Raw genomic sequence first — 56,275 nt, forward strand, 5'->3', positions numbered from 1 at the left:
ATCAGATGATTGGCTTGCTGATTCTCCGAGGTAATCATCGGCATCGAACGTGTGCCCCTACATCAGGCAAGTTTCCCGAAATTCTCAAGCTGCTCCCAACTGGACGATACCGCAGACGCCAGCAACTAGGCTATGATGACACAGTTGCCTGGCTATCGATCTCGACACGGACGTCTGAGACACGTTCGTGTCGAGAATCAAATTGAGAGCTGTGGGGAAATGGGCCAACCGGTTCGGCCGACATATTGAATGTCGGCGCCCTGCGGAGAACCGGTAGGGCTTTTAATGATCTTGGAATATCTCGATTGATGGGTAGGTAAGCCGGACCATTTTCGGCCAATTCCTCACCGAGAAGGGAACGATTGAATCCATAGGTCCAAGGGGTTCAAACACTTCCCAGGGGCATCATCGCCGATACCTCATACGCGGTGAGACGCCGCCCGCAGCCGTGGAAGGGTGTTCAGCCACTTACAACGCCAACTATGTTCCCGCCATTGCGAGCGCTAAAAAATCGTTGTTGGGTTGCATTAACGATCACTGAAAAAAAGCTTGCGGGAAAAAATGCGCGGAATGGTTCATGGACTGTTTTAGGGCAAACGGTGTTCTATATAGCGGCGTGATCGAGGAGTTAGATTATGATCCCGTTGCAGAAATTGGAGCCGGAGTGTTTTTATTGGGCAACCTTGAAGGCTGATCGCGAGGCGCCGGCTGAGGTGGTGCAGGTGTCGACAATTTTTGGCGCGGAGCGGGAATATTGGTCGATTGCCCGCCTCGGCTCCGACGAGCATCGTATGCTGGCGGATTTCGAGTTCGTGACCAAGATCGTGCCGCCATCCTCGAAGATGTCCCTGGAACTGGCCGCAGAGTGATCGTCTGATATGCGTGCATGGGTGCCGGCAGGCGTTGCACCATGCCGACGATAACCCTTCGAGCGGCAGAAGGATGCAGGTTCGATGTTCTGACTGGACTTCCGCCGACGGGTTAAACCCGCCGGCGTTCCGGCATGATATAACAGCTAGCTGCCTTTATTGCCGGTGATTTACGTCACCGGCCGGGATGCCTCGAAGAGGAACCATGTCCGGCGCTCGGTCTCATCGATCCAGTTTTCAAGCAGGCTTGTTGACGCCACATCGTTGTTATCGGCTGTCAACTCATGCGTTTCGCGCATGAACTGAACCAAACGTTTGTTGTCTTCGCACAGCTCCGCCAGCATGTCCTCCGGCGCCACGTATTCGGCGTCGTTATCTGAAAGACGCTGCAAGCGCGCGACATGACCGATGGAGCGCAATGTGGTGCCTCCAATCTTGCGCACGCGCTCGGCGATTGCGTCTGCCATCGCAAAGATATCTTCGCCCTGTTCGTCCAACATGAGATGATAGTCTCGGAAGTGCGGACCGGACATATGCCAGTGAAAGTTCTTGGTCTTCAGATAAAGCGCAAAGACATCTGCAAGCAGTGTGTTCATGGCTGCTGCGACGCTTGCAACGGCGTTGGTGGGAAGATCGGACGGAACGGCCATCGACGCGCCTCTCGTCGTCCTGGCTTCATTGGCGGTCATGGTGTTCTCCTTGGGTGAGGTGCGGCAAAGGATGCATCGTCGCCCGCTCGGGGCGGGCGAGGAATTTCATGGCGTTTGGCGGAGGTCTGAGCCTCGATGCCCGACCCGCAATATTGATTGAAGGGCCGTTTTCATGCATCCCCGCCACGGCGGCGGTCAGGACGAAGCCGTGCCGAACGCAATGCGGTTGATGACAATGGCAATTGCCATCCCGATCAGCTGTGCGACGACATAGGCGGCAGCAATCGAAGGCGCGAGCGCAACGGGGCCTGCTGCGAAGATCGCAGCAATCGCGATGGCGGGATTGGCGTAAGATGTGGAGGGCGTCGCCAGAATGGCGGCCGTCAGCCAGGCACCCACGGCAAAAGGTCCGGTTTCCCACTTTGTGCTGCGTGCGCATCCAAGCACGATGGTCATCAACCCCGCAGAGGCCACCACTTCGCTGAGGAACATGCCGAACGAAGGCAAGCCCGCCGGCGCTGCCGCTGCGGCGTGGTCGGCAAACATCTGCTGGCTCAACAGGGCGCCGACGATTGCGCCGGCAACCTGTCCCAGCACATAGGCGATCATGCAGGTGCGGCTGCGCTCTCCCGACAGCCATTGGGCGATGGTGATGATCGGGTTGTAATGACCGCCCGAGACTTTCCCAAGAGCCACGATCAGCCCCACGAGCGCTCCGGCAATGGATATCGCAACGATCATGGAGGCGACGAGCGGTTCATTGGTGGCGAGACGGGCGACACTCAGGCCGGAAGCAATGGCTGCGACGACCAGGAACGCGGTACCGACTGCTTCGACGAAACTCCGCCTTACCAAGGGCAAGGCGGTGTTTTGCTCGAAGAAGCATGATAGCCGGTCGTGAAGGACCGCATCAGCCATGGTGGGCGTCCGCAGCGGCCGGATACCGGGCCTCGACTTCCCGGATCTTTTCAGCCAGTTCCGAAGGAACGAGAATTCCCTTCTGAAACGCGATATTGGCGAAAGCGACGATCCAGCGCTCGTAATAAGTGAGCTTGCCGACAACTTCAGAACCGAGCGATTCAACACCGCGGCGCTTTTCTTCGGTGTTGATGATCTTGTGATAGTCAAGCACGTCGGCAAGCGCGTGACAGCGCTTTTCCCACGGAAGAAGCTCGTGCTCCACACGCTCGATCTTGCCGGCGGGATCGCCGCCGATATCGTTTGGAATCTTCTTGACGAGTGTTTCGGATCCCATCACGCGGCATCCTTGTTATAGCTCACCGGAATAACGCCGATCATGGCATCGCGCGTCACCAGATCGGCGAGTTGCTGCTCGCTCAAATGATCGGTTCCGGCGGGCCTCATCGGCAAAACGAGATAACGGACGATTGCCGTGGAATCGCTGACGCGGATTTCGACGTCGTCGGGAATGATCGTGCCGAACTCCTGCAGAACCGATCGGGGTTCCTGGACTGCACGCGCGCGGTAGGGCTTCAGCTTGTACCAATCCGGCGGCAAGCCGAGCACGGGGCGCGGATAGCAGGAGCACAATGTGCAGACGATCAGATTATGCACATCAGGCGTATTTTCCAGAACGATGAGTTCCGTATCGTCGTAAAAGGTAATGCCGAGTGCTTCGCAGGCCGTCCTGCCGTTTTCCAGCAGACGCTTCTTGAAGTCCGGATCCGTCCAGGCCTTGGCAACGACCTTCGCGCCAAGCGCCGGTGTTCTGGAATCCAGAACCTCGATCTGCCGGCGGATTTCATCGGCGCCGAAAAGCTTCTTTTCGATCAGAAGCTCGCGGAACGCCGTTTCCATGATGTCATAGTAGCCAGGACGCTCGTCTACCGTGATCGGCGTATGATCGTGGTCATGGTCGTGATCATGGCTGTGGGGCTCAGACATTGGTGTTCCTCTCTAACCAGTTCTCGAATATTTCGATGAGAATGCGATCCTTCGGCGAGCCGGCATAGTTCGCCCAGATTCCAGTCATCGGGATGGAAACGCGGTAATAGTAGCCCTTGGATCCGGCATTGTGACCGTAGGCTTCCTCTTCGTTGTTGACGGCCATCGGACGAATGACGGCTTCGATCGTTCCATGCTTGCCGCGCAGATAGGTCGGCATCCGGTAGTGACCGATGGGAATACGGTCCGATATGATGACGGCGTCTCCGGTATCGAAGACAGGCAGTTCACCGCGTGCGGGTACCATTCCGCCGAAGCCTGTAACAGATGCGTTCATAGTGACCTCCTGTGATTGAATTTGTTGGCGATCGCGCAGCTTGGGGAGATGGCATGCGCCGAGCCTGGGCGAAGCATTGAAGTATGCTGCACGTCATCGCCGGATTTCGCGGCGCGTCCATCTCGATCGTCACACGCCGTGATAAACAAGGCGGGTGAAGAACTCCGGCGAGATGACCGCCTTGCCCCACTTTTCATCGAAAGCCGAGGTCGGCTTCGCATTGACCGCTTCTTCGACCGTGCGGCCTTGCTGCTTCAACTTGGCGACATTGTCACGGATGCTCTTCAGCATGTCACGATACTCGGTGAGTTCCGCCCGATTGCTCACAGGATTTCCATGTCCAGGAATGACGATCGTTGTCTTGCTTATCGCTGCCAGATTGGCTTCCGTTGCTGCTATCGTTCCATCGATGCTACCGCCTGTGGAGTAATCGATGAACGGATACAGTCCATTCCAGAATGTGTCTCCGCAATGAAGGATATCTGCCTCACCGATTGTAACGGAGATATCGCTATCGGTATGTGCTGGTCCATAGTACTTCAGGTGAAGTGTCTGTCCGTTCAACTTAAGCGTCTTTTCATCGCTGAAGATATCGGTTGGAACCGCTGCCAGTGACGATGAGGGGAAGGTGAAATCCCAGTCTTCGACACGCGTGGCCGAGAGAAGATGCTTGTGGGTGTTTTCATGCGCAATGATGGAAGCGCCTTCCTGGCTCAGCCATTCGTTGCCGTCGGTGTGATCGAAGTGCCAGTGGGTGTTGATCAGATGCGTGATCGGTTCCCGGCTCAATCGGTTGGCTGCCTCCATGATCCTGGGGCGTGTTCCGGTGATGCCGGCATCGATGAAGACCTTGCCATCCGGACCTGTGAGGACGGCGATGTTTCCTCCGGATCCCTCAAGAACACTGACCTTGCCGCGCAGTTTATGGGTCGTGATCTTCGCCTTGGCGGCCTCATCGCGAAAGACGTCGACGAGATTGCGGGCCTCGGCAAAGGCCTCAGAGGGTGTTAGCCACCCTCCCGTCGCCGCAAAGCCCGTCGCAACCACACAACAAAGACAGAAACCGCGACGCGAGAGCATCATCCCAGACGGATCTTTTGCAGTTTCCCCGCGCTGTGCGCCCGCTGGCAGTTGCGAAAAGATCGTCATGAAACCTGTTCCTGTAGAGATGAAAATGAAGTGTTCGAGGCATGCCTCGCTTCTGGTGAAATCGGGATACCCCGACGCTTTGCCATCAACCCGGGCCGCGCCCCGATCGCGAGTGCCACGGCTCAGCCTTTGATGAACGAGAGCATGTCCGCGTTCAGGACGTCGGCGTTGGTGGTCAACATGCCGTGCGGATAGCCAGGATAGGTCTTCAGTGTCCCGTTCTTCAGCAGCTTGATGGATTTGCGCGCGGCATCGGCGATCGGAACGATCTGATCGTCCTCACCGTGGAGGATGAGCGTCGGGACCTTGATCGCCTTCAGATCTTCGGTTTGATCGGTCTCCGAGAAGGCTTTGATCCCCTCGTAATGGGCGTTGGCGGCGCCTTCCATGCCCTGGCGCCACCAATTGCGGACAGTTCCCTCGACCTTCGTCGCGCCAGGACGGTTGAAGCCATAGAATGGCCCACTTGCAACATCGAGGAAGAACTGGGCGCGATTGGCGGCAAGCGCCTTGCGGAAGCCATCGAAGACGTCGATCGACAACCCCTCCGGATTGCTTGCCGTCTTGAGCATGAGCGGCGGGATGGCCGATACCAGAATAGCCTTGGCAACCCTGCCCGCCGGCCCGCCATGCTTTGCAACGTAACGCGCCACTTCGCCGCCGCCGGTGGAATGGCCGATATGCACGGCGTTTTTCAGATCCAGCGCCTCGACAACGGCAAAGGCGTCTGACGCATAATGATCCATATCGTGGCCGTGAGAAACCTGAGCGGAGCGGCCGTGACCACGGCGATCATGAGCAACAACGCGGTAGCCGTTCGACAGAAAGAACAGCATCTGTGCGTCCCAGTCATCGGAGCTGAGCGGCCAGCCATGATGAAACATGATCGGCTGAGCGGTCTTCGGACCCCAGTCCTTATAGAAGATTTCGGTTCCGTCCTTGGTCGTGACATAACCCATGGCGATATCTCCCGCTGCATGCGTGATCGATTGATTGGCGTTGGATGCAAAAGCGACCTTGGAGCCGTCGATCATCGCTGCGCCAACAGTCGAAGCACCGATCACCAAGGTTTCGCGACGCGTGAGATGTAAGAAGGAATTCGTCATGATCCGCCTGAACCTCCCAACCACCGTCTGTTGTGGATAAGGACTAGCGCTTGGATGACGGTCGCAGAAGTGGCTAAATCCCAACCAATGTTTCAATGGATTGAACGATGAATGCGAGACCGCAGGCTGCGCATTTCCGCATATGCACACTGGCGCATGTTTGATTTTATTGTGCTAAGTCCCGCTCGATGTCGCGCCTAACGACAGGATGAGCGATGGTCACCTTCCAATGCCGGGACGTGTCTTTGCGCAATCGGGCGACCTGGATGGTAGCGCGTACCCATGACGCGCAGACCATGGCGCTCGATGGCCTGCCCCGATCACATTCCTGGAAATCGGCAGCGAAGATGCGATCTCAAAGATCGGCTTCGGCGAAGACTTTGCTGACCCAGTTGAGAAAAACCCTCAGTCGCGGCGTCATCTGGCGATTTTGCGGATAGAGGGCGGATACCAAGGTTCGTGTTGGAGGATACTGTTTCAGGATCTCCACCAGCTTTCCCTCTTCCAGGTCGCGCCTGACCCTGTATCGTGGCGCCTGGAAAATGCCGAAGCCCAAGCGGGCGAGGTCCGCCATCGTATCGGAATTGTTGACCGTCAGGCGGCTTGGCAACGTCACGTTTCGCACACGATTGCCGACCGTGAATTCCAACGGCAGCTTTTCCCCTGTTCGAGAGGACACAAAGCCGACGCATCGATGCCCTTCGAGATCGTCCGGGGATTGCGGCACGCCATACTTCTCGAGGTACGCCGGGCTGGCGCACGTGACCTCCTCGATCTCCGCAAGCTTGCGCGTGATCATGCCGCTGTCGGCAAGCAAGCCGGCCCTGATGACGCAATCGACACCTTCTCGGACCAGATCGACGAGGCGATCCCCCTGACCAATTTGCAGATCCAGCAGCGGATAGCGATCCATGAACTCCGGCAGTCGGGGGAGCAAATAGGTGCGCGTCATCAGACCATGCGCATCGATCCGCAACAGGCCGCGCGGCTCCGCATCGCCGAAGGCGCATTCGGCCTCCTCCACCTCTGCCAGGATGGAGATGCAGCGCTGGTAAAAAGCCTGGCCATCGAGCGTCGGCTTTACCAGGCGCGTTGTGCGCTCCAAAAGGCGTGTGCCCAGAGCCCGCTCCAACTGCTTGATGGTTTCCGTCGCGGTCGAGCGGGCAATCCCAATGTCGGCCGCAGCAGCCGAGAAGCTGCCGCGCTCAACCACGCGAACGAATAACTGCATGCGGTCCAGACGATCCATGCACACTGTTCACCACAGCCGAATTCTTATGTCAATTTCCATGCAATTGTTTCGTACAGCTGCTGCAAATATCTTCTGGTCATCCAATCAAACGGAGTAAACCCATGACGAACTCTTCGCAGCGTGTCGCAATCGTAACCGGTGGTTCCAAAGGTATTGGCGCCGCCATTTCACTCCGTCTCGCAGCAGACGGCATCGCCGTTGTTGTCAATTATTCCAGCGATCAGGCCGCCGCCGACAATGTGGTTGCCGAAATCGAAAAGAATGGCGGCAAGGCCATAGCGGTCGCTGCCGATATCGGTGACAGCCAAAGCCTCGCAGCGCTTTTCGATGCGGCCGAAAGCGCCTTCGGAGGCACGGACATCCTGGTCAACAATGGCGGCATCATGAAGCTCGGAATGCTTGCGGACTTCGACGACACGACGTTCGAACGTCAGGTCGCCGTCAATCTCGGCTCGGTGTTTCGCGGCATCCGCGAAGGCGCAAAGCGTCTGCGTGAAGGCGGCCGGATCATCAATTTCTCATCGAGCGTCGTTGGCCTTTACCAGCCGACATACGGCGTCTATGCCGCGACCAAGGCTGGCGTTGAAGCGATGACTCACATTGCCGCCAAGGAACTCGGCAGGAAGCACATTACCGTCAACGCCGTCGCGCCGGGTCCCGTCGACACCGCATTGTTTACGACCGGCAAGAGCGAGGAACAGATCAAGGCGATTGCCGGAATGAACCCGATGGGTCGCATCGGTCAGCCGGACGATATCGCCTCGGTCGTCGCCTTTCTGGCCGGCTCGGACGGCGGCTGGGTCAACGGCCAGACCATTCGCGCCAATGGCGGCGTGATCTAATCAGCGCACTCCTCTTTCTCATCGATAGGAGACTTCCTCATGTCACTGATTGCACTTGTCACGGGAGCATCGAGCGGCTTTGGCCAGATGATCGCGCGTGATCTCGCCCATGCAGGCCATACGGCCTACGCCTCCATGCGTGGTACGACCGGCAAGAATGCCGGGAACGTTGCCGACAACGCCGCCTATGCGGCCGAGCACGGCATCGAGCTCGCCTCAATCGAACTCGACGTTCAGGATGAAGCATCGATCCATGCCGCAATCGAAGCGATCATCGCCAAACACGGCAGGATTGATGTGCTCGTCCAGAATGCCGGGCACATGGTCTACGGACCCAGCGAAGCATTTACGCCGGAGCAGCTTGCCGAACTCTATGACATCAATGTTCTCGGCACGCAGCGCGTCAACCGGGCGGTCTTGCCGCATATGCGGGCGGCCGGTCGCGGTCTGGTGATCTGGATATCGAGCAGCAGCGTCGCGGGCGGCGTTCCCCCGCTCCTTGGGCCCTACTTCGCCGCCAAGGCCGGTATGGATGCGATGGCCGTTTGCTATGCCAAGGAGCTTTCACTTCTGGGCATCGAAACCTCGATCGTCGTACCTGGCGCCTTCACATCGGGCACCAATCACTTCGCCCATTCCGGTTCGCCGGCTGACAAGGCCGTAGAGCAGGCTTACGCGCAGAGCTATCCCGCCGGGTTCTCCGACGATCTCCTCAAGGCCCTTGCCACGACCGTACCTGATAACGCCGATCCGGCAGCCGTTGGCCGGGCGGTTGTCGATATCGTCGGCCGCCCTTACGGGGAACGTCCGCTTCGGGTCGTCATCGATCCGGCAAGTGATGGTTCGGAAGTCAGCTTTGCCGTCATCGACAGGGTCCGCTCGGAATTCCTCTATCGCATCGGACATGCCGATCTGCTTCATCCCAAAGCGGCCATTTAGCTTCGCTTTGCCCCGACAGACACGACATCGGCAAATCCAAGGTGCCGACGGGCGGAGAGAATGTCTCCCGCCGGCACCGCCACAATCGCCGCACACATTTGTCGCGGCCTGTATCGGCATCGAACGCTGGCCGCCGCATACCTCCCCAGATCCAAAGAGCAACCGATCGTCGCGTTCTTGAAGATCGCCAGCAAGAGAAACATCGAAAGGACTACCATGCCATTCGTCAACATAAAGACGCCGGAAGCGGCGCTTAGCAAAGTTCAGAAGGAAGAGATCGTCCACAAGGTCACGAACCTTCTGGTCGAGTATTTCTCGGAAGCAGCAAGACCTCACACGATGGTTCTGATCGAGGAAGTCAAGGATGGCGGCTACGCACGCGCCGACCAGGTCTTCATCCTACCCGATGAATATCGCGCGAAAGACGCATAGTCGCTGATTGACGCAATGGCGAGCGCAAGCGAGCCGTTGCGTCAACGTCTGAAAGAGGCAGCACGCACCCTGCCGATCGAAGTGATGTTCGTCGTGTCTCTGCATTGCATTGAAAACGAACTTCGGCGACGGTCGATCTCGGCAAACCTCAAAGGAGAATGAACGATGACGGATGGAATGACCTTTCTGAGATCCAATCACGAGCCCAAGTTGACCCTCGACCGGCTCGCCGAGGCTGTAGCCAGCCGCGGAATGAAGGTGTTTGCACGCATCGACTTTGCTGCCGACGCCGCTGACGCCCAGCTAGCCTTGCCGGCAACGGAATTGCTGATCTTCGGCAATCCAAAAGTCGGGACCCTGTTGCTGCAGCAAAATCAGGAAATCGGAATAGATCTGCCGCTAAAGGCGCTTGCGTGGACCAACGGCAGCGACACGTGGCTGGCCTACAACGAGCCCTCCCATCTGGCAACTCGGCACGGGATAACCGCCGATGATATCGTCGCCAAGATGACCGCAGGGGTCCGCAGCGCTGTCGAAGAGGCAATATCGGCAGGTTAAGCCGGTGCGGTCGACAGACGCTAGCGATTGTGCGTGAGATGAAAAAGCTGGCGCATGCGCGCGGCGAGAGCGGATTTGTTTTGGCCGGCCCCGATGGCCGCCACCTGATGAAGGGCTTCCTGTCTTTGTGTCCGGGCTGACAGCAGTTCTGCAAGCTCTTCTGCGATTGTCGGACGCTCCTTCAGCAGATTGGCCAGCTTCTCCTTTGCAATTTCATAAGCGACGACTGGCGTCAGCGCTCGTTTTTCGCCGACCTCGACCGCGCCGAGCAGGACGCCTCCCTCTCCAAACAGATCGCCGGGGGCAAGCCTGTCCAACTCTTTTCCTGTGTCTCCATCCGGCTCCTCGACGACGACGACACCGCTCTTGATGATGATCAATGACGTCAGCGCAGCATCATGATGGGCAATGATCTCGCCCTTGCGAAAATTCAGCCTCTTCATGGAGGTCGCCAAGCCGTCCTTCTCGTCCTCGGTCAGGCTGGAAAACAATCTGATGGCGTTGAGCAGCTTGCGCGAACCGCTGCCAGCCCGGCTCTTTTCGCCGGGTGTTCGCCCGGATGGGTCGGAGCTAATCGGCAGCGACGAGGCGAGCTGCAAATCGACGCTCTCCACGTGGCGGTAAATGAGGTCGAAAAGTTCGTTCTTGGCAGCGCCCACCTTGTCGACGTCGCTCACGCGAAATGCAAGGTCCATATCGACAATGTCCTTGTCGATGGCCGCGATCGTCGCAGTAGGCGCCGGATCCTTCTCAATCGTGCCACTGCTGAGAAGGACATTGTTCATGAGCTCGAGTATGGCACGCGGAGGCCGATCGAGCCTCAAACGAATGCGCAACGTCGCGCCGTGAGAGCGATCCGGATAGCTGGTATTTGTGAAACGGCTGCGCGCCAGAAGACTATTCGGAATGAAGACGACATCATTCGTCGCCGTTCTTATCTGGGTCGACCGCCAGGTGGTTTCGAACACCTGCCCCTGAACATCACCATCCAGCACGATCCAATGGCCCGGTGAAATCGGATGACCGAGGTTGAGCGCAATGCCGGAAAAGACGTCACTGAGCGTATTTTGCAGCGCGAGGCCAAGAATGATGGCGAAGATGCCGGATGTCGCGATGATCGTTCCAATGGGCAGGCTGAAGACGTAGGTAATGATCGAGAGAGCTGCCGAGATGTAAATCAGAGCGACAACGACATCCTGCAGCAGCCTGACTTCGCGCGGCTTTCCCTCAAAGATCAGGAAAAGGCGCACCAGACTTGTCAGCATCATTGCACCGCCGATCCACCAGATCGTCTTCAGGCCGCCATATGCGAAGCGATCCGCCACGTCGAGCGCAGTGTCATCCGCCAGATACGGCGCTATTCCGTTTCGAAGCAAAAGCACGGTGAAGGCCGCGAAGAATGCGACGTCGGCTGCGAGCTTGTACGCGGCGGATTTCCGGACCGGCAATCTCACCACAAGGAAAACAACCAAAAGCCCGACGAACTGTGCCAGCGGATGAGTGATCAATTCAACCATGTCCCTGTCTCTTCGAATGCCCGTCCCCATCCGCTCAGGCCGGCAAGCATGAGCGGTCCGTCATGCAGCGATCCGGCGATCACTGCGTCAGGTCGGGCTGAACCCTCGGAAACCTATTCCACGTGCTGCATTGGCCGGAAGCCGTCACTTTCATGACGTAACGTCCAACTGATTGGACAATCGAGCTTGCGCGGCGGACTCCGCGATCTTGTGGAATGCCGAGCATCCGCGCGGGATATTGCGTTTGTGCTAGCTTGATCAACGCGAGAACGAAGGGGCGTTCGCATTCGGCCCGGCAGCGCGCGCGCCCGGCACCTTCCCATCCATTGCACGAAGCTTTCAGAACAATGGGGTTCTCAACGCGTGCGAAACCCGGTTCTGTCGAACGGCAAGCCAGGTCCGATGTCTCCGTTCCTGGCCTGCAACAACCATTGTTCATGGAGGATATGGATCATGTCTGACACAATCTTTGCACCCACAGCCACACCAACTCCGATCGCCATCGGCCAGATTGTCCCGTGGGCAATTTTTGCCGGCATTCTTCTCCTGCTCGCGATCTATTTCGTCGGCGCCGAAGAAGGGGCGACCTCGCTGATTTCCGGCATGTATGTCCATGAATTCGTTCATGACGGCCGGCACCTCCTCGGCTTCCCCTGCCATTGAGAGGTCTGGGTCATGGTCGGCAAACTTCTACTGCGCGGCATGCTTGTTGGGCTTCTTTCCGGTATCCTCGTCTTCCTCTTCGCGCACAGCTTCGGTGAACCACTGGTCGATAGTGCAATCGCCTTCGAAGAGAAGATGGCGCAAGCGGCAGGTGAGGCGCCGGAACCCGAAATCGTCTCGCGCGCGACGCAGGCCGGCCTCGGACTCTTTACCGCCGTCATCGTCTACGGCGCGGCGGCCGGCGGTCTTTTTGCCCTGGCCTTCTCGGCGATTTACGGTCGCGCCGGGCCCTATAGCGCCCGGACGACATCCGCCATGCTCGGGCTCGGAGCGTTTCTGGTCATGTCGGTCATCCCCGATTTCAAATATCCGGCCAATCCTCCGGCTGTCGGCAATCCCGATACGATCGGCGCTCGAACCGAGCTCTATTTCATCCTGCTGCTTGCCTCGATCATCGCGCTGTCGCTTGCCTTCGCCGTGGCGAATAATTTGACGAGAAAATATGGCAGGTGGAATGCGGCGATCGTTGCCAGCCTCCTGTTTATCGCCATCGTTGCGGTGATCCAGAGCCTGATGCCGCCTGTCAACGAGGTGCCGGAGACGTTCTCAGCCGTGCTCCTCTGGCGCTTTCGCCTCGCTTCGCTTTGTATGCATGCGATCCTTTGGGCGTCACTCGGGCTGGGTTTCGGCATTCTTGCGGAAAGACTTCTCGAACATCGCCAGTCGCGCCGTTCCTTCCCCTCGGCAACGCGCTAGAGAGTTTGGGCACTCCGCTCGACGCGGTCGCATCAAGCACGCATGCGACCGCGAATTCGCCGAAGTGGCAGGCATGGCTTTCGACAAGAGGCGGATCGAGGGGTGACTTCCTCCGCTCGGGTGCACTTTATCGCGTGATCGATTTCTTTCGTCGCAGTGACATGCGGGGCAACTTCACGGATATTCTTGTCAGAAACACGCCTGCAATCGCGACGACGAACCCGACGATCTGCAGTGGCGCCAGCTGCTCGCCGAAGAGTACGTAGGCTTCCAGTGCAGAGAGCGGCGGTACGGCCAGCAAGAGCGCACTCATCTTCGTTGGGCCATTGTGCCGCGAAAGCCATACGACAAGCGAGACGCCGATCGCCGACAGGCCGATGACCGACCAGGCGAGCAATCCCCAAAGAGCGACGCTTCCATCCCAGAGATTGTCGCCGTCAAGGACTGTGGCCACCAGTGCAATCGGTATGCCGCCGGCATTCTGCAGCGAGGCGGACACGCTGACGGGATCGGATGACAAACGGCTTTTCTGGATCGTCGTCGCGACCGCCATCCCGATGACGGCAAGAATGGCTGCCGCCAAGCCAACCGCATTGATATGGCCGGTACCACCGTTGGCCAGATCCGGTTCAAGCACGCAGACGACGCCTGCAATGGCAACGGCAAGCCCAACGACGCCTGCCCTCGACAGTTTTTCTCCGCGTGCGAAATACAGCCAGGCGGCAATTCCGACGGGCTGAGTGCTGGACAACAATGCCATGATGCCAGCCGGCATTCCCTGCCAAATAGCCGTGTAGGCAAAGCAGAGATAGACGCCATTCAACAATACGCCCGTCATCAGGTGCGACCAGACCCTGGCCTTTGCGGGCCATCGATCGCGTCGCACATGCGCAATTGCGCCAAGCAGCAAAGCCGTGAGCAGCATGCGCAGCACAAGGAAAGGCTGCGGAGCGGCGTGAAACAAGAGCCCTTTGGCGACAATGAAACCGGTGGACCATATAAGAACGAAGAGTGCGGACAAAATGGCCGACATCACAGATGCTCCACTCGGCTATTGATGGGCATGAAAGGCAACTATTCCTGGACGATCTGCCGGAACACCCGCTCGACCTGCGCATTCAGCGACATCACGGCAAGATCGGCATCGTGCGGAATGACGTGCTCGGCGGCGGCCGGATCGGCAAGCAGAGCCGCGCGGATCATCTCGATGTCGCCAAGGAGCGTGTCAAGCGTGATGCCGTCGCGAACGCGGCTTTCCACCTGCGCCCAGAGCGAAAGGAAGAACCCGCGCTGGCTGGTGAGGATTTCCGGTCCGGCTCGCTCTCCATGTCCCGGACAGACGATGCTTGGCCGAAGCTCTTCCATGAAGGCGAGAAACTTGGGCCATTCGCGCATCTCGCCGTCCCGAACGATGTTGTAGGGTCCGTTGGCCACGAGATCCCCGGCAAACATCACCCGCTCTGCCGGCAGCCAGACAATTGTGTCGCCCCGCGTGTGACCCCAGCCGTGATGCAGCAATTCGACGCGGCGATCCCTACCGATAAGTTCCAGCCTGTCGCCGTAGACCAGTGTCGGCGGCAGAAGAGACGTGTCGGCGAGATCCGGTCTCAGCGTCGCCACCTGCTCCCATCGGCCGGGCGGACCTCCGAATGCGGCTGTCTCGAAACGCCTGAGTTCATCAACCATCTCGCGACAGGCGATAATCGCTGCACCCGTCCGCTCGCGAATTCGGCGGTTTCCATAGACGTGATCGCCATGATGGTGTGTGTTGACGACATATTTGATCGGCTTCTCACCGACCGTATCGCGGACCGCTGACAAGAGTGCGTCCGTGCGCGATGGCATGTTGGAATCGATCAGAAGGACCTCGTCTCCGAGATCGATCCAACCGTTGTTGCACATCAGGCTGCGAACCGCGCCGGCCGGGCCCGTCTTTGTGCCTTCCTCGAAATATCGCGTCCCGCCTTTCAGAAAGAAGACGCCCGGAGCCACCTCTTGCGGAATACCGACGGAATGGTCGTTGGGTTCATCGCCCGGGCTTTTACTTTGCAGGACCTGCGGCCCCTCGCTCATGGAACTGGTCATCGTCCCTCTCCTGTCTCGTTCAGCCGATCAATTTCGAAGCACGGTGCAATATCTCGGCGGCAATCGCCTCGCATTTGGCGGCAAGCTCCTTGCCCAGCTGCGCAAGATGAGGGTCTTCATATCGGCCGAAGGCGCGTTCGGGATCCAGCCAGCGCAGGACGACTTCGTCACCCCGATCCATGATGGCAAACTTCAGCGGCGCCTCCAGAAGTGCGGCCGGCACGGCCGACAAGACGCGAACCATGTAATCCGGGTGGAAGAACAGCAGCTGCCGAGTCGGATTGATGGCATAGCCACCTTTGGCCAGAAGGGCTTGTGGATTTATTTCGTGCAGCACCCAGAAGCCGGCATCCTCGATCGCCGTCTTCGCACAAGCGACGACATCCTCGAATCCGGCTTTCGAACTAAGGGAATGCTGCAGATCGTCCGGCACAGACGACTGTCCATAGGTTACGGGATGAAGTTCGGTCATATCCTGTCTCTCAACAACGGACACCAGGTGTCCCTATGTTGCGCAGGCTAGAACATGCAAAATCCCCTCTGAAGCCCGTTTTATTGGAACCAGCGTTTAATGGATTGGATTGGGTATGGTTCATCGGCGCGAGAATTCAGGCGCCGTTTCAAAAAATGAAGCAAGCCTCGCAGCAACGGCAAAATGCCAGCACCTAAGCAGCCGAAGCCATCGCATCGGGCAGTGGACAGTTGTTGATGACATCCTGACATGACGTGGCGAGATGGTCGATGAAGGCGCTGACGGCGGCACTCAGGCCAACGCGATATGGCATCAACGCCGTCAGCCGGGTATCATCCGCAAGCCAGCCCGGAAGCACCATTGCCAGATCGCCACTCCTCGTCTCCGCACCGCAGAGATAGGCGGGCAGCGCGGTAATGCCGATCCCGGCCTTCGCCGCATCCTTGAGGCTCGTCATGCAGCTGCTCAACAAACGTGGTGCGACGGCGATCTCCTCTCTCTGTCCCGTCAGCTGATGGGAAAGCGTCAAGCGAGGCTGGCTGCTGTCCTTGGAGAACAGCAGCATCTGGTGGGTAGCGAGATCTTGCGGCGTTTCAACCTCGCCGTATCTCTTCAGATAGGCCGGCGATGCGAACAGATACCACGGAATGCTGGCAAGCGTCGTTTGAATGAAATTGGAATTCTGTACGGCCGCACGATGAACGCGGATCGCGAGATCAAACCGCTCACCGACGATGTCGACGCAATGATTGGCGACATGCTGCACCAATGTCACCTTCGGGTATCTGGACATGAACGAATTGACGATCGGGGGCATGATGAATTGCGCAACGACTGGAGCGGTCGTGTAGCGCAACGTCCCTGCGGGATCGCTGAGCCGGGTTCGCATCGCATGTTCGGCCTCGTTGGCATTTTCGACCGTTGCCAGGGCGTGTCTATAAAACTCGTTGCCCGCCTCCGTCAGGCTAAGCCTGCGCGATGTGCGCAGCAACAGAACGAGCCCGAGACGCTCTTCAAGCTGCTTGATCCGATAGCTGAGTGTCGATGTCGGCAACCCCAGGGCTTGGCCGGCGCTCGTAAATCCCCCTCGGTCGACGATGGTCACAAAGTAGCGAAAGTCATTCATATCAATCATGGGGATGCACCATAGGCGAGAGACTGGCAGCCATCTTAAAACACGCCACCGCGTCGACGTATCGCCTTGCCGACATATTGTTGCGCACTTCACAAACTGAGTTTTCGATACCACACAACGTCATTGTGGCAAAAAATTCATATCGCAATTTCTATTGAATGCGGAAGATTTCTCTCGCTGCACTCAAAACCACCATTGCCGACTATACCGTGCTCCAATTCAAGACCGCGTCAACAACGGACGCCGGCTAATAGCCAGTGTCCATGCGTCATCGCGCTACCAGGAAGAGGCAGGAGCTATCATCAGCCATCTCCTTGCTCATATCGCCGCCCGTGAAATCGGTAAGCGCAAACCTACCAAAGTCTCTCGGCTCAGCTCCAAACACAACAGGAGATCGCGATTGATCCTGCTGGACATGCATTTGAGCGCTTCGGCTATCCAAAGCATAGCGTCTCCATCTTATTTTCGGTCCGACACAATAATCCATGTCAAAGCGTAGGACAGAGGCTTCGACACGACATCAAACGCGAAGAGCCAGCTCCGAAAGGAGCGCCGCCATCCGCATCTCCTCAAAGGGTGAGGAAGATCTGCCGGATTGCCACGCTTGATCCTAAGACCTCGTCATCCTCGCTGCGTGAGGACTGATCCATGATCGATATGAACGATTTTCGCTACTTTATGACCATCGTCGATAGCGGCAGTTTCACAGCCGCCGGCCGTGCCCTTGGATTGCCGACATCGACGCTCAGCTATCGCATGAAGCTGCTGGAGGAAAAACTGGGCCTCACTTTGCTGCTGCGCTCCTCCCGCCAGCTTGCACTGACGGAAGCCGGCGCGGAATTCTATCGATATGCCCTGGTGACGGTGGAGCGTGCGGACGAAGCCATAAGTGCTATGCGAGACCGGATACGGGAGCCATCAGGACCAATCCGCTACACCACCGCGATCGCCACCGCCCAGTTCGTCATGCCGAAGGTCATCAGGTCGTTCTTCGTCAAGTATCCTCAAATCTCGCTGGTCGAACATGCGGCGGATCACTTCGTCGACATCGTTGGCGAGCGGTTTGATCTGGCGATACGCGCACATTCCACACCCCTGCCGGACTCGAACCTCATTCAGAAGCGGCTCGCCCGGATACCATGGCAACTCTTCGCGTCACCGGCCTATCTGGCGGAAAAGGGCGTGCCCAAAGATCCGGCCGAGTTGGCAAATCATACGACACTTTTCGTTCGCCGCGACAACACGCAGCCGCGGTGGTCGCTGACACATCAGCAGACGGGAGAGACGGCCGACATTCCTCTCTCCCCCCGGCTCGCAAGTTCATGCATCAAGGCCATCCAAAGCGCGGCGAAAGCCGATATCGGGGTCGCTTCACTGCCTGTCTATCTGTGCAGGCAGGAAATAAAGACCGGCCAGTTGGTCGCTGTGCTTCCCGAGTGGCGGAGTGCAGACGCGGTGCTGACGGCGCTCATGCCGACCCGAAGCGGAATGGGTGCGGGCCTAAGAGCATTCGTCGACCACGTTGCACTCGCCTGCCAGACCGTGATCGACGGCTCCTGACGGAACTGAAGAGCCGCGGAGTTGACGTCAGATCGCTGGCGACATCGCGTTAAACGCAGGCTGTCCGGAGCTGCCGGGCAGCGACGCTCCCGCCCCCAAATCTGAGGACGGTGACGTTATCGGGACTTCAACCCTCTCTCTCCATTAGCTCCACCGGAAACTCAGAAATTAAGACTTGCAAGACCGATTGACTATGATTAATCGTTTAATCAGAGCCGATCGGGATCGAAAGATGACAGAAGCACGCCCTTCTTCCATTCGTGAAATTGCAGTGACGCTGGGCGTGTCGACGGCAACGGTCTCGAATGCGCTTCGGGGAAAGGGCCGCGTTTCACCCGCACTTATCGAGCAGATCCGACTGGAAGCGGACAGGTTGGGCTATGTGCCGGATCATGCGGCACGTGCGTTGCGCACAGGCAAAAGCAACACGATCGGCCTGCTCGTTCCGAACATCGGTCAACCATTGTTTCCGGCCTTTGCCCAGGCCATCGAGCGCGCAGCCAAGCAGCGCGGCCTTGCCGTTTTGATCGGCGATAGCCAAGGCGATGCCGGACAACAGGATTTCGAGATCCGAAACATGATTGCCCGCGGCGTCGATGCCTTGATCGTGATACCGACGCGCGGCACGACCGTCATCCAGGAGAGCATTTCGGTGCCGGTTGCCGTCATCGACAGCGCCGTCACCGCCGGCAATGTCGCCGCAAGCGACCATCGCGAAGGCGGCCGCAAGATTGCGCGGCATTTGCTAGCGCTTGGTCACGAGAAGCTGCTCATCCTTGCAGGGCCGGAAAATTCGTTGGTGGCACGCGAGCGTGTTGAAGGAATGCGCGAGGTCTGCTTTTCGGCCAATGTCGAGCCGACGTTGAAACACAGTGACGCGACGTTCGAGGCCGGGAACGTCCTTGGTCGCGAGCTTGGCTTGACGCGCTTTACGGCTTGCGCAGCCGCCTACGATGCGATCGCCATCGGCTTCGCCCTCGCTGTTCGCGAACGGGGCTTTCGCATACCGGAAGATTTATCGCTCACGGGTTTCGATGATCTGATGTGGGCGCAGATCGTCTCGCCGCCGCTCACCACGATCCGTCAGGATCTGGAAGCGGTCGCGGTGCACGCACTGTCCTTTGTCGTTGGAGAAACCGACACCAGCAGAATTTTCCCGACCGATCTTGTCGTGAGGCAATCCACCGCACGTCTTTCGGTCCCTTCTCGGGGAGACGAAAATGCCGAATGAACCTCAGGACCTCCATTCGCCCGAACTGCGCGATCGCGCGGTTAAGGCTGCACTCGGGCTTCAGCCGTTCGATGTGCTTATCACGGGCGGAACGCTTGTCGACGTCGCGACGTCGGAGATGCGACAGGTCGATATCGGCCTTGTCGGGCCGCTGATTGCAAGCGTCCACGCGCCGGCAAGCAGAAACGATGCGGTAGAGATCGTCGATGCCTCGGGACGATTTCTAACACCCGGATTCATCGACACGCACATGCATGTCGAAAGCTCGATGATAACGCCGAGGCGTTATGCGGAAATCGTTGTTCCGCAGGGAACGACGACGGTGTGCTGGGATCCTCATGAAGTTGGCAATGTCGCCGGCCTGGACGGCATTCGCTGGGCGCTTGAAGAAACGAAGCAACTGCCGTTGCGCTTCCTGACCCTGGCGCCATCCTGCGTCCCTTCGGCACCCGGCCTGGAGCTTGCCGGCGCCGAGTTCCGCTCAGGCGAAATGGCGACCATGCTCAGTTGGCCGGAAATTTCCGGTGTCGCCGAAGTCATGAACATGCGCGGCGTGCTTGAACGGAGCGAGCCGATGCGCGGGGTCGTCGAAGCGGGGCTTGTCAGCGGCAAACGCGTCTGCGGCCATGCGCGCGGACTTGAGGGCGCCGATTTGCAGGCTTTCGTTGCCGCAGGCATCCAATCGGATCACGAGATCACCTCCGGCGAAGACCTGCTGACAAAGCTGCGGGCTGGCCTCACCATCGAGCTGCGCGGGTCGCACGACTATGTGCTGCCCGGTGTGATCGAAGCACTGAAGACGCTGCCGCATCTACCGCAGACGCTGACGATCTGTACGGATGACGTCTTCCCGGATGACCTCGTAAACGATGGGGCGATGTCCTCTGTTCTCAGGCGCCTCATTGGCTACGGCATGAAGCCGATCGATGCCATACGTGCCGCCACGCTCAACGCCGCCATGTGGCTCAACCAGTATGATCTTGGATTGATTGCGCCGGGACGTCGCGCCGATATCGTCATTCTATCCGATCTCGAAAAAATCACGGTCGACTGTGTCTACGCATCCGGACGGGAAGTCGCAAAAGGCGGCAGTCTCACGGAGATCATCCCTGCCGGCAGCAATAGCAATGCATATCGCGACACGGTGAAGCTCGGCAGGCTTTCGGCGACCGATTTCGAGATTGAGCTGCCTGATGTCGAGGAAGCACGCGTCAACACCATCGTCAGTCCCCGCTTTACGAAATGGGGCGAAGCCGTCGTCGCGGTGAAAGGGGGCAAGCTTGTTCTCCCCGACAACATGCTTCTGATGGCCGTTATCCATCGCCATGGCAGGCAAGCCCCCTCGCCCGTCATCGGCATCCTCGAAGATTGGGGCCATTGGAGTGGCGCTCTCGCAACGACGATATCGCACGATAGCCATAATCTCACCGTCTTCGGCCGCGATCCGGCGGATATGGCCGCCGCGGCCAATGCCGTGATCGAGGCTGGCGGCGGCATGGCAACGGCGGCGGGCGGCAGCGTAACGGCCCTGCTCGCTTTACCGGTCTGCGGGCTGCTGTCGGATGCTCCCGCAAATGAGGTTGCAGAAGACTTCGCAAGGCTGCGCGCGGAAGCGGATGCGATCGCCGACTGGATGCCGCCAATTCGCACCTTCAAGGCAGTCGTCGGAGCAAGTCTTGCCTGCAATCCCGGCCCGCACGTCACCGACCTCGGACTGGCCGACGGTACGACCCTGGAAATCAGACAACTTCTCGCCGCAGGCCGAGACGGACATTACCCACTGCCCCGGCCATAGCTGCCGCCTCAGGAGACACATACAATGGCCCCAGAAACACATATAGCGCAGCCGGGCGAGGCATCGGAACCGGGATGGAAGACATACTTCCGCATGCGCGAGCGCAAGACCAGCACGAAGACTGAGATCATTGCAGGCGTCACGTCCTTTCTGGCGTCGGCCTATCTCCTCGTGGTGATCCCGTCGCTGCTCTCCGCTGGCGGGATCGACCGCGCGGCGGCGACGACAGCAACCATTATCGTCATCATCGGCGCGACGCTGTTCATGGCGCTCTATGCCAACATGCCCTTCGTGGTGGGACCTGGCATTGGCGGTTCGGTCCTCGTCGGGCCAACGATGGCAGCCGTCGAGCATATTCCGTGGCAGACCGGTCTCGCCATATCGTTCTGGTCGAGCGTGATCTTCGTTCTGCTGACCGTATTGGGCGTGCGCCAGGTCATCGCCCGCATGGTGCCGGCTCAAATCAAGCTCGGTCTGGGCGCCGCCATCGGACTATTCATCGCACTCCTGGGCTTCAAGAATGCCGGCCTGGTCGATGTCAACGTCAAGAGCCATGCGCTGATGCTGGGATCGTTCAACTCGGGACAGGCAATTATTGCCGTCTTCGGCATCTTCCTCGCCGTTTTTCTCCGCGGGCGGAAAGTACCGGGTCCGATCCTCTGGGCCATTCTCGGCAGCACCCTGCTTGGAATTCCGCTCGGGGTCACCAAGCTCCCCACCACGTTCTTCGGCATACCGCACGGCATTTCCGAAATCGGACTGCAGCTGGATTTCTTCGGCGCGCTGAAGATCCAGTATTTCCCCTATCTGTTCGCCTTCTTCGCCTCGGAATTCTTCTCGACGCTGGGCACCACGCTCGCAGTCGGTGCGAAAGCCGGCCTGGTCGATGAAGCCGGCAACATGGAAGATCTCGGAAAACCGTTCCTTGTCGACTCCGTTGCCGCAACGATCAGCCCGCTGTTCGGCATTCCCTCGTTGACGGCACTCGTCGAGTCCGCGACCGGCGCCGAAGTCGGCGGCCGCACGGGGCTTGCCTCGATCGCGACGGCAGCCTTGTTCGCCTTGACCCTGCTCTTTACGCCAATCGCGCTGATGATCCCGGCAGCAGCCACCGCTCCAGCCTTGATCCTGGTCGGAATGTCGATGTTCGGCGCCCTGAAGAAGGTCGATCTGGAGAATTTCTCAGACGGTCTCTCCGCCCTGATGATGGTTTTGCTGACCCTGGTCTCCAACAGCTTCGGCACCGGCATCGCCGGCGGCCTGCTGTTCTATGTCATTGTCAAGGTTCTATCCGGCGAGGCAAAACAGGTCTCGATTGGCATGTACCTCCTTGCCATTCCGCTTGCCTATTACTTCTGGACGGTTGCTACGCACTAAGCAGGTCATGCGCCGCAAGCCTTCATTCCCGGGCTTGCCAGAAACGCATGGAGCGTCCATCGGGGCGCTCCATCATTCACTTGCCGGTGGAATGGCGGCGGCGACGGACTGGAGGCGCATCACAAGCGCTTGAGGCCTAAAACGGCCACAAGCGCGATGAACGTCTTCTCAACAATTCCAGCCAATCTCTCGATCAGACCGTACGGCGAGCGGCGGCGATCTGGCTGGCGCCTATGCTGGCGAGAGCGACGCTGAACAACGTCGGGTTGGTAGCGGTCATGGTGGGAATGACGCCATTGCCCGCGACATAGAGGTTGTCGAAGCCCCAGACCTTTGAGTTCCTGTCGCAGACGCTGGTGCCATCATCGCGTTCGCCCATGCGGATCGTGCCCTGGTAGTGCAGCGACGAGCCGACAGGCTGCACGAAAGTGGCAAACCCGGGGGCAGGACGACCGATAATCCCGGAAATGCGCTGCGCATGGCCCTTGGCCTCTTCCAAGCGGGCCTTGTCGCCCTCGGACTGACGCCACTGAATAGAAATGGCCGGCAGGCCGAGCCAGTCACGACGATCGTCGTCGAAGACGACACGGTTATCGGGATTGAGGTCGGAGCCCACGAAAAAGCCCATTCCGACAGGCTGACCGCTCATTTCGCTGGCGCGGGGCATCGAGTGCAGGCTGGCCGGGGCGATGGTTACGGAATACGGAAAATCCTTGGTGGACGGAATCCAGCTCATCGCCGTCATGGGCACATCGGTCTGCATTTCCGTGACCTGCGAAACGATATAGTGGTCATTGATATAGCGACCGAGCGCTTCGGGCCGAATGTTCGAGGCGTAAAGCAGCTGGGGCGAATGCAGCGAATCACAGGCAACGACCACCGTGCCGGCGCTGACCGTGAAGGCGTCTTGCGAGCCGGCGCGGACAAGTTCCACACCCGTCACATGACCATTTTCATGGATGACGCGGCGGCAGGCTGTTTCAGAGAGGATATGAAAGCGTTCTTCCGGCTCATCGACGAGGTCGCCTAAAACGACGTCGGTGCCATGATAGCGCAGGCCATCGGCATCGGGTGTTGCCGCAAGCGGCATGGGCTGGACGAAGCGATCCGGCGTGCGGCCGGGATTGAAGACTTCAGCGAGGCGCTCGCGCATGGCAATGGCCGCCACATCGCCGGCGCGCGGATCCTTGTTTGTCCCGAGCAATTTTGCCGACACGGCCAGAGCCTTTTGCATCTCTTCGCTCGGGATGAAGGGTACAAGTTCGATCTCGGACGGTACCGGCGTACCGGTCGACCATTTGGTGCCCATGCCGCCGACATTGGCCGCCGAGAAGCCGGCAAAAAGGTTTTCATCCTGCGGATCGGCGTCGTTGGCGATAAAGAGGCCCGAGCGGCGCAGCAAGGAATGATCGAAGCCGCCTGCACGGCGCGCCTCCCATTCTTCCTTGTTGATCGGCATGCGTGGGCTACGGTCGCCGCCCTGAGCATGCACTTCGAAGGCCGCACGCTCGGCAAGATCGGCGATATTGTCGAGATGCGCGCCCTTCTGCGGCAAAATCTGCGGCCCAGCTTCTACCATCAGGATCCGCGCTTCCGGCCAGTTGTTCCGAATGATTCGCGCGTAGGCCGAACCTGTCGGACCACTCCCGATAATGACGACGTCAGCAGACTGACCAGACATTCCTGCAATTCCCCATTCTTGAGTATCGATTTGACATCAAACAAAAATGTATCGTAGCCGATGTCAATTGGGATTGTTAATTTATCGAACAAAGTTTTGATGACAGCGCTCAAGGAGATGCAGCGATGAAGATAGGTCTGAGTTCATACAGTTTCCGCCCGTTGATGCAGAGCGGCGCCATGCAGATCGAGGATATCTTCGCCTGGGTCGGCAAACATGGCGGCGATCATGTCGAACTGGCAACGCTCTCTGTTGCGCCTGAAGGACAGGATCTTCAATACGAACTGGCCAAGGACGCGGAAATGCTGGAGCGGCTGAAGGTCGCATCCCAGAAAAGTGGCATACCGCTCTCGGGCCTCTGCATGTCCGGCAATTTCATCGATGACGGCGAACGGGCATTCCAGCTCGGCCGGCTGAAGGGCTATGTCGAGCTTTGCGACAGGCTTGGCGTCCGCTTCCTGCGTCACGATGTCGTACCGTGGTCGCTGCGCGTAGCGGAGCCTGGCCAGTTCGAAGCGGCTTTCCCGGCGATCGCTGAAGCGACCCATGAGCTTGCCGCGCATGCCGGTCGTTATGGCGTGACCACCAGCGTCGAGGACCACGGCTTCTTCATGAATTCCAGCGAGCGGATCAAACGGTTGCTGCACGCCGTCAACCTGCCGAGCTTCAAACTCACCGTCGATATCGGCAATTTCCTCTGCGTCGATGAGAACCCGCTGACGGGTACGCGTGCGTGCCTCCCGCAAGCAAGCTTCGTCCACCTGAAAGACTTCTATGTGCGCCAGACGGCGCCCGGCACGGACTGGCTGCAGACGGTCGGTGGCCAGGCAATCCGCGGCTCGGTCTTCGGCTATGGCGATCTGCCTGTCAGGTCGATCATCGAGGATATCGTCGCCTCGGGCTATGACGGCTTCGTCTCGCTCGAATACGAGGGCAACGAGCCGACGCAATACGGCTGCGAGACCGGCTTGAAGAACGCGAAGGCGATGTTTGCGGCCGCCGGCCGCTGATCGTCGCCTCCCTGCGATCTGAACGTTAGAGCGCGGCGATCCGATCGACGCGCTTCTTCAGTTCGGCGAGACGCTTGCGGTCTCCTCCCGGCACCTCGATCGAGGCCCAGCCCAAATAATCGATGTCGGAGAGAGCCTTGTTGACGGCCGCCCAGTCGCAGTCGCCTTCGCCCAACTCGACATCGAAGCCCTTCCACGGGCCTTGGCTGTTCATTTTTTCGAGGCTGTATTCCTTGATGTCGATCTTCAGGATGCGCTTTCCGAGCGCCTCGATCCAATCCGTCGGCCGGCCGTAGCGCAGAACGTTGCCGACATCGAAATACCAGCCGAGTTTCGGATGACTGAAGCGATCGACGAAATCCGCGGCCTCCAGCGGGCTGAGCAGGAAGTCGTTCCAGACGTTTTCGAGCGCGATCGCGACGCCGCTTTCTTCTGCGGCGGCTAGGATTTTCGCGATTTCCTCGCCGGCTCTTGCGTAAGCGGTCTTGTAGCTGGTGCCTGCATTGACGACGCCGGCCACAAGCAACACCGTGGTGGCGCCATAGAGCTTTGCATCATGCAGAGCCTTGATCATCGAATCGACACAGGCCTGCCGTGCAGCGGGATCGGGATCCGTCAGCGGACGCTTCCAGTGCACGGCATTGACGAGACCAGGAATCGCAAGACCGGTCTTGTCGCGGGCGTTCAGGACTTCATCGAGCGGCAGCGCATTGGGGGAGTCGAGCTCGACACCATCATAGCCAAGATCCCTCAGAAGCTGGAATTTCTCCAAAATGGAAAGCGACGGCTCCTCGATCATTCCCCATTTCAGGCTGATCTTTGCCAGGGGACGAGCGGAAAGAGGCGCGGAAGAATTACGGGCAGGTTCTGTCATCAATGAATCTTTGCTTGGCATGGGCGGATAGGCGCCGGCACTATGTCAGCCAATACAAAGCCGATCAATCGGTGATTGGACGGCACGAAGTCATGCATGGCCGCAGACGAGATTCGAGATGCCACGACGAAGCAAATGAGCCATTTTCGGTTTCGCTACCGGGATAGGCCTTCGCTCAAGGGGCGTCTGATGCCGCCGACACCCCACGACATTTGATCGCCTATCGCACCGGTGTGACGCCGACGGATTCACTCCGTCGGCGCAAAGCAAATCAAAGCGTGTCGTCGAACCCGCACCATTCGGCAGCGAACACCGCCATCGTCTTCGTCACCCTCTTGAGCGACTCCAAGTTGACGCGCTCATCGACGCCATGAATATTTTCGGCGATTGGCCCATAGACGAGTGCCGGAATGTTGGCATGAACCGCAAAGATCGCGGCGTCGAGATAGCACGGCATGACTGCCGCTTCGAGTTTGCTGCCATCGATCCGCTCCCGTGCTTCGGTCAGCAACACTTCCGCTTCGGATCCGGGAGCCAATTCGTATCCGGCGTGCATCACGCCGACCCATTCGAGGACCGGTGCTCTGCCGCCTTCGAATGCCGGATCTGCCTGGATCGCTTCCGCGAGATGCCGCTCGAACTCCGCGGCACGCGCTTGCGGATCTTCGCCAGGGTAGAAGCCCACCCGACCTTCCAGCCGGCATTGTGCAGGGGTCGAGGCAATCCACTCGCCACCCGTAATCGTGCCGATGGTCAGGGATACGGGGTTTGGGATGGCTGCGAACAGTGGCTTTTGAAGCCGCTCGGCGTTCCACCGTTCTTCAAGCTTCTTGAGATGCGCCATGACCAGCACGGCAAGCTCGATGGCGTTTTTCCCAAGCTCCGGATTCTTCGGATGCGAAGGGATGCCATAAACGGTAATACCGAACTTCAGCACCCCACTATTGGCCCGAACGAGCGTCTCTTCGGTCGGCTCCGGGACGAAAAGGACATCGGCCGTGTGCCCAAGGGCGAGCATCATTGCCGCTCCGTTCCCTGTTATTTCCTCCTCGATCACCGATTGAATTTGAACATCGCCACGGAGCTCGAAACCGGCATCTTTCAACGCGTCGAGTGCGAAAATGTTGGCCGACAGACCGGCCTTCATATCGCCCGCTCCACGGCCGTAAAGCCAACCGTCGACTTCGCTGGGTTCAAAAGGATGGTTCGTCCATTCTTCACGGGCGCCCGTCGGCACGATGTCGATATGGGCGTTGAATGCAATCGATTTCGCGAGCTTGTCCTTGCCTGCGCGTTTTCCGACAACGTTGATGGTGCCGTCGTACGAAACGGTGGTTGGAGAAAAGGCGGGATGTTTGCCTACGAGCGTCTCGTCGATGGCAAAGCTCTCAACGGAGTAGCCGCGAGATCTCAGCTCGTGCTCCAACAGGTGCTGCGCCGGCGCTTCAGCTCCTCGCAGGGATGGTACACTGACGACGGCTTTCAGAAGCTCAACCTGCTTGGCGAAATTGCGATCGACCTTGTCACAAATGCGCTGAACCTGTTCGGCAGTTAGTTTGCTCATTGAGTTGTGTTCCATTGGAATGGTGTAGATGGGCAAGTTCGCTGATGTGCCGTTGCGATTTTCCAACAAGAAAATGACCGGAATTGTCGCCACAAGCCTTCATCGATCTCGGAATGCTCATGATCCAAAGCCACGGACATACTACACTAACCACTTGGGAGGGGTGACAGGGCGTTATTGGAACGCGCCGTCGGCAAACATCGGCGCGCAACTAATGGCACAAACCCGCGTGAAAAATTGTCTATTTCCTACCGATTGCGTAGAGAGATCGATCAAAATTTGCGCTCGGGATGGAGAGTTTATCTATCGGCTTTCTGGTGGCTTCAGCTGTGGCCATAATGCTTTGGATTTTACAGTCACGCTGTGGTTTGGTGCGGCAACCAGGCCAAGGTTCGTGAGTTTCGTCAAAGAAAGTCGATTAGCTGATCAAGCCAGGCTACATAGAACGATGCTTACGTAAAGCCTCGGCCATGCCAAGATTTCCAAAATGAAGCCATTGACATCATTGGCATGCTGCACTTCAAACTTGAAGCCACCGAGGATGCTAACACGATGTCTCGTTTGTCTTTCGCGCGAATAGAATTGTCTTAAGCACCATGAAATTCATTTGGGCCTGCCTTTTCTCCGTTCTCCTACCCACGAATATTATGGCTTGTACAACAGCCCATGGCATAAGCTTTGCGGCCATAGATGCTGGCCAAGTTCTGATTGAAGGCAGGATTAGATCAGTTCAGATTGATCGAGAAAAAGGTGTTTATGCTTTTGATGTCAGCGTTCAAACGACCTTGAAGGGGATAAAAAAGGAAACGTGGACCATCCTGACGAGCTCTATGGGAAAGGCTAGCGACAATCTGGACGCTTGGCTCACCAAAGGGACCGTCTATATCGGCTTTGATGTTACAGACCATCGGCTAGGCATCGGGCAGTTTCGAAACGACGGGTGTGGGCCGCTCAATATCGTGTCGTCGACGCCAGCCAATCTGGATAAGATCAGAAAAAATCTCGTAGAATCATCATTTTGGTGAGCCGGGTACAGATGGAGATTATTTGTGACCGGTGCTCATGGCACCCGTCGTATCATGCAATCACCACCAACACCGAGACATAGAACGGTTGCATCGAAGCGGGGATCGGCCAGTGTGCATCACATAACGGCTAAACCCTTACGTTGCCTCTGCTTATGACGTTAGGAAGATTCCAATTCAAAGCCTACGCCCATTTTTGAACGGAAGCTCTTATCGACCGGAACACGAGCGGCAATGACGGTGGCGCCTCTTCGTTTGAAATAGATGGGCAACCTTGTTCGGCTGCTAAGATTTTGCCGCAGCGCGAGCGGTCTAAACCGCGTTCTCGTACGCGCTTCAAAGCCCTGCCTCGGACGGCGACGCGCAATATGAAAGCCATCTTTTCCGGAAGGAGATCGCGATGTAGATAGGCTATCTTGCAAGAGGCTTCGACACATGATCCTGAAACATGCGGCAGTTTTGATTGCCATCCTCGCGGTCACAGGCAGCCCGGCGATTGCGCGACAAGATGGAGCCGCTACCACGCGACCGCCCATCGAAGCCGCACCGGCCAATAATCTTCCGATCCACGTGATCGATGGCAAAGCGACCCAGGATACCCTCGCCGTTCTTTATTCGGGTGACGGCGGATGGCAGGAGCTTGATGAGCAGGTCGGCAGCGATTTGCGGAACGCCGGTATCCCGGTCGTCGGACTGGACTCGCTCTGGTATTTCTGGTCCGGACGGACCGCCAAGGAGACGGCGAAAGACCTTGGCCGCATCATCGACTATTACACCAGGCGGCTCGGCGTGCACCATGTTCTCCTCGTCGGTTATTCCTTTGGCGCAGACGTGATGCCGGCAAGCTACAACAGGCTGAGCCCAGGGCAAAAGGCGAAGGTCAAGGCAATTTCGCTCCTGTCCATGTCCCACAAGGTCGACTACGTGATCTCCCTCAGAGGCTGGCTCGGGTTTCAGACCGAAGGCAAGGGCGGCAATCCTGTCGACGATGTCAGGTCGATCAGGCCAGGGATGCTCGAATGCATCTATGGAAAGGACGACGATCACGATAATGCCTGCACGGCTCTTCGGGGGTCGGGGGCGAAGGTGATCGGCATGCCCGGCGGCCATCATTTCGGCGGAGATTACAACAGACTGGCTCAGTACATCCTTGCGAACCTGAAAAGACCCACGAACAAATAAGCCTTTGCGCGTTTCATCTGTGAGACGAGCCACATCTTGTAAAATTCGGTCTGGACAATGCCGCCTGTCCTGTTTATAGGCCGGGCCAGCCGCAAGAAACGCGGTACGGGTGATTAGCTCAGTTGGTAGAGCAGCTGACTCTTAATCAGCGGGTCGTAGGTTCGAGCCCTACATCACCCACCAAACAAGCTCTGTTGCCTCAGAGACTTGGTCAAGTTTGCAATCCACTTTTCAGTGGTTTCTGAGATAGCCTGCCAACATCATTGCCGTTTGACGTCCTCGAACCTCAGGTCGAAGCGCGCAAGATATTTGCTGAGGCGGTCTGCATCATTGCTGCTCTTTTTCTCCAACCGTGAGAATGCGAACAAAGCTCTGCCGGCAGAGCTCGCCGTCGCATGCTCGCGGCAACTACGAAGCACGGCTGCAAGCTGCACCGCATCGAAGCGATCCAGACGAGAGGCAACCTCTGTACCCAGCACCTCTTCAATGATCCGATCGACTTTGCCGTGATCAATCCCCCTGCGCCAAAGGGCATTCAGCCGCTGGATCTCGTCGTCAACGACGTCACTCGTAATGCGACCGTGCGGCGCGAGCGTCGCCATGCGCGTGATAGATGCCGACAAATCTCGAAAATTGGCGCTCCATAAAGCTTGTGGCCCGGTGGCAAAAGCCAGATAGCGTTCACGCGCTTCCTTGTTGAAGGTGATGTTTTCGCCCTCCCTCTCCAGATAGCGTCTGAGTTCGAAGTCGAGATTTGGCTCTATGTCCTCCCTGCGGTCACGCAGTGCTGGCAGCTGGAAGGTCCATAGGTTTAGCCGGGCATAGAGATCCTCGCGGAATCTTCCTTCTTGAACATGCTCGCCGAGATCACGATTGGTTCCTGCAAGCAATTGAAAATCGGCGGACACTTCCCGATCGGAGCCGACGGGCAAAAATCTCTTCTCTTCGATTGCGCGAAGGCACATGGCCTGTTCATCAGGGCCGAGCTCGCCAATCTCATCGAGAAACAAGACCCCCTTGTCGGCGGATCTCAAGAGGCCGGCACGCTCACCGGCAGCGCCGGTAAACGCGCCTTTCACATGGCCGAACAGCGCGGACATGGCCTGGTCACCGCGCAATGTGGCACAATTGACTTCAACGAAAGGTCCGCTGATCTTCCGCTGGTTCTTCTTCAGATCGTAGATCCTGCGGGCAAGCTGCGATTTTCCGGCACCGGTCGGGCCAGTGAGAAGAATGGGCGCGGAAGAACGGATCACCACTCTCTCGATCTCGTCGATCATCCGGTTGAATGCACCATTGCGGGTCGATATGCCAGATTTCAGGAACGAGGCCGCATCTTCACGCTCGGAAGCGAAACGCTTGGCGATCTCGTCATATCGGGAAAGGTCGAGGTCGATGATCCGGTGCGTGCCAACAAAGTCCTGCTCGGCCTGGCGGTCGCGCGGCGGAGAGAGCTGCAATAGTCGGCCAGGAACGATGCGGGTCTCCGTCAACAGGAACCAGCAGATCTGCGCCACATGGGTGCCTGTGGTTATGTTGACGAGATAGTCTTCTGTGTCGGGATCAAAGCTGTAGCCACGGGCAAAGTCCCTTAGGTTTGTGTAGACCTCAGAGAAATCCCACGGATCACGAAAATTGATAGCATGACGCCGCACTTCCGTCGCCGGCGACACCGCACCGATGTCGCTGACGATCCGCTGAGATAGCGTCTGCGCATGATTATCGTGGATCAACTCCAGCCGATCGACGAAAAGGCCTTGTTGCTGGCAAAGCGCAACCGTCGGCCGCCAGCGGCCCCAACGATTATCCCACCTTCCCGCATCCAGGGTGGTTCCCAATATACCGATAACAACGCGTCGCTTCATATCTTATCTAATTTTATAAGTGACTATTCTTTTATATAGTACCGTTCATAGAGAAAATCCTGCAAGCAAGAATCTCAACAGGAATGGAAAAGAATATTCACCTTCCAAAACAATCGTTTAGGAAATTTCCTCACCCTCCTTGCATGCACCTCCTTCAAACTGGCACGCCTCTTGAAACGTATCCGGCATGAACCTTCGGTGGTTACCGTTTCGGTACTGCAAGGTTCGTCGCCCAAGCGGCGTGAAGAGAAGCAACTCAACAGAAGGACTGCAGACGCAGAAAAGACGATGACAACGGTAATGAGCGGACAGGATTTGATCGACGCCGGAATGAACCAGGGAAAATGGTTTCGTCCAGCTCTCGACGCTGCCAATGCGATTTTGAGCAAGGGCGGCTCGATGGCCGATGCACTGGAGGCTGCAAAGGCATTCCAGCCAGGGCCGACGCTTGCCCTCAGGGCAGACAATGATATCGAGATCTATTCGAACATCCGCGCCGAGAACGCTTTTGAGCAGGACAATGTCGAAAAGGTCAACGCGACGATGCGGGCGCTGGTTCGCACGCCGGTCGTCCGTTCCGCGGTAATCATGCCGGACGCCTGCCCTGCAGGTCCGATCGGCACGATTCCCGTCGGCGGTGTGGTCGCTTCCGAAGCGATCCATCCCGGCATGCATTCGGCCGATATCTGCTGCTCTATGGCGATCTCGATCTTTCCTGGCGTCGATCCGAAATCACTGCTGGACGCCGTGCATTCCGTGACGCATTTCGGTCCGGGCGGCCGTCCGCGGGGCGCGCAGTTCAAGCCTTCCGATGCAACGCTGTCGGCGTTCGAGCGGAATTCCTATCTGCGTGACGGAGCAATGAGCGTCGGCATAGAGCACTTCGCGACACAGGGTGACGGCAATCATTTCGCCTATGTCGGAACCATGAAGTCGACCGGCGAAACGGCGCTCGTCACCCACCACGGATCGCGAGCTCCCGGTGCGCGGCTCTACGACAAGGGCATGAAGGTCGCCAACCGGTTTCGCGAGCAGATCTCACCCGAGACCCATAGTGAGAATGCCTGGATTCCGGCGGATACCGAGGAGGGTGACCTCTATTGGTCGGCCTTGCAGACGATCCGCCAGTGGACGAAGGAAAACCACTATGCCCTCCACGACATGGCGGCGGAAAAGCTCTCGGCTAAGGTCGCCGATCGCTTCTGGAACGAGCATAACTTCGTCTTCCGGAAATCGGACGGACTGTTCTATCACGGAAAGGGTGCGACACCGGCGTTTGATAACTGGGCGCATGATGCAACCGATCTGACCATCATTCCCCTTAACATGGCGGAACCGGTACTGATCGTTCGTGGAACGAACGCTGCTCATGGTCTCGGCTTCTCGCCGCACGGCGCCGGCCGCAACATCTCGCGCAGCGGTCATATACGGCAGTTGGCGGCGGAGTACGGGGCAGATTCCCGCGGACTCAGCCCCAACAACATCGCGACAATCCTGGAGAAGGAAACGAGCGGTCTCGACGTTCGCTTCTTCTCCGGCTTTGCCGACGTGTCGGAACTGCCAAGCGCTTACAAAAGTGCTGCGAATGTGCGGGCACAAATCGAGCATTACGGCCTTGCCGAAGTGGTCGACGAAGTGATCCCGTTCGGGAGCATCATGGCCGGTGACTGGCAGAAGAATGCGCCTTGGCGCAAGAAGCGCCGGTAACGGTGCTTGGGGAGGCGGCACAGTCCGCCTTCCCGAAAAAAGATATTCCCTTGTTGACATCGCCAGCATAAGTCGTAAATACTTCGCTATATGGCGAAGCATTCGATATCCACCATGGACCGCACATTCTGGGCGCTCTCCGACCCGACCCGGCGCGGCGTCCTGCAGCGCTTGATGGATCAGCCGGGTGTTTCGGTCAGTGAACTTGCCCAGACATTTTCGCTGAAGCTCCCTGGCATGACGAAGCATCTGGATGTTCTGTCGGATGCCGGCTTGATCACTCGGACCAAGACCGGACGCACGGTGGCCGTCAACCTTTCGGCAGCACCGATGCAGGAGGCTATGGCCTGGCTCAATCGCTACGAGCGTTTTTGGACGGTGAGCCTGGATCGGCTGACTGCATTCTTAGAGGAGGATGACGGGAAATGACTGACCGCCTGCCGAGCGTGACGATCGTGCGTCGGATCAAGGCCACGCCTGCCAGGGTGTGGGCCGCGATTACGCAGCCGGAGCTGATGATGCAATGGTGGGGGCCGGATGCGGGGCCGACACTTGACGTGGTCGCAGACGTCCGCCCAGGCGGTCGCTTCAGCGTCGTGTTCCGGCTGCTCAACGGCGACGAACACAACCCGACAGGGATTTATCAGGAAGTCATCCCTGAGAAACTACTCGCCTTCACCTGGGACTTGCCAGGAACTTCCGATCCAAAATCGCTGGTAACGTTCCGGCTCGAACCATTCGACGAAGGAACGGTCCTCACCCTCACCCATGAGCACTTGCCGGACGAAGAGACCCGCGCAAGCCACGAAAGTGGCTGGAACGGCCTTCTCGACAAGCTCCCCGTCTTCCTTGGAGTTAGCCAATGAGTGATCTGATCCTGACAACATACGACTGGGTTCCCGAATTGCCGCGCGGTCTCGTTCGAGATCTGCGAGTCCGCTGGGCTCTCGAAGAGGCCGGTTTGCCCTACAGGGTGGAGAGCACGCCCTTCAAAGATCGCGGGCCCGAGCATTTCGCGGCGCAGCCCTTCGGTCAGATCCCGTGGCTGACCGATGGAGACCTCACCATTTTCGAAAGCGGCGCAATCCTGCTGCATCTCGGCGAAAAAAGCCCGGTGCTCATGCCCACCGATCCGCGCGGTCGAGCCGAGGTTATGGAGTGGGTTATCGCGGCGCTCAACTCGGTCGACCTGCCGAGCCAGCCGTGGGCACTGTTTCGTTTCATGGGCTTTCCGGGCGACGCGCCGGAAGCCAAATTCGTGGAAGACTTTCTGAAGATCAGGCTTGATCGGATGGAGACAGTGCTGAAAGAGCGCGAATGGCTGGCGGGCGGCCGCTTTTCCGTGGCCGATCTGCTGATGGCGGATGTGATGCGACAGGTGGAGCGTTTCGATGGGCTCGCAAATCATCCGGCTTGCCGCGCCTACGTCAAACGCCTGACGGCAAGACCTGCTTTTACGAAAGCTTACGATGACCAGATCGCGCATTTCGCCGCGGCAGACGCGGCTTGATCCCGACATCAGAGCCTGAAGCGCAATCTGGCGCTTGAGTGGCATCACTCGAGCGCCTTACTATCGCTCATCGCAGCTTCTCGCAGGAATCATCGGCGCCCTTGTCGTTCTTGCGCTACGGCTTGCCCTCGGTCAGCGCGCCCGCTTTGCACCCGCCAAGACGCTCCTGGTCAGTATGGCGATCGGCTCGGCCGGAACATCCCGTTTCCCGATCAGGTTCGAGCGGGAATTTTAGCGACTTTGCTGGCGTTCAATATTTTCTCGCCGCCGTGCCTCGGCGTCGGAGGCTTTAGCAAGTTGCCGGCCATATGACGAAACTTGGCCGCTTTCGCCCCCTCATTCGTAGCTGAGCGCATCGACGGGATCGAGCCTGGCCGCGCGCCAGGCCGGAAAAAGCGTGGCAAGAAAAGAGAGGACCAGCGCGATCAGGATGACCGATGCGACTTCCGTGATATCCATGCGCGCCGGCAATCGGCTCAGGAAATAAATCTCGGGATTGAATATCGTCCTGCCCGATAGCCACGAGAAAAACTGCCTGATCGCTTCGATATTCATGCACACGATAACGCCAAGCACCACGCCCGCGATCGTGCCGAAGACGCCGATCGCTGCTCCGGTCATGAAGAAGATGCGCATGACTGCGCCGCTGGTCGCACCCATTGTGCGCAGGATCGCAATGTCGGGCCCCTTGTCCCTGACCAGCATGAACAGCCCTGAGACGATATTGAGCGCTGCGACCAGTACGATCAGCGTCAGAATCATGAACATCACGTTGCGCTGGACCTGAAGGGCCGAGAAAAAGGTCTGGTTGCGCTGGCGCCAGTCGGTCAGGAATACCGGCCGCGCTGCCGCATTCTCGACGGGAGCGCGCAGTTCATCCACCGTATCCGGGTTGTCGACAAAGACCTCGATCGATTGCACGACGCCCTCCGAATTGAAGTAGAGCTGGGCCTCGCTGAGCGGCAGGTAGACAATCGAACTGTCGTATTGCGACATGCCGACCTCGAAGATCGCCACCACCGGATAGGCTTTTTGACGCGGGGTGGCGCCAAACGGGGTTACATCACCTTCGGGCGCGATAAGCTGGATGCTGTCACCAACCTCGAGACCCAGCCTCTCGGCCATGCGCTTGCCAATGGCGGCCCCCTTCGATGCGTCGAAGCCATCGAGCCTTCCCTGGCGAATATTGTTTGAGACCAGCGCCAGCTTGCCGATGTCATCCTCGCGCGCGCCGCGCACCAACGCACCTATTCCACCCCCGGCCCGGCCCGTCGCGAGCACCTGCCCTTCGGTCAGCGGGATCGCATAGCGCACACCCGCGATGCCATTGACGCGCGCGGCAATCTGTTCGTAGTCGTCGAGACCGCTTTCGATCGGCTGGACGACCAGATGGCCGTTGATGCCGAGGAGACGATCGAGAAGTTCGGCACGAAAGCCGTTCATGACAGACATGACGACGATCAGCGTCGCCACGCCCAGCATGATGCCGATGAACGCAATGATCGAGATTGCCGAGATCACCGCCTCCTTGCGTCTCGAGCGCAGGTAGCGCCACGCGACCATGCGCTCGAAAGCTGAAAACGGTGCAGCGCCCGTCGTCGAGGCTGCATCATTCATCCGGCAGCTCCCTTCGGAGCTGCGTAGCGGTGATTTGGAACGGCGGCAAAATGTATCATCAGCGGAAAAGGCTGGCAGCCGCGCATTGCGCGAACATTGCGGTCAACTCGTGTGCGGGGCATTTCACGCGGCTTTGTGGTGAGGTAGCCTCAAAGCGAAACGGGACCGATACATGTCCCGTTTCTCAATACATTGCAGAAGGATGCAAACCGCCTACGCTTCATTGTCAATCGCGGCATGTCTTTTGAACGATAAACGGTTACGCATGTCGTCATTCAGGCTCCCGGGATTCGATCATCCGTAAATCCGCTGCGCGGCATCCGCGAGCGCCTTCATGGTATCCACATAGGGAATATTGCCGAAGCTGATGCGGGCAACCCCGAGTTCGGCCAGTCGATCAACGGAGGACACGCCATCCATGATCATCACGTTGACCGGCAGCGGCGAACCTTTGACAACTCGTTCGATCAGCGCGTCGTCGATAAGACCGGGGACAAACAGGCTCGACGCTCCGGCCTCAGCATACGCCTTGGAGCGCTCGATCGCCTCATCGACATAGTTTTCAGCTTCGTTGAAATGCTCGAAAAAGAGATCGGTCCTCGCATTGATGAAGAGGTCGACACCTGTTTTCGTCGCGGCAGCGCGAATGACCGCGATCCTTTGAGCCTGGCGTTCACTACTATACAATCCCGCACCTTTGACGACACGGTCCTCAAAATTGATGCCGACAACGCCCGTATCGACGATACGAGCGATGTTTTTGGCGAGCTGCCCATCGTCATCGCTGTAACCACCCTCGAAGTCGGCCGAAACGGGAAGCTCCACGGCTGTCGCGACACGGCCGATCGTTTCGATCGCAAGGTCAAGCGGAAGATCCTCGCCATCACGATAGCCCAACGCGGCGGCAACGGCCCAGCTGCTCGTGGCGACTGCCTGCGCGCCCGCACCCGCAATCGCCTTGGCGCTGCCGGCGTCCCAGGCATTGAACAGTTTTAGCGGCTGTCCCTTGACGTGAAGCTGTGCAAATTGGCGGGCTCTCTCATTCTGGTTCATGACTTTCTCCTTTTCTGGGCTGTTGGGAGGCAGCATGGATCGCTGCCCTGCTGGTTCGTTAAACGGATGCGGCGGATGTATGCGGCTGTTTGCGATCGGCGGCGACGATGCGCTGTGTCGCGAGCCCGGCCAGGACAAATGCCGCGACGATGAAGATCGCTCCGATGTAACCGAGACTGTGAGCACCGACGGCCGGAATTCCCAAGGCTTCGATGCCTGCCATCACGAAACTGTCCGTTCCGAGCGCAAACATGCCCAAAGCCTGCATCAAGCGTTTATCCATGACGCTTCCCTCCGTTCGCCAGAAACGCGCGCTTTACCTGGAGGGATGGTGAAGATCCCCACCCCTCCAGTCGCAGGCTCATCCCACGCGCAGCGTTTCGAGGGCCGACATGCCGATGGCGTTGATCATGCCGCTCTGGATCGGCGCAACGGCGGCGTTGACGGCATCGGCGCCAAATCCATTGCCAACGACGAGACGTGCCGGGCGCTGGCCGGCCGGCGTTGCCACGAGCCGCGCAATCTCTTCTGCAATATCGTGCGGATTGGGCGCATCCGGGCCGGCAAAGAGGCTGGAAATATAGGCGTTGAAGGCTTTCGGCACTTCGGCCACTTCGCCATATTCATGTTCGCGGCTCACGTCGCTTGCGCCGATCTCTTCGTAAAGGCTTGTCGGATAGGCGCTTGGCTGAACCAGAACGACATCAATTCCAAGCTGCGAGAGTTCGTAGCGGTAGCTGTCGGTCATCGCATCGACGGCGAACTTCGTCGCACCATAAAGACCGAGGAAGGGGATGGTGACCCGGCCAAGGATGGAGCCGATGTTGATTACGAGGCCGGAGCCGTTTCGACGAAGCTGGGGAAGCGCAGCGCGCATCACCCGCTGAATACCGAGAACGTTGACGTCGAACATCTGGCGGGTCTGCTCCGACGTGACCGCCTCTGAAACGCCCTGGACCATCCGGCCGGCGTTGTTGATGAGCACATCCAGCTGGCCGCCGGTCTTTTCGAAAAGACGCTTGAAGGCCGCATCCACGCTGGCATCGTCGGTCACATCGAGTTCGATCAGTTCGATGCCCTTTGCCTGCAACTCTGAAGCGACGGCGGCATGCTTGCCGTCAATGCCGCGCATCGTGCCGAAGACGCGATGTCCGGCGGCCTTGAGGGTGAGCGCAGTGTCCTTGCCAAAGCCGCTCGACGTGCCGGTGATGAGAACGATTTTAGACATGATGTTCTTCTTCTCAGTTGAGCCGGGCGCGGCCGGCGTTGGGGATTATCGATCTCGTTCCTATTTATTCAGTGAACGATGAATAATTCCTAGCGACGTTGATTTTCGCCGTCAACTGATTTATTCAATGGTCACTGAATATTTTTGAAAGCGCTAGGGAGCAGCGGATGCCAAGAGGCCGTCCAAGACAATTTGATCGGGACAAGGCGCTGCAGGACGCCATGCTGGTGTTCTGGCGCAACGGCTATCATGCTGCTTCGATGCCAGACCTTTGCGGAGCCATGGGGATCGACGTAAAGAGCCTCTATGCCGCCTTCGGCAACAAGGAAAAGCTCTTTGAGGAGGCCGTCGGCCTTTACATGAAGGCAACTCAGAATGCCTTGTGGGCACATCTCGCCAAGGGCGATCCGGTGTGCGTGGGGCTCAAGAACATGTTTGCTTCGCTCACGGAGATCATGACCGACAGCGCCAACCATCCGGTCGGCTGCTGGACGACACTGGCTCTGGTCGACGAGGACATGCCGAGCCTCGTGGTGCGCGCGATCAGAAAAGCGAGAAGCGACTGGCTCGATGTCATTGGCGCATGCCTGGATGCCGCGAAAGAAACCGGAGAGCTGCCGGCTTCAGCCGATGTCAGAAGCCTGACCCGATTTTACGTCGCAACCGTTCAGGGCATCGGCATTCAGGCCCATGACGGAGCCACGAAAGCCGAGCTGGATGGCCTCGCGGCGACTGCCATGTCAGTGTGGCCTGACGAGATGGCGGCGGCATAGCGCGCGCTGTCGAGCGATCGTGTCGAACCACCCTTCCCGTCAGCCCTCGCGATCGAAGCGTCACCGAGAGCTGGCGGGGTTACCGACAACTCTTCGACGTTTCGAAATCAAAGTGGCCGCAGTTTCCACTACGCGGAAAATCGAATAGTCTTGCACTTTCGTACAGATGATCGACGGGAACATTGGGGACGTCCATGCAGCCGATTTGCTACAACCTCACGAAGATCATTTCCATTGGCATCCTGATTGTTTTTCCAGCTGTTTTGTTCACCTCCTGCTCGACAACCGGCAGGACAGCAGGTCAATCCGGTCCTGTGACCGCAAGCAAATCGGCGGATGCCGCCAAGGAAAAAGCAGCCGAGCGTCGGCGGTGGGAAGACCGGGTCCAACGGGATAACCAGCTGGATCCAACCGGATCGTCATCGGGTTCCTACGGCTCCTTCGGCCCTCGTTTCACTTGGTGAGCAGTTTCGCATCTCGAAGACAGTTGAACGGACGTGAAGTCAGCCTTCAAAGGCCAGACCGCAAAATCGCCGACAGGCTGGCGTCTGATGTATTTTCCCACACTGTCGGTGTTGCTACCGCATGATTTGAATGCGGCGGGAAGCAAGTTTGGTGCGAATTCAGGATTTTCACCCTCGGCATGCTGAAATTGCAGTCGCGACCGAGCAACCTCGTTTCCTCCGTTCAGGCAGGAACCGGCTTTTCCCAAGAACGAGAGTCGGATAGGTATTTCAAGACATTGTTGGGAGATGCCCGGTTGCCAAAACAGATCAAGACCATGGAAGACTTCTCGGAGTTTGTCGGTCTGTCGCGTCCAACAGTTTCCAAATATTTCAACGATCCGGGTTCCGTCCGCAAGAAGACGCGCGAAGCCATCGAGGTCGCGCTGAAGAAATCGGGATTTCGGCCAAATCTTTTCGCGGTCAACCTCAACCGTCGTCGCACCAACATCATCGGGATTATCATCCCGAGTTCCGTCGACCCGTTCTATATGGCGCTGACCCGACGGATCGAGACCTTGGCAATCGCTGCGGGCCTCTTCCCTCTGGTCCTTTCATCGGACGGACAGGCCGATCTGGAAGATCGGGCGATCAGCACGCTCAAATCCATGAATGTTGCCGGAGCCGTCATTGCACCTCTGGGTGTCGAATCTCACACGCAGACCCTGCTTGATTACGGGCGCAGCGTGCCTCTCGTTTATGTCGATTCACCGCTCGACGGGACATCCGCTTTCGTCGGCACCGACAATCGCCAGAGCTTCGAACTCATCGTCGACTATCTTTGCAGATCAGGAGAGCCACCGACGTATCTCGGCATGCCTGACGTCAACAGAAACGCCAGGGATCGAGAGGACGCTTATGTCAAGGCGATGGAGCGCTTTGGGATGACGCCCAACGTCCTTCCGCTCACACAGTTTCGCACCTGGGACTTCGAGAAATTCGCGTTCGAGGAGATGACCCGGTTTGTCGGAAGTGCCGGAAGCATGCCAACCAAGACTATTCTCTGCGCAAACGATCGAGTGGCGTTCGGCGCGATAGCGGCCGCCTATAAGCTCGGCCTGAAAGTTGGCCACGGCCCGACAGCCGATATCCGGATAGCCGGGCATGATGACCATCCGCTGTCCCGTTACGCCTGCCCGCCGATCACCACCGTCGCCCAGAATGTCGGCGAAATCGGCCGCCAAGCCGTCCGAATTCTTCTCCAGATGCTGGGTGAGCCCGATGCGGAGGAGGATGCAACCTTATCGGTCGAGCGATCGCTCTTTTCCGGCGACCTGATGCTTCGCGAGTCTGCATAGACGCGGCATCCAGGGACATTGTCCTGTCGCGGCGGCTGCCGACTTCTTAACCGAGTGCCACAGACCCGAAAGGTCGAGCATTCCAAACTAATCTAACAGCACACGCCCACATCAGCCGGCTTTACCAGGCGCACCTGGCATCCCGATCCATATGGCCTTTTCATATGACTATCGCCCGCGACGCCAGCGTGGCGGTGAGCGCCCTTGTTTGTCCGAATAAAAAATACCGCAGGTCATATTTTTATTCTGCACGCGTTATTTTTAAACTTGACGCGCGATAAGTTTTGTTCGTATCAAGCAGCCATCCGATGGCCGAGGGAGGCCCGACCATTTCGGACCACTACGCTCGAAGGTCTCTTTCAAGGGGAGGATTTTTTGACCCTATCGTCGTTCGCAAAGTCATTGCTTGTTTCCGCAAGTATTTCCCTCGCAGCAGTCGCGGCACACGCTGAAGACATCGGCGTTTCGCTGCTGACGCAGCAACATCCCTTCTACAACGCGCTCGCCAAGTCCATCACGGACGAAGCAGCCGCCAAGAAGGTTCAGATCGAAATGTCGATCGCAAACCAGGATTTGAACAAGCAGCTCGCAGACATTGAGGATTTCATCGTCAAGCGCGTCGACGTGATCATCATGTCGCCAGTCGACAGCAAGGGCGCGCTCGCTGCCGTGGCTCGCGCACAGGCAGCCGGGATCAAGGTCATCACCGTTGACGTTCCGGTCGAAGGCACCAAGGTCGCCTCCTACATCGGAACTGATAACTATGCCGGCGGCGTAAAGGCTGGCGAGTTGATGGCCGAGCAGCTCGGCGGCAAGGGCAATGTCGCGATCATCGACTATCCGACAGTCCAGTCCGTCGTGAACCGCGTCAATGGCTTCAAGGACGCGATCGCCAAGCATCCGGACATCAAGATCGTTTCCATCCAGACGGGGATTACCCGTGCGGAAGCGCTCGCCGTTGCGCAGAACATGCTGCAAGCCAACCCCGATATCAACGGCATCTTCGGCTTCGGTGACGATGCCGCGCTTGCAGCCTCCGTTGCCGTGAAATCGGCCGGGCTTAGCGGCAAGGTCAAGGTCATCGGCTTCGATGGCATGCCGGAAGCCATCAAGGCGGTCGACTCCGATCCCGACATGGTTGGCGTGATCCAGCAGTTCCCGGACCAGATGGGCAAGCTCGCAATCGACACCGCGATCAAGATCAAGGCCGGCGAAACCGTGCCGGAGTCCCAGCCGATCGTTCCCGGCGTCTACGTCAAGAAGAACTGAATACGCCTCCTCCCGAGACGGCTTTTCAATTGAAAAGGACCGCTCCTCCCGGTGGCCTGCTTCAAAGCGGGCCACCGGAGCCATGCAAAGAAAGGTGAGGCATGGAATCCTCCGGCGAAAGCCCAATCCTCGAGATCACTGACGTCACCAAGGTCTTTGGTTCCGTTTCCGCGATCAAGAACATGCAATTGCGTGTCTTGCCCGGCCGCGTCCATACCATTCTCGGCGAAAACGGCGCAGGCAAGTCGACGCTGATGAAAATCCTTGCAGGGGTTTATCAGCCGACATCGGGCAGCATCCGCCTCGGCGGCGAGCCCTACGCACCTGCGGATCCGCAGGATGCCGCCAAGGCGGGCTTGACGATCGTCTTTCAGGAACTCAGCCTTTGCAACAATCTGACGGTCGCGGAAAACATCCTCGCGACGCGCGAACCTGCCCGAGCGGGCTTCATCAACGACAAGGCGCTCGTGCGCGAAGCGGCAAAGCTTGTCGCCGAGCTGAAGCTGCCGATTTCCGTCACCGATCGGGTCGGCGATCTATCGATTGCACAGCGACAGCTGGTAGAGATCGCGAAGGGACTGAGCATCAAGGCGCGGGTCGTCATCCTGGATGAGCCGACGTCGTCGCTGAGCGACAGCGAGGCAGACATTCTCTTCGACATCATCGGCCGCCTGAAAGCCCAGGGCGTTGCGGTGATTTACATCTCGCATCGCATGGAAGAGATCATGCGCCTGAGCGACGATATCACCGTCATGCGCGATGGAAACTACATCACGACCCGCGACAAGAACGACACGACCATCGACCAGCTGATCGCCCTGATGGTCGGCCGTGACATGAACGAGATCTACCCGCAGCGCGAAGTCCCGGCACCGTCAACGGAGCAGAAACCGGTTCTCACCGTAAAGGCGTTGTCTCGACCCGGCGAATTCGAGGATATTTCATTCGATGTGCGCGCTGGAGAGATCCTCGGCTTCTTTGGCCTGATTGGTTCGGGTCGTTCCGAGGTGATGAATACGCTGTTTGGCGTCAGGAACGCCGCTTCGGGATTAATCCAGATTGACGGAAGGGATGTCCGCATCACCTCGCCCGTGGATGCTATCAGCAGGCGGATCGGCTTTGTCACCGAAAACCGCAAGGAAGAGGGCCTTGTCCTCAGCCATAGCGTCGAGCACAACATATCCATGGTCGCGCTCGACTCGTATGCCGGACGATTTGGCTTCCTCAGGAGACGGCGGGAGCGTCAGGCTGCTACCACCGAAGTCGGCCGGCTGGCAATCAAGACTGCGTCGCTCGAGACGACGGCCGGCTCCCTGTCGGGCGGAAATCAGCAGAAGATCGTCTTGGCAAAATGGCTGCTCACCAAGCCGAAGATCCTGATCCTCGATGAGCCGACGCGTGGCGTCGATGTCGGGGCGAAATTCGAAATCTACAAAATCATCCGCCAGCTGGCGGCGGAGGGCACCGCAATTCTGCTGGTTTCCTCCGAGCTTCCGGAGGTCATCGGCATGAGCGATCGCGCCGTTGTCATGAGCGAGGGCCGCATGAAGGCCATCGTGACAAAAGACGACATGACACCGGAAAAGATCATGAGCTTTGCGACGGGATTCCTATCATGAGTGACAAGAGCGCAGCCAATGCTGCCTATATCCGCACCCTGAAGCAGTATGGCGGCATTTTCCTGTCGCTTGTCATCCTTTGCGTGATCTTCTCGATCACCAACGCGCGCTTCATGTCGGTCGCCAACTTCCTGAACGTGCTGCAGCAGGTCGCCGTCATCGCCATTGCGGCGTTTGGCATGACCTGGGTCATCCTTCTCGGAGAAATCGATCTTTCAATCGGATCGATCATCGCAGTCGCCGGAATGGTCGGTGCTCAATGCATCCTCTTCGGATTGGGCTTCGTTCCGGCCATCCTGCTGACCCTGATCGCCGGCGCGGTGCTTGGATTCATCAATGGCGCCCTGACGGCAAAGCTCATGCTGCCGTCCTTCATCGTGACGGTGGCGACCATGGGTATCTACCGCGGTCTCGTGAGCCTGCCCACCAACGGTGCCCCGGCAATGATCATGGATCCGAGCTGGACGGCAATCGGCACGCAGAACTTCATCGGTATTCCGATCGTGATCTGGGCCGTGATCGTTCTGTTCGTTTTCAACCACATCCTGCTCAGCAAAACCAAGTTTGGTCGCAGGGCTTATCTGACCGGCGGCAACAAGGAAGCCGCGCTTTACTCCGGGATCAAGGTCGACCGACTGAAGATCACCATCTTCATGATCTCCGGGATCATGTCGGCGATCAGCGGCATCCTGCTCTCCTCCCGCCTGTTTTCGGCGCAGACGAATGCCGGAATGAGCTACGAACTCGATGCGATCGCCGCAGCCGTGCTTGGCGGAACGAGCCTCTCGGGTGGCGTGGGAACGATGGTCGGGACCCTTATCGGCGCGCTGATCATCGGGGTTCTCAACAACGGCATGAACATGCTGTCGGTCCCCTATTTTTATCAGCTGATCGTCAAAGGCGTCGTCATCCTCGTCGCCGTCTATCTCGACGTCCGGGCGAAAAAAGCCAAGCAATAATCCAAGGCAGCGAGCACACCATGTCCAAAATTCTGACGATCGGCGAGATACTGGTCGAAATCGTTGCCACGAAGAAAGGCAACGGCTTTCGCGAGGCCGTCCCATTGATCGGCCCCTTCCCTTCCGGCGCACCCGCGATCTTTATCGATCAGGTCGGCAAGCTCGGTCATGATTGCGCGATCATTTCCCGTGTCGGCGACGATGATTTCGGCTGGGTCAACATTCATCGCCTCGAAACTGACGGCGTCGACGTTTCCGGTATCGAGATCGTGCCTCAGGGAACGACGGGCAGCGCCTTTGTCCGCTATCGCGAAGACGGCAGTCGGGCCTTTGTCTTCAACATCCGCAACAGCGCCTGCGGCAGCATCGATCTGTCGGCAAAGACGCATGCGCTCATCGACAGTTGCACGCACCTTCATGTGATGGGCAGCGCGCTCTATGCTCCGAGTGTTGTCGACAGCATCCTGACTGCCGTATCGCGCATCAAATCTCGCGGCGGTACGGTCTCGTTCGACCCAAATCTTCGCGCGGAAATCCTGGACAGCCCCGGCATGCGCGAAGCGCTTCAGACGGTACTGGCCGAAACCGACCTCTTCTTGCCCAGCGGGGAGGAACTGTTTCTCTTCACCGAGGCAAAAACCGAGGACGCCGCCGTAGCGGAGCTTCTCGGTCGCGGTATCAAGACCATCGTTGTCAAACGGGGTGCTTCCGGCGCGAGTTATTTCGACGAAGCGCAGCGACTGGACCAGGCCGGTTACGTCGTGTCGGAGATCGACCCGACGGGCGCCGGCGACTGCTTCGGCGCGACCTTTGTGACCTTCTGGCTGCGCGGCGCCGATCCGGCCGACGCTTTGAAATACGCCTGTGCGTCGGGCGCGAGAGCCGTAACCCGCGAAGGTCCGATGGAAGGAGCCTCTACGGAAGTCGAGCTCAAGGATCTTATTCAAGCCCAGGCGGAGAAGTAACATGCCAAAGAGCCATCTGTCCGATATTGCAAGCTGGCGCAGCCGAGACGGCGTCAAGGGCATACCGTCCGTGTGCTCCGCACACCCTATCGTCATCGAAGCCGCCATGCGGCACGCAAAGAGCAGGCGAACCCATCTGCTGGTCGAAGCAACCTGCAATCAGGTCAACCAAACTGGTGGTTATACCGGCATGACGCCCGCCGATTTTCGTGTGTTCGTCGAAGCAATCGCGGCCAAGACAGGCTTTCCGCCGGAGCGCCTCATCCTCGGCGGCGATCATCTCGGGCCGAACCCGTGGAAGGCCTTGCCTGCGGAAGAGGCTATGGCGAAAGCCTGCATAATGATCGAGGCCTACGCCAAGGCAGGCTTTACCAAGCTTCATCTGGACACGAGCATGGGATGCGCTGGCGAACCAGTCGCGCTTCCCGACGCTGTCACCGCTGAGCGGGCCGCGCGTCTGGCGGCGGTTGCCGAAAGAGCGCTCGAAGGTTCAACCGGCATCAAGCCGGTCTATATCGTCGGGACCGAGGTTCCGATCCCGGGCGGGGCGATGGAAGAGCTCGATATCCTGGAAGTGACCAAGCCCGAAGCGGCGCTCGAAACCATCGCCGTTCATCGAAGAGCGTTTAAAGCTGCTGGCGTGGCGGATGCATTTTCCCGGGTGGTGGGTGCCGTTGTTCAGCCGGGTGTCGAATTCGGCAACGAGAACGTCATTGCCTATGTTCCCGAGAAGGCGGCCGATCTCAGCGCCACGCTCTCGCAACTGCCCGGCCTGGTGTTCGAGGCCCACTCCACCGATTACCAAACGCGCAATGCCCTGCGCTCGCTGGTGCTGGACGGCTTTGCGATCCTCAAGGTCGGACCTGGCCTGACGTTCGCACTGCGGGAAGCCTATTACGGCCTCGATCAGATCGCCGAGTTTCTCTTTCCCGGCAAGCGCCAGGAAACCCTTGCCGCCACGATTGAGCGGGTATTGCTCGCCGAGCCGAAGAATTGGGAAAAATACTATCACGGTTCGGATGCCGAACGTCATATCCAGCGTCATTTCAGCTACAGCGACCGAATTCGCTACTACTGGCCGCATCCCGAAATCGACGCCGCGGTAAAGTCACTGTTCGCGCTGCTTGGCGACCTCGCCATACCCGAGACCCTGATCAGCCAATATCTCCGCGCAAGCTATGATTCCGTTCGCACTGGCAAAATCGAGCCAAAGGCGCAAGCGCTGGCACTCGACGCCGTCGATCTTGTCCTGGAAGACTATTTCGAAGCCTGCCGCGCGTAGCTAAGCAATAGAAATGCAAGGCGGAATCGGGATTGGCAGACATAAGCATTAGGACAATGGAGGACTTCGCAGAGTTCGTTGGCCTCTCGCGGCCAACGGTGTCGAAATACTTCAACGACCCGGGCTCTGTTCGACGGACGACCCGGGAAAAGATCGAAGCCGCCCTCAAAGAGAGCGGCTTTCGGCCCAACATGTTTGCGGTCAACCTCAATCGGCGTCGCAGCAATATCGTAGGTATCATCGTACCAGACTCGACGGACCCGTTCTACATGGCGCTAACGCGGCGCATCGAACTGATCGCCAATACCTCCGGGTATCTTGCCTTCGTACTCTCATCGGACGGCGATGCGGAACTGGAGGCTCGCGCGATCGAAACCTTGCGGTCGATGAATGTCGCGGGAGCAATCATTGCGGCGCTGGGCGGCAAATCGCAACAGGAGACGCTGCGAAAGCTGGCGACAGCAATTCCGCTGATCTATATCGACTCTCCGCTGGACGACACGTCGCCCTTCGTCGGTACAGACAACCGCCAGAGCTTCCGCCTGATGGTGGAGTATCTTTGTCGGTCCGGCTCCCCGCCATGTTATCTCGGCATGCCGCTGGTCAACACCAATGCACGCACGCGCGAACAGGCCTACATCGACGCCATGATCCAGCTGCATATGGAGCCGGTCTTTCTGTCGGTGTCAGCTGATTGCACCTGGGATTTCGAGCGTTTTGGCTTTGAGCAGGCGAAGGCGCACATAGAAGCCGGGGGATTTCCGACCAACACGGTGCTTTGCGCCAACGATCGAATTGCCTTTGGCGCGATCTCCGCAGCCTATCACGCGGGGCTGAAGGTCGGGCAGACAGGACAGGGCGATCTCAGGATCGCGGGTCACGATGACCATCCGCTCTCTCGCTACGCCTGCCCGCCCATTACAACCGTCGCCCAAGACTATGACCAGATAGGACAGTGGGCCATGGATCTGTTGCTGCGAATGATCGACCAGGGAGAAAAGACGATCTTCTCCGCAAGAAACGCCACCGTCTTGCTGAACGGAGAAATCATGCTTCGAGGCTCGGCATAAATCCTGACGATGCTCACCTGCCCGGCAAATGGCACGGGGCGAGCAATTCCGAATTGCGGCTGGTCGCGATTGGCCAGTTCGACCTAGGACAACAACACCGGCGCTAAAACCAACCTCAGCCGATATATTCCATACGGCCGCATAGATGACCTGTGCCATGTCGACGGATTTGCCGGCTAACTGATATAAGCGGTCAAACAATAATCGCTTGCAACCGATTTTAAATCAGCCTTACTATTACATGGTTGTAGACTTGGCCTCTGAGTTGCGGAAGCACCATTCAACGAGAGCTTGATTTTGAGCGGCTGAAAGAACTGAAACGGCAAACATCCTCATTCGAAAATCGGCATCGGAGGTTCTTCTTGTTGAAACGGCTCTTTTTCAGCGTTTGCCTGCTTTCCCAGCTTTCTGTTTGCGCCCATGCGAGCGAAACTTCTCGCACATACTTGTTTGACAGCAATCCGAGTTCCGATCAAAGCGGCCCGGTCGATGCCGCGGTGCAACTTGGCTACTATGCCGCGAACTTCATCCTGATCCAAAAATGCGACACTCAACGTCACCACGCTCGTCACCGGTGGGAAAATCACGTCGCCGTCGGAATTTTAGACTACGGATGGCGCTATCAACTGTCGGACTACGTTCGCCATACGGCCGACATGGAAGCTCAGCGGCAGCTGACCTTGCTTCTGCGCCGAGGGAAAGTCCCCCTGGATATGTGTCGAAATGCCGAAGCCATGTTCAAAAAAGCACTTTCGTCGAACATGGAACCGCCGAACGGGACACTGGCATCAAGCGCTGCCGAGGCGAAGAATGAAGCGCTTGTCGAGGTATTAAAAGGCGGCTTTTCAGGCTCGATCCGAAGCGGAAGAAAAATCCTGCCTTTCAGCGTCGATCACCTCGTGCGCACGGATCACCAAAATTTCGAAGCCATTATGAATTGGCCGAAATCGGGAACAGCCAACGCGATCAAGGGGCGCGTAAGCGGCAACGAGCAATTGGTCTGGAAAGAAACCGTATCGCGCAACCGTAAGACATCCGGGGAATGCGAATATATTCTCAATCGCCGCAGCCCGACATCGATGGCGGGAGGTTGGGGCAAATGCTCGCGCGGCGGGTTCGTCGAAATCACATTACAGGAACCGGCGCCAAATAAGCTCTGATGCCAGCGAACCTTGCACGTGGTGCAAGGCTGCAAATTAATGCCCGGTTGGGAAATGCTCAGGTCGCTGCCCGGTAGGACAGTCTGAACCCTTCAAATGGTTCCGCAGACAAGAGGTGACATACGCCTCGCCAAATTTGATGCAAAACCAATCACAGCCCAGAGGGAAGTTTTCACTGATTTAGCTTCCCTATAATGGGAATCATATTAAACTTCATTTTCTTAGCTCTTCTACTCCCGGCATCAAACAAGCGCATTTGAGTCCCTATCGCAGCACCGTTCCGATCCGGAACCTCATAACAGGCGCCCAGACTGCTATCCGACGCCAGGAGCACCCCTGCCCTTCTCCAAAGCCAGGTCGCGTAAGATCTTGATCATCGCGCGGACCAGCTGACTGCCTCGCTTCGCGATGATTCAATGTCGCTAAGCCACCGAAGCCAATGTTCACATATCACATCCCAAGAATAGCAGCGACCTTCAGCAATTCTTTGACAGGCGCTTGCTGTCTTCTCGTAGTAGTCCTTATCCGTTATCAATCTCTCCAAAGCCAGACAGACGTCGATCGGTCGAACCTCACCGCCGTCAATCCAGCCGGCGAGGTTCACGTTTCGCCAAACCGTAAGCAGCAAAGCCGCATCGCGCCACAGTTCCTTGCAAGCACTATGACTTGGCACGATCTGCGGCGCGCCGGTTGCAGCATGTTCGAAAGCCGGTAATCCCCATCCCTCCCCTGTCGACGTGTTGATTCCCACATCCATGGCCCGGTAAAGAAGCGCCAATGTCTCGCTGATGACCCCGGCGGCTTCCGGAATAAGGACACTATCGACGATATCTAACGCGTGCGTTTCTCGCATCAAATCTGGCCCCGTGCGTGCTGCGCCCCAATGCAGATAAAGCCGCGCATTTGGCGCCTTGTCTGCATGGGCACGGGCAAATCCTTCGAGCGTAATCGCCACCTTTTTACGGGAATGGTTGCGATTGAAATTCACGCACCCTCCCATTGATCAGGCTCGTTCGTCCGAAGAGACCGCCTCGTCGCATAACGCGCGTGCGGCTGCGGCTGCTTCACAGACTGAAACGCTTCTAAGTCCACCCCATGAGGCAAACCTCGATCGGCATTGATGCCTCGCTGCTGCGACGAAATTGATCCCGAGCAAACTGCCCGACCAGCATTATGGCTCTTCCGCTCACCCCAACGCCTGCCGACGCCTTACTGCGAAAGGCGCTGCTGCGTGTGGAGTGAGCTCTGCGCGACATTGCCGGTATGAGTGAGAGGCCCGTCGGCATAGATCATGGCGACGGCGCTGACATCCACGATGCCGCCTCTCGGATAATCCATATCGTCCGTATTCGCAGCGAAGCGCTCGATTGCTCCTCCCGACAGAAGACCCGTACGACCAATCATCATTTAGCAGGCCACTCCTGAAGAGCCCTTGAAGCTGACATATTGCTTCCAGCCCTCCATTGACGCTCCGCAGGTGCTGAGCCAGTTGCTGAAAGCGGGCGTGGGATAATTCTCGAGGTTGACGGCAAAGCCGCCGGTGATCGGTGCTCCTGTTGATCTGAAGAGCTTTCGATACGGCCGTCCCCTTTCAGCCCAAAAATAACAGGTTCAGTGGCGACCCAGGCTGACGTCGGTGACGGAGGGGAGCCCGGCAAATTGCGCGCCTGGCCAGGTAGCCAGATCTCGAAACGCTCATCCTCCGGATGTCAAAGGCTCAAGTCTTCAGATCCGCTCGATTTTGTCTGCGTCCATGATATTCGTATCGAAAAGCATATCGAAGCGCAGCGGCGAGACCCAATCGCGCAGTCGCCGCTGCGTCGAAAAGATAGGCAATTTCAAATCGTCCTGTCGCTTTCCAATTTTGATCTCGCAATCATGGTGTTGTTTATCGTCGAAATAGCTCCGCCATGAAGACAAGAGGGGCATTTTGAAGTCGATCGGCTTCCGACTACCGCGGGTGAGGAACTGCACTTCGCCAGCTAAGTCAGCGTGCAGCGAGTCAACAGCGCGGATGCGCGGCCGTCACATCAAAGCCACTTCTTTGCGGGTCTCTCGAGATTGCTCACGGGACCGACAGAATAACGCGCTTCCTGTTGTCGGCAGAACCGTGACAGCTGTCACGGTTCTGCCGAGGAAATGTCACCGGCGTTCGTCGGCAGGATTTTCGTTAGTTGCTCCATCCCGCACATCCCAATCACGCAGGCACCGGTCGCCGCGTTCATCGGTTCAATGAAGGACGGCAGCGAAGAAAACCATAGAGGCATGACGCTACTTCATCGCTTATGTCTTTAACGTCCGCCCAAAAAACGTGACAGCTGTCACGGTTTTAGAAGCTCCGTCGTAGCGTTAAACGACAAAGGCTCAGGCGGAGAAAAACCCACTGACTACGGCAAGCCAAAGTCCGCCTATCCCGCAACGCGAGCACCCTTCCTTCCCAATGATCTTTCTGCCATCTTAAAGGCCAGTGTTACGCATCGAGCTGGTCGGGGAACCTTTGGAAACGTCTTCGGATTTTGCCGTGTTGGATGCGGAGCATTGGCGTGTGAGCCATCGCTCGAACTCCGCTCTTCCCGGTTATCTCATCGTCAGCTCCCGGCGTTTCGCCACAGATCTATCGGAACTTTCAGAAGGCGCTTTACATGAGCTTGGCCCACTGCTGGCAGCCGCGCAAACCGCGCTCAAACAAGGACTGAATGCGGAGCGCGTCTATATCGGCCGCTACGGGCACGTTCCCGGGCGCACGATTCATTTCCACGTCATCCCGATCTATGAATGGATCGAAAGGCTCTTTTGGGAAGATGATCGCTATCGACTTCTTCAGACCTTCGCGGAAGGAGAGGGAGAAAGCGAAACGGATGGTGCAGAATTGACATTTTTTGTCTGGCGCGAATTTTGCGAGCGCGCCAGTCCGCCAGAGATCCAGGGGCCTTCTGTTGCCGACGCCATCCAGCGCCTGCGCGAGATGATGGGAAGCCAATCACACGGAGCCGACTAGGCACCCGAATGCCGGGCGAATGAAACTCCGCGAAGGCAGTTAGTTGCAATAGAATAATCTATGGCGAAACAGCGATTCTTAAATTTGCTAGAGCTGCTTGCGCGCGATACCAACAATCAGGCGGCCGGTGCTTCCGTCGGAAAGTTTTACCTTTCCCCACGCTGACATGAGATCCGTCGACCTGGTCACGAAGACCTCGCCGGTGCGGCCATCAGAGCATCTGACGGGAAGTGTGACGGTCGGTCGCCGATCCCTCAGATCGTAATCGCCCGCACATTTGATCGATCGCCGCGAAGAGCGAACCATGAAGTGGCCGCTTGTTCCCGACGCGATCGTGGACCCCTTGAAACGTTCCCCGCTATCCATCGTTGCCGAGGCCGGCAGAACAATTTCGGTTCGCTCTTGCCGCCGCTTCAATGGAGCAGAGGCCGGAATACGTAAGGCCCTCAAGATGCTGGCCGGCATGCCGCCACCCCCAGCAAACTGAACGTAGTCATCATAGGGAATCGCACCCTTCGCATAGGCCGTATAGATACGCCGGCAAAACTCGAAGCGAACATTGGCTTCAGTGACCCCAAATAGTTTAGCGAGGCTGCGCTGCACGTCCGGCTTGATGGCGCTATGGCTGCAAGCCTCGATGCTTCTGTTCAGTACGGAAGGATCGCCCAGCAGATTGCGGTCATTGCCATAGCCGCTCTTGCTGGCAACTGGCGCGGTTTGCGCGAAAGCCGGGGATGCCGCCATGACAATCGCAATCGAAATTATAAGTTTTCTCATTCCACCCTCTTCCCAAGCAATCACGCCCGTTCTTCTCGACCGTGCCGGAAATTCCGCGCTCGGCGTCCAACCTGCACACCGTCCGTCCCACGGCGAAATAGAAAATCCTATCGCACTAGCGGCGCTACGAACCGGACCACAAGGATATCGAGATTCGAATCAATGCCAACAACCATAGATTAGGTGATTTTTAAAGGCTCGCAATCGGTCCGAATAAATGCTAGCAAAGTGGGGCAATCGCCATCGAATTTGAGCTGCTTTTATTCAATTATGCTCAATTCTACCGTTTTTTATGCCGACATAATGTGCTGAAAAATAATAGCAATATTGCCTTGGTGAACTTACGAGGCACTTCATTTCCTCCTGATATACAGCGCTGACGAAGGCGTCCCAAGTGCCTGTATTGAGGTTTTGAAGGGCAGGGGACGATGCGCTTGCGCGAGGCTGCGGATCAGAGATCTTATCGTCGGCAACTGATAAGAACGACCCTGTAAACCACGGCCGGTCCACTTTAAGTTTTTCGATTTGAAAACAAGAATCGGAGCGATTGGCCATCCGATATATCCTAGGAAGGAAAGGCCAAGCGGCCGCCGGCGTGTTCCATCATTGTATCCGGAGGAAGGGCTTGCCGTATGCTATCATCGCGGCCGCATCGCCTGCGCATAGCTTTTGGAGACGTGGGAGAGGGGCACCAATGTGGAAATTCATATTTGCGATCGCAATATTGACAGGCACCGGAGTGCCGGTAATGGCAACACCACGCTATGACACGCCATCGCACAGCTGCGCGGCAATTCAAAGTTTCGTTGCCGGCAATCGCCAGGCAATTCTGCGCTATCCCTCGCATGATGGTCGAATGACACTCTATGATCGCTATGTCTCCCAGTCAGCGCAATGCGGTCCTGGCCTGTACGGCGTGCGGGCCTATGTCCCGAGCGCCGATGGGGCATGCCCGGTCATGAATTGTCATTCGACAAGCGAGCTAGCCCCATAAGACGACATATCGACCTCATAGCATCCGGCTAAAGATTATTGCCTCGGACTCGCTCCGGGCCGTCGGATATCTAGAGATCAGGCTCGGTTAGAGAGCACGGCCCATCCATCGATCCCCCGAAGAAGTTTGATGGATGTGGTCCTGCCGCCCTCCAGCTTGCAGAACCGTCAGCGGGCATCGTGGAAAATGATGCCGACCGTGTGGCGCATGCCGGAACGTACGCGGCTCACCCCATGGCGCAGATTGACGCGATAATTCCCCTTGGAACCTCGCACCGGCCGATTGTGAACCGCGAAAGCAACCGCATCGCCCTGCCGCAGGGGCACGACATCAACGCGGCTTTGCATGCGCGGCCGCTGTTCGGTCAACACGAACTCACCGCCGGTAAAATCTCTGTCCGGTTCAGAGAGAAGAACCGCAACCTGGATTGGAAAGGCGAGATCGCCGTACAGATCCTGATGCAGGCAGTTGAAATCACCCGGAACATATTGAAGAAGCAGCGGTGTCGGCCTTGCCTGACCCACCTTCTGGCATTGTCTCAGGAATTCAGCGTGCTCGCCTGGATATCGCTCCTCCATTCCCATCCGTTCGTTCCAGGCATTGGCGACACTGGCAAGACGCGGATAAAGCGCGGTTCGCAAGTCACCGATCAGATCGGGAAGGGGATACTTGAAGTAGCGATACTCGCCCTTGCCGAATCCATGGCGGGCCATGACAATGTGACTGCGGAAACGGCTCTCATCGGGATAGAGCGAGGCAATCGCCGTGCATTCATCCGGCGTCAGCAATTTTGGCATGACAGCACAGCCGAAATTATCGAGGTCTCCGACAAGCAGATTCCAGTCGTAACGGCTGATCCGGCCCTCTGCGGTGACTGGCGCCGACGCCGAGGAGAGAGTGGTCACATTCATATTCGTCGTCCAATTTTAGAGTGTTCTTCCGGCTTAAATTACCCGGCTAATCAAGCGCCATTCACAATGTGGAACAGAGTAGGGTCGCACACCAATTTACGGAGCGACGCCAAATGGCGAGCGGCGACGTTGGTGAGTTCCATGCATGTGCCTCTTGATCCGTGACTAAGGGCGAAGCTACGCCGCCTCATGACGCTGCGAACTCCGTTCCTTGCTTTCAAATTCGGAAACCTACCGGCCTTTCCGATGAGCAGCCCCGAACCAGGGCAAAATCAATCGCTACGAGGAGAGATCGCTCGAAGCATGCAATCTCAAGTGATAGCCTGCACGCATGGCCAGAACGATCGAGGGCGGCGTGATAAGCCAATCGGCAGTCTTAAGATGCCTCGGTGGAGCATAACCCACTTCTATCCAGCGATATGCCAAGCCGCCCCGAAGCATGTAAGCCGCGTCTCCGGCTGCCACCATGACGCCGTCAGGCAACTGGTGGAGCGGCGTGGAAAGCCGATGAAGCCGCTTGCGGCCGTGATCGAGACGCTCGGCGTGCAGTTCCGCATCCATCGTTGCGGCGGAAGGAACTGCCATGTGCTTGCCGGTCGCCCAACACGCACGGAACGCCTTGGCGGCACCTCGGCGGCAGTAAAAACATGGCCGGTGCCCGGCTGCGAAGGCAACGGCCTCATCAAGGAAGAACAGCTCCGTCCAGCTGCGGTTTGCCATGACCTCGCGGCGGCGTCCCTTGTATTCGCAC

General features: G+C 57.9%; 57 protein-coding genes and 1 tRNA gene (1 of these 58 cut by a window edge). 31 read left to right on the top strand and 27 right to left on the bottom strand.

All coding sequences use genetic code 11. The annotated features are described in order from the left end of the window. The first annotated feature begins 635 nt into the window (after positions 1–635). A complete protein-coding gene (locus tag HGP17_RS32000; RefSeq protein ID WP_168815808.1) occupies positions 636–869 on the top strand; it encodes a hypothetical protein in 234 nt (77 codons plus the stop codon). Between the two features lie 170 nt (positions 870–1,039). Here the strand turns inward: HGP17_RS32000 and HGP17_RS32005 are convergent, their stop codons facing one another. From HGP17_RS32005 to HGP17_RS32040, 8 genes are all read right to left on the bottom strand, one after another. Further along, positions 1,040–1,558, bottom strand: coding sequence for a DNA starvation/stationary phase protection protein (locus HGP17_RS32005; protein WP_168815810.1), 519 nt, complete (start codon positions 1,556–1,558; stop codon positions 1,040–1,042). A gap of 156 nt (positions 1,559–1,714) precedes the next feature. Continuing rightward, entirely contained in the window at positions 1,715–2,437 is a 723-nt protein-coding gene (locus tag HGP17_RS32010) for an aquaporin (protein WP_168815812.1), read from the bottom strand. Next, positions 2,430–2,777: an SH3-like domain-containing protein gene (locus HGP17_RS32015; protein WP_168815814.1), complete on the bottom strand. Its 348-nt coding sequence runs from the start codon at positions 2,775–2,777 to the stop codon at positions 2,430–2,432. The genes HGP17_RS32010 and HGP17_RS32015 overlap by 8 nt, the downstream gene beginning before the upstream one ends. After that, a complete protein-coding gene (locus tag HGP17_RS32020) occupies positions 2,774–3,424 on the bottom strand; it encodes a nitrile hydratase subunit alpha (RefSeq protein ID WP_168815816.1) in 651 nt (216 codons plus the stop codon). The genes HGP17_RS32015 and HGP17_RS32020 overlap by 4 nt, the downstream gene beginning before the upstream one ends. Continuing rightward, complete coding sequence (locus tag HGP17_RS32025; RefSeq protein ID WP_168815818.1) at positions 3,417–3,761, bottom strand: SH3-like domain-containing protein; 345 nt, start codon at positions 3,759–3,761, stop codon at positions 3,417–3,419. Before HGP17_RS32025 ends, HGP17_RS32020 begins: the two co-directional genes overlap by 8 nt. A 129-nt stretch (positions 3,762–3,890) precedes the next feature. Beyond that, the gene (locus tag HGP17_RS32030) at positions 3,891–4,844 is read right to left on the bottom strand and encodes an MBL fold metallo-hydrolase (protein ID WP_168816005.1); all 954 of its coding nucleotides are present in this window, start codon (positions 4,842–4,844) and stop codon (positions 3,891–3,893) included. Positions 4,845–5,032: 188 nt separating this feature from the next. Continuing rightward, positions 5,033–5,869 (bottom strand): alpha/beta hydrolase, encoded by an 837-nt coding sequence (locus HGP17_RS32035; protein WP_205926228.1) that lies wholly within the window; start codon positions 5,867–5,869, stop codon positions 5,033–5,035. Between the two features lie 502 nt (positions 5,870–6,371). After that, entirely contained in the window at positions 6,372–7,265 is an 894-nt protein-coding gene (locus HGP17_RS32040) for a LysR family transcriptional regulator (RefSeq protein WP_168815822.1), read from the bottom strand. A 104-nt stretch (positions 7,266–7,369) separates the two neighbouring features. Here HGP17_RS32040 and HGP17_RS32045 point away from each other — a divergent pair, with 104 nt between their 5' ends. From HGP17_RS32045 to HGP17_RS32060, 4 genes are all read left to right on the top strand, one after another. Beyond that, positions 7,370–8,110 (top strand): SDR family oxidoreductase, encoded by a 741-nt coding sequence (locus HGP17_RS32045; protein WP_168815824.1) that lies wholly within the window; start codon positions 7,370–7,372, stop codon positions 8,108–8,110. Between the two features lie 39 nt (positions 8,111–8,149). Further along, positions 8,150–9,049 (top strand): SDR family NAD(P)-dependent oxidoreductase, encoded by a 900-nt coding sequence (locus tag HGP17_RS32050; protein ID WP_168815826.1) that lies wholly within the window; start codon positions 8,150–8,152, stop codon positions 9,047–9,049. A 216-nt stretch (positions 9,050–9,265) separates the two neighbouring features. Continuing rightward, the gene (locus HGP17_RS32055; RefSeq protein WP_168815828.1) at positions 9,266–9,481 is read left to right on the top strand and encodes a tautomerase family protein; all 216 of its coding nucleotides are present in this window, start codon (positions 9,266–9,268) and stop codon (positions 9,479–9,481) included. 165 nt (positions 9,482–9,646) lie between these two features. After that, the gene (locus HGP17_RS32060; protein ID WP_168815830.1) at positions 9,647–10,039 is read left to right on the top strand and encodes a DUF302 domain-containing protein; all 393 of its coding nucleotides are present in this window, start codon (positions 9,647–9,649) and stop codon (positions 10,037–10,039) included. 20 nt (positions 10,040–10,059) lie between these two features. On the opposite strand, the gene HGP17_RS32065 is transcribed toward HGP17_RS32060, so the two are convergent. Continuing rightward, positions 10,060–11,556, bottom strand: coding sequence for a mechanosensitive ion channel family protein (locus tag HGP17_RS32065; RefSeq protein WP_168815832.1), 1,497 nt, complete (start codon positions 11,554–11,556; stop codon positions 10,060–10,062). A gap of 453 nt (positions 11,557–12,009) precedes the next feature. Between HGP17_RS32065 and HGP17_RS32070 the strand changes: the two genes are divergently transcribed. Continuing rightward, positions 12,010–12,219 (top strand): CbtB-domain containing protein, encoded by a 210-nt coding sequence (locus tag HGP17_RS32070; protein WP_168815834.1) that lies wholly within the window; start codon positions 12,010–12,012, stop codon positions 12,217–12,219. A 12-nt stretch (positions 12,220–12,231) separates the two neighbouring features. Continuing rightward, positions 12,232–12,975: a CbtA family protein gene (locus HGP17_RS32075; RefSeq protein ID WP_168815836.1), complete on the top strand. Its 744-nt coding sequence runs from the start codon at positions 12,232–12,234 to the stop codon at positions 12,973–12,975. A gap of 127 nt (positions 12,976–13,102) precedes the next feature. Here HGP17_RS32075 and HGP17_RS32080 read toward each other — a convergent pair whose 3' ends face one another. From HGP17_RS32080 to HGP17_RS32095, 4 genes are all read right to left on the bottom strand, one after another. Next, positions 13,103–14,008, bottom strand: a complete 906-nt coding sequence (locus HGP17_RS32080; RefSeq protein WP_168815838.1) for a DMT family transporter — start codon at positions 14,006–14,008, stop codon at positions 13,103–13,105. Positions 14,009–14,049: 41 nt separating this feature from the next. Then, positions 14,050–15,060: an MBL fold metallo-hydrolase gene (locus HGP17_RS32085; RefSeq protein WP_168815841.1), complete on the bottom strand. Its 1,011-nt coding sequence runs from the start codon at positions 15,058–15,060 to the stop codon at positions 14,050–14,052. Between the two features lie 19 nt (positions 15,061–15,079). Then, positions 15,080–15,532 (bottom strand): DUF302 domain-containing protein, encoded by a 453-nt coding sequence (locus tag HGP17_RS32090; RefSeq protein WP_168815843.1) that lies wholly within the window; start codon positions 15,530–15,532, stop codon positions 15,080–15,082. A gap of 193 nt (positions 15,533–15,725) precedes the next feature. Next, positions 15,726–16,667: a LysR substrate-binding domain-containing protein gene (locus tag HGP17_RS32095; protein WP_168815845.1), complete on the bottom strand. Its 942-nt coding sequence runs from the start codon at positions 16,665–16,667 to the stop codon at positions 15,726–15,728. Between the two features lie 648 nt (positions 16,668–17,315). Between HGP17_RS32095 and HGP17_RS32100 the strand changes: the two genes are divergently transcribed. The 4 genes from HGP17_RS32100 to HGP17_RS32115 all read left to right on the top strand — a co-directional run bounded on the left by HGP17_RS32100 (position 17,316) and on the right by HGP17_RS32115 (position 22,630). Continuing rightward, positions 17,316–18,227 (top strand): LysR substrate-binding domain-containing protein, encoded by a 912-nt coding sequence (locus HGP17_RS32100; RefSeq protein ID WP_168815847.1) that lies wholly within the window; start codon positions 17,316–17,318, stop codon positions 18,225–18,227. A 232-nt stretch (positions 18,228–18,459) separates the two neighbouring features. Further along, positions 18,460–19,458, top strand: coding sequence for a LacI family DNA-binding transcriptional regulator (locus tag HGP17_RS32105; RefSeq protein ID WP_168815849.1), 999 nt, complete (start codon positions 18,460–18,462; stop codon positions 19,456–19,458). Then, positions 19,448–21,253, top strand: coding sequence for an adenine deaminase C-terminal domain-containing protein (locus HGP17_RS32110; RefSeq protein WP_168815851.1), 1,806 nt, complete (start codon positions 19,448–19,450; stop codon positions 21,251–21,253). Before HGP17_RS32105 ends, HGP17_RS32110 begins: the two co-directional genes overlap by 11 nt. Before the next feature lie 24 nt (positions 21,254–21,277). After that, positions 21,278–22,630 (top strand): NCS2 family permease, encoded by a 1,353-nt coding sequence (locus HGP17_RS32115; RefSeq protein ID WP_168815853.1) that lies wholly within the window; start codon positions 21,278–21,280, stop codon positions 22,628–22,630. A 193-nt stretch (positions 22,631–22,823) separates the two neighbouring features. Here the strand turns inward: HGP17_RS32115 and HGP17_RS32120 are convergent, their stop codons facing one another. Then, positions 22,824–24,311, bottom strand: a complete 1,488-nt coding sequence (locus HGP17_RS32120) for a GMC oxidoreductase (protein ID WP_168815855.1) — start codon at positions 24,309–24,311, stop codon at positions 22,824–22,826. Between the two features lie 125 nt (positions 24,312–24,436). Between HGP17_RS32120 and HGP17_RS32125 the strand changes: the two genes are divergently transcribed. Further along, positions 24,437–25,321, top strand: a complete 885-nt coding sequence (locus HGP17_RS32125) for a sugar phosphate isomerase/epimerase family protein (protein ID WP_168815857.1) — start codon at positions 24,437–24,439, stop codon at positions 25,319–25,321. A gap of 25 nt (positions 25,322–25,346) precedes the next feature. On the opposite strand, the gene HGP17_RS32130 is transcribed toward HGP17_RS32125, so the two are convergent. Together HGP17_RS32130 and HGP17_RS32135 are read right to left on the bottom strand one after the other, a co-directional pair. Continuing rightward, complete coding sequence (locus tag HGP17_RS32130; protein WP_246704310.1) at positions 25,347–26,195, bottom strand: sugar phosphate isomerase/epimerase family protein; 849 nt, start codon at positions 26,193–26,195, stop codon at positions 25,347–25,349. A 271-nt stretch (positions 26,196–26,466) separates the two neighbouring features. Next, positions 26,467–27,759 (bottom strand): ArgE/DapE family deacylase, encoded by a 1,293-nt coding sequence (locus HGP17_RS32135; RefSeq protein ID WP_168815859.1) that lies wholly within the window; start codon positions 27,757–27,759, stop codon positions 26,467–26,469. Positions 27,760–28,355: 596 nt separating this feature from the next. Between HGP17_RS32135 and HGP17_RS32140 the strand changes: the two genes are divergently transcribed. The 3 genes from HGP17_RS32140 (at position 28,356) to HGP17_RS32150 (ending at position 30,149) form a co-directional block, all read left to right on the top strand. Beyond that, entirely contained in the window at positions 28,356–28,784 is a 429-nt protein-coding gene (locus HGP17_RS32140) for a hypothetical protein (RefSeq protein WP_168815861.1), read from the top strand. A gap of 435 nt (positions 28,785–29,219) precedes the next feature. After that, positions 29,220–29,966 carry an AcvB/VirJ family lysyl-phosphatidylglycerol hydrolase gene (locus HGP17_RS32145; protein ID WP_168815863.1) on the top strand — a complete coding sequence of 249 codons (747 nt, stop codon included), beginning with the start codon at positions 29,220–29,222 and terminating at the stop codon, positions 29,964–29,966. Between the two features lie 107 nt (positions 29,967–30,073). Beyond that, positions 30,074–30,149: transfer RNA gene (locus tag HGP17_RS32150), tRNA-Lys, on the top strand. Positions 30,150–30,226: 77 nt separating this feature from the next. Here HGP17_RS32150 and rtcR read toward each other — a convergent pair. Next, the gene (gene rtcR, locus HGP17_RS32155; RefSeq protein WP_168815865.1) at positions 30,227–31,831 is read right to left on the bottom strand and encodes an RNA repair transcriptional activator RtcR; all 1,605 of its coding nucleotides are present in this window, start codon (positions 31,829–31,831) and stop codon (positions 30,227–30,229) included. A gap of 300 nt (positions 31,832–32,131) precedes the next feature. On the opposite strand from rtcR, the gene HGP17_RS32160 reads away from it, so the two are divergent. The 5 genes from HGP17_RS32160 to HGP17_RS32180 all read left to right on the top strand — a co-directional run bounded on the left by HGP17_RS32160 (position 32,132) and on the right by HGP17_RS32180 (position 35,283). Further along, a complete protein-coding gene (locus HGP17_RS32160) occupies positions 32,132–33,538 on the top strand; it encodes an RtcB family protein (protein ID WP_168816009.1) in 1,407 nt (468 codons plus the stop codon). 114 nt (positions 33,539–33,652) lie between these two features. After that, positions 33,653–33,967 (top strand): metalloregulator ArsR/SmtB family transcription factor, encoded by a 315-nt coding sequence (locus HGP17_RS32165; RefSeq protein WP_246704311.1) that lies wholly within the window; start codon positions 33,653–33,655, stop codon positions 33,965–33,967. Further along, positions 33,964–34,404 carry an SRPBCC domain-containing protein gene (locus HGP17_RS32170; protein ID WP_168815869.1) on the top strand — a complete coding sequence of 147 codons (441 nt, stop codon included), beginning with the start codon at positions 33,964–33,966 and terminating at the stop codon, positions 34,402–34,404. Before HGP17_RS32165 ends, HGP17_RS32170 begins: the two co-directional genes overlap by 4 nt. Next, the gene (locus HGP17_RS32175) at positions 34,401–35,048 is read left to right on the top strand and encodes a glutathione S-transferase family protein (RefSeq protein WP_168815871.1); all 648 of its coding nucleotides are present in this window, start codon (positions 34,401–34,403) and stop codon (positions 35,046–35,048) included. The genes HGP17_RS32170 and HGP17_RS32175 overlap by 4 nt, the downstream gene beginning before the upstream one ends. A 34-nt stretch (positions 35,049–35,082) precedes the next feature. Then, positions 35,083–35,283 (top strand): hypothetical protein, encoded by a 201-nt coding sequence (locus HGP17_RS32180; protein WP_168815873.1) that lies wholly within the window; start codon positions 35,083–35,085, stop codon positions 35,281–35,283. A 101-nt stretch (positions 35,284–35,384) separates the two neighbouring features. Here HGP17_RS32180 and HGP17_RS32185 read toward each other — a convergent pair whose 3' ends face one another. From HGP17_RS32185 to HGP17_RS32200, 4 genes are all read right to left on the bottom strand, one after another. After that, complete coding sequence (locus HGP17_RS32185) at positions 35,385–36,665, bottom strand: lipoprotein-releasing ABC transporter permease subunit (RefSeq protein ID WP_168815875.1); 1,281 nt, start codon at positions 36,663–36,665, stop codon at positions 35,385–35,387. Between the two features lie 294 nt (positions 36,666–36,959). Further along, entirely contained in the window at positions 36,960–37,718 is a 759-nt protein-coding gene (locus tag HGP17_RS32190) for an isocitrate lyase/phosphoenolpyruvate mutase family protein (protein WP_168815877.1), read from the bottom strand. Between the two features lie 58 nt (positions 37,719–37,776). Continuing rightward, positions 37,777–38,001 (bottom strand): hypothetical protein, encoded by a 225-nt coding sequence (locus HGP17_RS32195; RefSeq protein ID WP_168815880.1) that lies wholly within the window; start codon positions 37,999–38,001, stop codon positions 37,777–37,779. Positions 38,002–38,079: 78 nt separating this feature from the next. Next, complete coding sequence (locus HGP17_RS32200; RefSeq protein WP_168815882.1) at positions 38,080–38,946, bottom strand: SDR family oxidoreductase; 867 nt, start codon at positions 38,944–38,946, stop codon at positions 38,080–38,082. Positions 38,947–39,113: 167 nt separating this feature from the next. On the opposite strand from HGP17_RS32200, the gene HGP17_RS32205 reads away from it, so the two are divergent. The 9 genes from HGP17_RS32205 (at position 39,114) to HGP17_RS32245 (ending at position 49,844) form a co-directional block, all read left to right on the top strand. Continuing rightward, complete coding sequence (locus HGP17_RS32205) at positions 39,114–39,719, top strand: TetR/AcrR family transcriptional regulator (protein ID WP_168815884.1); 606 nt, start codon at positions 39,114–39,116, stop codon at positions 39,717–39,719. Between the two features lie 781 nt (positions 39,720–40,500). Beyond that, a complete protein-coding gene (locus tag HGP17_RS32210) occupies positions 40,501–41,520 on the top strand; it encodes a LacI family DNA-binding transcriptional regulator (protein ID WP_168816011.1) in 1,020 nt (339 codons plus the stop codon). Positions 41,521–41,895: 375 nt separating this feature from the next. Further along, complete coding sequence (locus tag HGP17_RS32215; protein ID WP_168815886.1) at positions 41,896–42,789, top strand: substrate-binding domain-containing protein; 894 nt, start codon at positions 41,896–41,898, stop codon at positions 42,787–42,789. 101 nt (positions 42,790–42,890) lie between these two features. Next, positions 42,891–44,408, top strand: a complete 1,518-nt coding sequence (locus HGP17_RS32220; protein WP_168815888.1) for a sugar ABC transporter ATP-binding protein — start codon at positions 42,891–42,893, stop codon at positions 44,406–44,408. Further along, a complete protein-coding gene (locus tag HGP17_RS32225; RefSeq protein ID WP_168815890.1) occupies positions 44,405–45,367 on the top strand; it encodes an ABC transporter permease in 963 nt (320 codons plus the stop codon). Before HGP17_RS32220 ends, HGP17_RS32225 begins: the two co-directional genes overlap by 4 nt. A gap of 20 nt (positions 45,368–45,387) precedes the next feature. Continuing rightward, on the top strand, positions 45,388–46,332 hold the full coding sequence (locus tag HGP17_RS32230) for a sugar kinase (protein WP_168815892.1): 945 nt from the start codon (positions 45,388–45,390) through the stop codon (positions 46,330–46,332). 1 nt (position 46,333) lies between these two features. Beyond that, on the top strand, positions 46,334–47,614 hold the full coding sequence (locus HGP17_RS32235; RefSeq protein WP_168815894.1) for a D-tagatose-bisphosphate aldolase, class II, non-catalytic subunit: 1,281 nt from the start codon (positions 46,334–46,336) through the stop codon (positions 47,612–47,614). A 56-nt stretch (positions 47,615–47,670) separates the two neighbouring features. Further along, positions 47,671–48,684, top strand: a complete 1,014-nt coding sequence (locus tag HGP17_RS32240; RefSeq protein WP_168815896.1) for a LacI family DNA-binding transcriptional regulator — start codon at positions 47,671–47,673, stop codon at positions 48,682–48,684. A 362-nt stretch (positions 48,685–49,046) separates the two neighbouring features. Then, positions 49,047–49,844, top strand: a complete 798-nt coding sequence (locus tag HGP17_RS32245; RefSeq protein ID WP_168815898.1) for a hypothetical protein — start codon at positions 49,047–49,049, stop codon at positions 49,842–49,844. Between the two features lie 373 nt (positions 49,845–50,217). Here HGP17_RS32245 and HGP17_RS32250 read toward each other — a convergent pair whose 3' ends face one another. Both HGP17_RS32250 and HGP17_RS32255 read right to left on the bottom strand, forming a co-directional pair. Beyond that, entirely contained in the window at positions 50,218–50,832 is a 615-nt protein-coding gene (locus HGP17_RS32250) for a glycosyltransferase (RefSeq protein ID WP_168815900.1), read from the bottom strand. Between the two features lie 221 nt (positions 50,833–51,053). Continuing rightward, positions 51,054–51,251, bottom strand: a complete 198-nt coding sequence (locus HGP17_RS32255) for a hypothetical protein (protein ID WP_168815902.1) — start codon at positions 51,249–51,251, stop codon at positions 51,054–51,056. 252 nt (positions 51,252–51,503) lie between these two features. On the opposite strand from HGP17_RS32255, the gene HGP17_RS32260 reads away from it, so the two are divergent. Both HGP17_RS32260 and HGP17_RS32265 read left to right on the top strand, forming a co-directional pair. Further along, a complete protein-coding gene (locus HGP17_RS32260) occupies positions 51,504–51,758 on the top strand; it encodes a hypothetical protein (protein ID WP_168815904.1) in 255 nt (84 codons plus the stop codon). A 583-nt stretch (positions 51,759–52,341) separates the two neighbouring features. Then, the gene (locus tag HGP17_RS32265) at positions 52,342–52,842 is read left to right on the top strand and encodes an HIT family protein (RefSeq protein WP_168816013.1); all 501 of its coding nucleotides are present in this window, start codon (positions 52,342–52,344) and stop codon (positions 52,840–52,842) included. Positions 52,843–52,929: 87 nt separating this feature from the next. Here the strand turns inward: HGP17_RS32265 and HGP17_RS32270 are convergent, their stop codons facing one another. The 4 genes from HGP17_RS32270 to HGP17_RS32285 all read right to left on the bottom strand — a co-directional run. Further along, positions 52,930–53,619 (bottom strand): hypothetical protein, encoded by a 690-nt coding sequence (locus tag HGP17_RS32270; protein ID WP_168815906.1) that lies wholly within the window; start codon positions 53,617–53,619, stop codon positions 52,930–52,932. Positions 53,620–53,883: 264 nt separating this feature from the next. Beyond that, complete coding sequence (locus HGP17_RS32275; protein ID WP_168815908.1) at positions 53,884–54,174, bottom strand: hypothetical protein; 291 nt, start codon at positions 54,172–54,174, stop codon at positions 53,884–53,886. 606 nt (positions 54,175–54,780) lie between these two features. Then, positions 54,781–55,524: a 2OG-Fe(II) oxygenase gene (locus HGP17_RS32280; RefSeq protein ID WP_168815910.1), complete on the bottom strand. Its 744-nt coding sequence runs from the start codon at positions 55,522–55,524 to the stop codon at positions 54,781–54,783. A 279-nt stretch (positions 55,525–55,803) separates the two neighbouring features. Beyond that, positions 55,804–56,275: the 3' portion of a hypothetical protein gene (locus HGP17_RS32285; protein WP_168815911.1), read on the bottom strand. The gene runs 152 nt beyond the window's last position; 472 of the gene's 624 nt are visible here — the last part of the coding sequence; its start codon lies off the right edge, out of view; it ends in the stop codon at positions 55,804–55,806.

The organism is Rhizobium sp. P38BS-XIX (assembly GCF_012641435.1).
Classification (GTDB): Bacteria; Pseudomonadota; Alphaproteobacteria; order Rhizobiales; family Rhizobiaceae; genus Rhizobium.

Coding starts and splice junctions, on each gene's coding strand:
- HGP17_RS32000 (WP_168815808.1), top strand. CDS start 636: ATGATCCCGTTGCAGAAATTGGAGCCGGAGTGTTTTTATTGGGCAACC.
- HGP17_RS32005 (WP_168815810.1), bottom strand. CDS start 1,558: ATGACCGCCAATGAAGCCAGGACGACGAGAGGCGCGTCGATGGCCGTT.
- HGP17_RS32010 (WP_168815812.1), bottom strand. CDS start 2,437: ATGGCTGATGCGGTCCTTCACGACCGGCTATCATGCTTCTTCGAGCAA.
- HGP17_RS32020 (WP_168815816.1), bottom strand. CDS start 3,424: ATGTCTGAGCCCCACAGCCATGATCACGACCATGACCACGATCATACG.
- HGP17_RS32025 (WP_168815818.1), bottom strand. CDS start 3,761: ATGAACGCATCTGTTACAGGCTTCGGCGGAATGGTACCCGCACGCGGT.
- HGP17_RS32030 (WP_168816005.1), bottom strand. CDS start 4,844: ATGATGCTCTCGCGTCGCGGTTTCTGTCTTTGTTGTGTGGTTGCGACG.
- HGP17_RS32035 (WP_205926228.1), bottom strand. CDS start 5,869: ATGGGTTATGTCACGACCAAGGACGGAACCGAAATCTTCTATAAGGAC.
- HGP17_RS32040 (WP_168815822.1), bottom strand. CDS start 7,265: ATGGATCGTCTGGACCGCATGCAGTTATTCGTTCGCGTGGTTGAGCGC.
- HGP17_RS32045 (WP_168815824.1), top strand. CDS start 7,370: ATGACGAACTCTTCGCAGCGTGTCGCAATCGTAACCGGTGGTTCCAAA.
- HGP17_RS32050 (WP_168815826.1), top strand. CDS start 8,150: ATGTCACTGATTGCACTTGTCACGGGAGCATCGAGCGGCTTTGGCCAG.
- HGP17_RS32055 (WP_168815828.1), top strand. CDS start 9,266: ATGCCATTCGTCAACATAAAGACGCCGGAAGCGGCGCTTAGCAAAGTT.
- HGP17_RS32060 (WP_168815830.1), top strand. CDS start 9,647: ATGACGGATGGAATGACCTTTCTGAGATCCAATCACGAGCCCAAGTTG.
- HGP17_RS32065 (WP_168815832.1), bottom strand. CDS start 11,556: ATGGTTGAATTGATCACTCATCCGCTGGCACAGTTCGTCGGGCTTTTG.
- HGP17_RS32070 (WP_168815834.1), top strand. CDS start 12,010: ATGTCTGACACAATCTTTGCACCCACAGCCACACCAACTCCGATCGCC.
- HGP17_RS32075 (WP_168815836.1), top strand. CDS start 12,232: ATGGTCGGCAAACTTCTACTGCGCGGCATGCTTGTTGGGCTTCTTTCC.
- HGP17_RS32080 (WP_168815838.1), bottom strand. CDS start 14,008: ATGTCGGCCATTTTGTCCGCACTCTTCGTTCTTATATGGTCCACCGGT.
- HGP17_RS32085 (WP_168815841.1), bottom strand. CDS start 15,060: ATGACCAGTTCCATGAGCGAGGGGCCGCAGGTCCTGCAAAGTAAAAGC.
- HGP17_RS32090 (WP_168815843.1), bottom strand. CDS start 15,532: ATGACCGAACTTCATCCCGTAACCTATGGACAGTCGTCTGTGCCGGAC.
- HGP17_RS32095 (WP_168815845.1), bottom strand. CDS start 16,667: ATGATTGATATGAATGACTTTCGCTACTTTGTGACCATCGTCGACCGA.
- HGP17_RS32100 (WP_168815847.1), top strand. CDS start 17,316: ATGATCGATATGAACGATTTTCGCTACTTTATGACCATCGTCGATAGC.
- HGP17_RS32105 (WP_168815849.1), top strand. CDS start 18,460: ATGACAGAAGCACGCCCTTCTTCCATTCGTGAAATTGCAGTGACGCTG.
- HGP17_RS32110 (WP_168815851.1), top strand. CDS start 19,448: ATGCCGAATGAACCTCAGGACCTCCATTCGCCCGAACTGCGCGATCGC.
- HGP17_RS32115 (WP_168815853.1), top strand. CDS start 21,278: ATGGCCCCAGAAACACATATAGCGCAGCCGGGCGAGGCATCGGAACCG.
- HGP17_RS32120 (WP_168815855.1), bottom strand. CDS start 24,311: ATGTCTGGTCAGTCTGCTGACGTCGTCATTATCGGGAGTGGTCCGACA.
- HGP17_RS32125 (WP_168815857.1), top strand. CDS start 24,437: ATGAAGATAGGTCTGAGTTCATACAGTTTCCGCCCGTTGATGCAGAGC.
- HGP17_RS32130 (WP_246704310.1), bottom strand. CDS start 26,195: ATGACAGAACCTGCCCGTAATTCTTCCGCGCCTCTTTCCGCTCGTCCC.
- HGP17_RS32135 (WP_168815859.1), bottom strand. CDS start 27,759: ATGAGCAAACTAACTGCCGAACAGGTTCAGCGCATTTGTGACAAGGTC.
- HGP17_RS32140 (WP_168815861.1), top strand. CDS start 28,356: ATGAAATTCATTTGGGCCTGCCTTTTCTCCGTTCTCCTACCCACGAAT.
- HGP17_RS32145 (WP_168815863.1), top strand. CDS start 29,220: ATGATCCTGAAACATGCGGCAGTTTTGATTGCCATCCTCGCGGTCACA.
- rtcR (WP_168815865.1), bottom strand. CDS start 31,831: ATGAAGCGACGCGTTGTTATCGGTATATTGGGAACCACCCTGGATGCG.
- HGP17_RS32160 (WP_168816009.1), top strand. CDS start 32,132: ATGAGCGGACAGGATTTGATCGACGCCGGAATGAACCAGGGAAAATGG.
- HGP17_RS32165 (WP_246704311.1), top strand. CDS start 33,653: ATGGACCGCACATTCTGGGCGCTCTCCGACCCGACCCGGCGCGGCGTC.
- HGP17_RS32170 (WP_168815869.1), top strand. CDS start 33,964: ATGACTGACCGCCTGCCGAGCGTGACGATCGTGCGTCGGATCAAGGCC.
- HGP17_RS32175 (WP_168815871.1), top strand. CDS start 34,401: ATGAGTGATCTGATCCTGACAACATACGACTGGGTTCCCGAATTGCCG.
- HGP17_RS32185 (WP_168815875.1), bottom strand. CDS start 36,665: ATGAATGATGCAGCCTCGACGACGGGCGCTGCACCGTTTTCAGCTTTC.
- HGP17_RS32190 (WP_168815877.1), bottom strand. CDS start 37,718: ATGAACCAGAATGAGAGAGCCCGCCAATTTGCACAGCTTCACGTCAAG.
- HGP17_RS32195 (WP_168815880.1), bottom strand. CDS start 38,001: ATGGATAAACGCTTGATGCAGGCTTTGGGCATGTTTGCGCTCGGAACG.
- HGP17_RS32200 (WP_168815882.1), bottom strand. CDS start 38,946: ATGTCTAAAATCGTTCTCATCACCGGCACGTCGAGCGGCTTTGGCAAG.
- HGP17_RS32205 (WP_168815884.1), top strand. CDS start 39,114: ATGCCAAGAGGCCGTCCAAGACAATTTGATCGGGACAAGGCGCTGCAG.
- HGP17_RS32210 (WP_168816011.1), top strand. CDS start 40,501: ATGGAAGACTTCTCGGAGTTTGTCGGTCTGTCGCGTCCAACAGTTTCC.
- HGP17_RS32220 (WP_168815888.1), top strand. CDS start 42,891: ATGGAATCCTCCGGCGAAAGCCCAATCCTCGAGATCACTGACGTCACC.
- HGP17_RS32225 (WP_168815890.1), top strand. CDS start 44,405: ATGAGTGACAAGAGCGCAGCCAATGCTGCCTATATCCGCACCCTGAAG.
- HGP17_RS32230 (WP_168815892.1), top strand. CDS start 45,388: ATGTCCAAAATTCTGACGATCGGCGAGATACTGGTCGAAATCGTTGCC.
- HGP17_RS32235 (WP_168815894.1), top strand. CDS start 46,334: ATGCCAAAGAGCCATCTGTCCGATATTGCAAGCTGGCGCAGCCGAGAC.
- HGP17_RS32240 (WP_168815896.1), top strand. CDS start 47,671: ATGGAGGACTTCGCAGAGTTCGTTGGCCTCTCGCGGCCAACGGTGTCG.
- HGP17_RS32255 (WP_168815902.1), bottom strand. CDS start 51,251: ATGATGATTGGTCGTACGGGTCTTCTGTCGGGAGGAGCAATCGAGCGC.
- HGP17_RS32270 (WP_168815906.1), bottom strand. CDS start 53,619: ATGAGAAAACTTATAATTTCGATTGCGATTGTCATGGCGGCATCCCCG.
- HGP17_RS32275 (WP_168815908.1), bottom strand. CDS start 54,174: ATGGCCAATCGCTCCGATTCTTGTTTTCAAATCGAAAAACTTAAAGTG.
- HGP17_RS32280 (WP_168815910.1), bottom strand. CDS start 55,524: ATGAATGTGACCACTCTCTCCTCGGCGTCGGCGCCAGTCACCGCAGAG.